Raw genomic sequence first — 55,472 nt, 5'->3', positions numbered from 1 at the left:
TACGGCCCCGGCGGCAGCGGCTCGTGGGTCCGCACGGCGCCGTCCGGGTCGGCCTGCGCGCGCAGCACCTGGGCGCCCGTCATATCGGTGACGGTCAGCACCGCGTGCTGGACCGCCCAGCCGTCGCGGGTGTGGATCCGGGCCCGCAGTCCCGCTCCCCCGCCTGCTCCTGCTCCTGTGGTCGTCATGCCGCGTTTCGCTCCCGCTCGGGTGTCGCCGTGTCGCTCGTCCTGCTCGGCGCGTTGCTCGTGTCGCTCATATCGCCCGGCGCACTGGTCGCGCGCGCCGTGCTGTTGCGCTGTTGCGCTGTTGCGCTGTCGTGCTGGTGGTACTCGTCGTGCTGGTGGTACTCGTCGGGTCTGTGCACCGGATCCGGGCGGCGGCGTCAGGCCGTCCCCTGCCTTCACTACACCGCCGCCGGGATCCGGGTTCCGGGTCCGGCCGAGAAATCCGCCGCCCGGGCCGGGCCCGGGGCGCGTCTCCGCTCTTGCGCGCCCCGGGCCCGGGGTTCCGTCACTCGCCCGGGTGGGCGAGCTCCACATCGTGGCCGTCGACGCCGGGTCCGGAGACCGTCAGCGCCCCCGCGACCGGCGGGTAGCCGCTCGCGATGACCGTGTAGTCGCCCGCGTCCAGGTCGGTGAAGGCGTAGGCGCCGTCCTCACCGGTGGTGGCGGTGGCGACCACGTTCCCGGCCGAGTCCACGAGGGTGACCCGGGCGTCGGGCAGCGGCCGCCGGTCGGCACCGGCCCGGACTATGCCCTGCACCCGGGCGCCGGCCTGGAGCGCTATCTCCACCCGGGTCAGCCCCTGGGCGCCCACCTCGACGGGCAGGGCCGCGGGCCGGTAGCCCGGCGCGTTCACCGCGACCGTGAAGGTTCCGGCGACCAGCTCCTCGAAGCCGAAGTCGCCCTGCTCACCGGTCTTCCCGGTGGCCAGCACCTCACCGCGGACATCGGTGACCACGACCATCGCCGCGTCCACCGGCCGGCCGTCGGCGGCACCGCGCACGGTGCCCACCAGACCGCTGGTGGCCGCCAGGACGATGTCGAAGCCGAGCGGCTCGTCCCCGACCACGACCGTGGACGCCTGCGGCTGGTGGCCGTCGGCCGCCGCGATCAGGACGTACGAGCCGGAGCCCGGCGCGTCCAGGGCGTACGAGCCGTCGGGGTGCGCCACCGAACGGCCCAGCTGCCGCCCGGCGAGCGAGATCAGCGTCACCGCGGCGCGGGCGACCGGGCCGCCCTCCGCGTTCCGCACGAAGCCGTGCACACCCTGCCGGGGATGACGGTCCGCACCGTCGCCCCCGGCGGAGGCGAAGGCCGCAAGGCGCTGCGGAGCGATGGCCGTCTGCGGGGCGGTGGCCGCGAGGGCACCGTCGGCGTCCGGCTCGTGCACCCCGGCGGCCGGGGCGCCCACGAGCGCGGGCTCGAGGTCGGCGACCTGCCCGGTGGCCACCGAGTCGGCCGGGGCCGCGTCGGCGGCCGGGGCGTCCGAGGTGGCCGCGGCGGCCTGCTGGGAGCCGGAGTTGGTCTTCAGGGCGACCTCCTTGATGAACAGGGTCAGCAGGAAGGCGAGGAACGCGGCCGGGGCGGCGAAGAGGAAGACGTCCGCGACACCGTGGCCGTAGGCGCTCTCCATGATCGTGCGCAGCGGCTCGGGCAGCGCCCGCACGTCGGGGATGCCACCGCCGCCGGTGCCGCCGTGGCCCAGCGCGGCGCCCTTGGGGCCGAGGTCGGCCAGGCCGTCCTTGACGTAGTGGGTGACCCGGTTGGCGAGCACCGCGCCGAGCGCCGAGACGCCGACCGCACCGCCCAGGGAGCGGAAGAAGGTGACGACGGAGCTGGCCGCGCCGAGGTCCTGCGGGGCCACCTGGTTCTGGGTGGCCAGCACCAGGTTCTGCATCATCATGCCGATGCCGAGGCCCATGAGCGCCATGTAGATCGCCATGTGCCAGTACGGGGTGTCGTACCGGATGGTGCCCAGCAGACCGAGGCCCGCCGTCACCAGCACACCGCCGCTGACCAGCCATGCCTTCCAGCGACCGGTCTTGGTGATGACCTGACCGGAAACGGTCGAGGAGATAAACAGGCCACCGATCATCGGGATGGTCATGACGCCCGACATGGTGGGCGACTTACCGCGCGCCAGCTGGAAGTACTGGCTGAAGAACACGGTGCCGGAGAACATCGCGATACCGACGAAGAGCGACGCCAGCGACGCGAGGGTGATCGTCTTGTTGCGGAACAGCCGCAGCGGGATGATCGGCTCGCTCGCCTTGGACTCGATCAGCAGGAAGATCAGGCCGAGCGCGATCGAACCGCCGACCATGGCGTAGGTCTGCCACGAGATCCAGTCGTACTTGTCACCCGCGAAGGTGACCCAGATCAGCAGCAGCGAGACCGCGGCGCTGATGAAGAAGGCGCCACCCCAGTCGACCTTGACCTCCCGCTTCACCACGGGCAGCTTCAGGGTCTTCTGAAGGACGATCAGCGCGATGACGGCGAACGGCACGCCGACGTAGAAGCACCAGCGCCAGCCCAGCCACTCGGTGTCGGTGATCACGCCGCCCAGCAGCGGACCGCCGACGGTCGCGACGGCGAAGGTCGCGCCGAGGTAGCCGCTGTACCGGCCGCGCTCACGCGGGGAGATCATCGCGGCCATGACGATCTGGGCGAGGGCGGACAGACCGCCGACGCCGATGCCCTGCACCACACGGCAGGCGATCAGCATGCCGGGGCTCTGCGACAGACCGGCCACCACGGAGCCCGCGACATAGATCACCAGGGCTATCTGGACCAGCAGCTTCTTGCTGAAGAGGTCGGCGAGCTTGCCCCACAGCGGCGTGGTGGCCGTCATGGCCAGCAGGGTGGCGGTGACGACCCAGGTGTAGGAGGACTGGCTGCCGTTGAGATCAGCGATGATCTTGGGCAGTGCGGCCGAGACGATCGTCGACGACAGGATCGCGACGAACATCCCCAGCAGCAGCCCGGAGAGCGCCTCCATGATCTGCCGGTGGGTCATCGGCGCCGAGGAGCCCGCGCCGTGGCCGTGCTGGCCTCTGTGGCCTCCTCCGCCGTGCTTGGCGTGGGCGGGGTGCCCCGCGGGTCCCCGCACACCGCCGTCCGGTGTGGTCGTTGCCATGAAGTTCCTTAACGTTGCGAAGGTGTACGGGTGATGCTGGTCTCCGCCTGGTGCGGCAGGGCCCGGGAACGGGTGTCCCCGAAACTCGACCGCAACCGGGCGAGAAGTTCGTTGAGGCGGTCGACGTCCTCGTCCGACCAGTCGCTCAGACAGCTGGCGAGCGCGTTCGTGTAGCGCTCGGAGACCTGACCGAGCAGTGCTCGACCGCTGGGGTTGATGCTCAGCAGCCGCGACCGCCGGTCGAGCGGGTCGGGCTTGCGGTCCACCCAGCCGCGGTTCGCGACATGTGCCACATGCCGGCTGGTCACCGACATGTCGATGTCGAGCAGCTCGGCGAGCCTGCCCATGCGCATCTCGCCGTAGCGGTCGAGGAGCATCAGGACGACGGCGGAGCCCGACGGGCAGTCGGCCGGCAGAGCGCGCCCGAGCCCGCGCTTGACGGTGCCGATGGCGCTGAGCTGACGGGCCAGCTCCTCATAGTGGCGCTGCGTGGCCACGGCACCCCCAGTGGGATTGGTCAGAAGGGTCAGTTGCTTAAGGCAACCATAGAAGAAGTTAGTTGCTACAGGCAAATGAAAGGGCGGTCTGGGCGGTAAATTGCCGTTAAAGAGTCGTCCTGGAGTCGGTCAAGCGGGGCGGCTGAGGTGCGAGGGGCTGCTGAGACCCGGGGGTGTCCCGGAATCCGCTCGTTCGCTAGGGTCGGGGCTCATGGCGAACAACCCCCAGAGCCCCAACGGGAACCAGGACCCGGCCGGCTCCACCCAGATGTTCCGCGCCTTCGTCGACGAGGGCACTCGGCAGCCTCAGACGTCCACCGCATCGGGCGGCGGTTCGCGCGTCGGCCTGATCGTCGGTGTGGTCGCGGCGGTCGTGATCGTCGCGGCGGTGGCCTGGCTGGCGCTGGGCTGAGCCGGAGCCCCGACGCTCCCAGTGGGGCCTGGGCTCCCGTGGGGCCATGGGCCCCTGCGGGGAGCTGAGTTCCCGCGGGGAGTTTCCGCGCTCCTTACGGCTGCCGGATCGGCCTTACGGCTTCCAGCTGACCGAGACGTCCTGTGTCTCGATACGCATGCCCAGCGGCACCCGCCAGTCGTCCACGCACACCGTCCAGGTCTTCTCCTTCTTCTGGCCCGCGCCGATCGGCGCGGGCAGCTCTTCCTTGGACTCCAGCGTGGCCCAGTCGATGCCGAGCGCGTCGATCACATGCGTTCCGAAGGTGACGGTGCCCGAGGCGATCGGCGCTCCTCCGGTGTTGCGGAACTCGACCTTCACCTTCTCGCACCAGCGCTCATCGGTCGCCGTGCGCTCCGGCTTGCCGACCTCGAGGGCGGCCGGTCCGGTGGGTGTGGGAGTGCCGGAGGGGTCCGAGGAGCCCGAGCCCGGGCCGGAGGGCGAGGGGTCGCCGGGCTCGTCGCCCTGGGACCCGTCATCACCCTTGGGGCCGTCGTCCGTACGTCCCGGGGCCCCGGAGCCGTTCTTCCCGCCGCCTGAGCCGCCTGAGCCGCCTGAGCCGCCTGAGCCGCCTGAGCCGCCTGAGCCGCCCGAGCCGTCCGTACGGCCGGGGGCCTTCGCGGATGCCGAGGGCCCCCGCGAGGCCGGCCCGTCCGCTCCGCCGTCCGTGGTGGCGGTGGGCCCGGCCGCGCCCCGATCGCGCTTCCCGTCCGTGCCGCCCTTACCGTCGCGATCGTCGTCCGTACCGCCCTCGTCCAGGGGCACCAGGTCGACGTCGCCCTTGGGTGGCACGGCGTTCGCGGTCGGCCGGCCGTCGGGTCCGGCCGCCCCGGCGGCCACATAGCCGTCGCCGCCACCGCCGCAGCCGCTGAGGAGTGCCCCCAGGCACAGCGCGGCCGCCGAGGAGGCTATTGCCGTGCCTCGGCGGCCCGTTGTCCGGCTCCATGCGTATCGCATCGGGCCAGTGTGGCTGACGACCCGTCAGGTGTACAGGGATCCGGCAGGGGACCGGCCGGTGGCGGCTCAGTCCGAGATCAGGCCCTCGCGCAGCTGGGCCAGGGTCCGGGTGAGCAGCCGGGAGACATGCATCTGGGAGATCCCGACCTCTTCGCCGATTTGCGACTGCGTCATATTGGCGAAGAAGCGCAGCATGATGATCTGGCGCTCGCGCGGCGGCAGTTTGGCCAGCAGGGGCTTGAGTGACTCGCGGTACTCCACGCCCTCCAGTGCGCTGTCCTCGTACCCCAGCCGGTCGGCGAGCGACCCCTCGCCGCCGTCGTCCTCGGGGGACGGGGAGTCCAGCGAGCTGGCCGTGTAGGCATTGCCCACCGCGAGCCCGTCGACCACGTCCTCCTCGGAGACCCCCAGCGCCGTGGCGAGCTCCGTGACGGTCGGGGAGCGGTCGAGCTTCTGTGACAGCTCGTCACTGGCCTTGGTGAGGGCCAGCCGCAGCTCCTGGAGCCGCCGCGGGACCCGCACCGACCAGCTGGTGTCGCGGAAGAACCGCTTGATCTCGCCCACGACGGTCGGCATGGCGAACGTCGGGAACTCCACGCCGCGTTCGCAGTCGAAGCGGTCGATCGCCTTGATCAGGCCGATGGTGCCGACCTGGACGATGTCCTCCATCGGCTCGTTACGGCTGCGGAACCGGGCCGCCGCGTAGCGGACGAGCGGGAGGTTCAGCTCGATGAGGGTGTCACGGACGTAGCCGGCCTCCGCACTGTCCTTGTCGAGTGTGGCGAGCCGCAGGAAGAGGGAGCGGGAGAGGGTGCGGGTGTCGATGGCGTCGCAGTCGTCAGGCATGAGCGGTGCGTCGTTGTTGAGCACCTTCGAGCTGCCCAGTTCTACGGACATGCCACCCCCTAGAGGTCGCGGACGGATCCCAGCTGCGCGGTTCGCGTCCGACGCAGCCTCCCCCTGAATACCGGAGGTCGGGCCGCGGCAAACGCGGTTCCAGCAGAATGTCACATGTCGGCAACGCGCTGTAGCGCCATGTCGACATTACAGCCTTGAGGTCCTGGGGCGGAGGTCCCTCGCAAGGATCAGGACTCGATCCGGTTTGCGGATCTCAGCCTGGCGAAGCTCCGGGACAGCAGCCGGGACACATGCATCTGCGAGACGCCGAGCTCGGCGCTGATCTGAGATTGCGTCAAGTTGCTGTAGTAACGGAGCAAAAGGATACGCTGCTCGCGCTCGGGCAGTTGTACGAGCAGGTGGCGCACCAGATCGCGGTGCTCGACTCCGGCGAGTGCGGGGTCCTCGTAGCCGAGCCGGTCGACCAGCCCGGGCAGTCCGTCGCCCTCCTGGGCGGCCTCCAGGGAGGTGGCGTGATACGAGCGGCCCGCCTCGATGCAGGCCAGCACCTCCTCCTCGCTGAGCTTGAGCCGTTCGGCGATCTCGGCCGTCGTCGGGGAGCGGCCGTGCAGCACGGTCAGGTCCTCGGTCGCGCCGTTGACCTGCACCCATAGCTCGTGCAACCGGCGCGGGACATGGACGGTGCGGACGTTGTCGCGGAAGTAGCGCTTGATCTCGCCGACGACGGTCGGCATCGCGAAGGTCGGGAACTGCACCCCGCGGTCCGGGTCGAACCGGTCGATCGCGTTGATCAGGCCGATGGTGCCGACCTGGATCACGTCCTCCATGGGCTCGTTGCGGCTGCGGAAGCGGGCCGCCGCGTAGCGGACGAGCGGCAGATTGGCCTCGATCAGCGCGGCGCGCACGCGGGCGTGCTCGGGGGTTCCGGGGGTGAGGCCCGAGAGCTCGGCGAAGAGCACCTGGGTGAGCGCTCTGGCGTCAGCCCCGCGGCTTCTGCCGCTTTCGCTGCCGCCATCGCCCTGGGGCGGGGTTCTGGGCGCGGTACGGGCCGACACGGTCACGCCACCCCTTCACGATGTACTCACCCGGCAAAGCGGTCATAGCATCACAAGACATGTGCACTGTGTGCAAGCACCGCTTTACCACGTGTTGGTGGAGAAAACGCCCGATAAGGCCCGAAGGGAGTGAGGGTTCGAGGGCGGGGGCGGGCGGGGCGCGAGGCTAGTTGGTCAGTTCCGTCATGAACTCGCCGACGCTCTTGGCGGCGTCCGATATGCCCTCGAAACCGACCTGGACGAGGTCGGCTGCCCGGGCCGGCGTCTTGATGATCGTGTACAGCACGAAGACGATCAGCATATAGAGCACGATTTTCTTCGCCTGGGCCATCTGTGCTGCCTCTCCCCGCTGTGCCCTTGTGCAGTTGCGAGAGTCTATCCACACCTCTGGCGCATCAGTCGTATCAGTCGGATGAACAGATCGGTGTTGTGGGGACACCCCTACGCCGCTGTGGGCGCCGCGCTACATATGGGTGGATTCTGGAGAAAGAGGGGGAGCGTAAATGGCGCCGGAAGGAGCGGCGACGGCAGCGGTGAGCGCCGTCGGCGGAGGGAGCGGAGATGCGTGTCGGTGTGCTGACCGGCGGCGGTGACTGCCCCGGGCTCAACGCCGCGATCCGCGGCATCGTCCGGAAGGGCGTGGAGGTCCACGGCTTCGAGTTCGTCGGGGTGCGGGACGGCTGGCGCGGCGCCCTCGAAGGGGCCATCGTGCCGCTGGACGTCCCGGCCGTGCGCGGCATCCTGCCGCGCGGCGGCACCATCCTGGGCTCCTCCCGGACCAACCCCCTGGCCGGCGAGGGCGGGGTCGACCGGGTGCGGGAGACGCTCGCCGAGTACGAGGTGGACGCGCTCATCGCGATCGGCGGCGAGGACACGCTCGGGGTCGCCGCGGCGCTGGCGGGCGAGGGCATCCAGGTGGTCGGGGTGCCCAAGACGATCGACAACGACGTGGCGGGCACCGACTACACCTTCGGCTTCGACACCGCCGTCAATATCGCCACCGAGGCGATCGACCGGCTGCACACCACCGCCGAATCCCACACCCGCACCCTGGTCGTCGAGGTCATGGGGCGGCACTCCGGCTGGATCGCCCTCCACTCCGGCATCGCGGGCGGTGCCAACGTCATCCTGATCCCCGAGCAGCCCTTCGACATCGGCCAGGTCTGCGCCTGGGTGGAGAACCGCTTCACGATCAGATACGCGCCGATCGTGGTGGTGGCGGAGGGGGCCGTGCCGAAGGAGGGCCAGATGGTGGTCAAGGACTCCAGCCTGGACGAGTTCGGCCATGTCCGGCTGTCCGGTATCGGCGAGTGGCTGTCCCATGAGATCGCCGATCACACCGGTAAGGAGGCCCGCACCACGGTCCTGGGCCATATCCAGCGCGGTGGGACGCCCAGCGCCTTCGACCGCTGGCTGGCCACCCGCTTCGGGCTGCGCGCGATCGACGCGGTCAAGGACCGGGACTTCGGCACGATGGTGGCGCTGCGCGGCACGGACATCGTGCGGATACCGCTCGCGGAGGCCACGGTGGGCACCAAGGGCGTCGACCCCGCGCTGTACTCGGAATTCGGGGTGTTCTTCGGCTGAGCGCCTGCGGGATGCGGGATGCGGGGTTGCGGGATGTGGGCTCAGGACGCGGGAGGCGGGCCCAGGGGCCCAGGGGTCCAGGGCCGAGGGCTCAGGCGCGCGGGGGCGGGCTCAGGGTCCGGGGTGCGGTACGACCGCCACCGGGCAGCGGGCGTGATGCAGCACCGCATGGGCCACCGGCCCCAGCCGCAGCTGGGTGGGCCGGGTGGCCGTACGGCGCCCGATCACCAGCAGCCCGGCCCGCTCCGAGGCCCTGACCAGCGCCTCCGCCGGATTGAGCAGAACGACATCCGGCACCACGGCCACCTCGGGGCAGTCCTCCCGCCACGGCCGCAGGGCGTCGGAGACCACCTGGCTCTCCTGGTCCTCCCACATCGCGCGGTCCTCCTCCAGCACCGTGAGCATCCAGGCCGACGGGGAGGCCGGGGGCAGCGCCCAGGCGTGCACCACCCGCAGCGGGACGCCCCGCTCCTGGGCGGCGCGGAACGCGAAGGCGGCCGGTGCCTCCGCCGGGGCATGCGCGTCGAAGCCGAGCTGCACCTCGTCCGCGTCCGTACCGTCCCACCCGGCACCCGTACGGCCCTCATCCGGCACCGTGACGACGGGGCAGTCCGCCATCGCCGCCACCCGCAGCGCCACGGAGCCCACCGCCAGCCCCTCGAAGCCGCCCCAGCCCCGGGCCCCGACCACCAGCAGCCCGGCGCTCGCGGCGGCCGTGAGCAGGGCCTCGGCCGGTTCGGCGGCGGTGTGCTCCCCGTCGATCCCGAGCTCCGGAAGGCGCGCCCGGAAGTCGGCCACCGTCTGCCCGAGCATCTGCTCGCCCACGTTCTGCCAGGCGTCCACCCCGGGCACCGGTGAGACCCTGCGCGGCAGCGGCGGACAGGCGTGCACGAGGCGCAGCGCGACCCCGCGCCGCGCCGCCTCCCGCGCGGCCCACTCGGCCGCCGTAAGGCTGCGCCGGGAGCCGTCGACCCCCGCCACGACAGGGCCGCTCATCCGGTCCTCCTCGGCTGCCGTCCGTCACTGCGGTTCGTCACTGCGGTTCGTCACTGCCGTCCGGAAACTCCGGTCCGTATCTTCCGTCCGTTCTGGTGCCAACTGGAGCACGTCCGATTAGTCTAGATACGCGACGAAGATCCGACATGGTCGGAGGATTCGCCGCGCGTGGACCGCGAGGGGTAGTGACCGCCCCCGGTCCGGGTTTGCACCCCGGACCGGGGGCGGCTCTGCGAGCGGCGACGGGCAAACGCGGCCCAAGTCCCCCAAAGGTGGGGTGAGATGTCAAGGTTTCGGGGGAAGCGGGGGTGTGTGGAGCGAGCGCAGGATGGGGGGCGAGGTAAGGGAAGGAGAGGGAAATGCGCTCGATCTCATGGCACCTCACCTCGCGTCGTTCAGCATTCGTCGTCGGTTTCGTCGTCGTGGTCGCCGTCGTGGTGGTCCTTGGGATGGTCTCCTCCTCCGAAAAGGCATCCGGGGAAGCCTCCAAGGAGGCGCCCGGCGAAGCCCCCGGATATGCCTCGACGGTCGAATACCGGCGGGAACCCGTCGGAAAGACCTCGGTCCCCGCGTTCACCTCCTCCGTGGGCCGGGACCGCAAACACGTGGTCTCGCCCTCCAACGGAGGCCGCGCCTTCCGCGGCAACACCCCCGGTCTCTACGCCGGCGTCCGGAACCGGCAGCCCTGTGACCGGCAAGGACTGCTCCATGACCTCGACGCCGACAAGCAGAGGGGCGCCGCCTGGAGCAAGGTCCAGCACATCTCGCCCGACGGCATCCCCGATTTCGTCAACCGGCTCACGAGCGTCACTCTGCGCTCCGACACCTACGCGAAGACCTATGGCTACCGCGGTGGGGTGAAGCCGGTGTCCGCCGTTCTCCAGGCCGGAACGGCGGTTTTCGTCGATGAGCGCGGTCTGCCCGTCGTGAAGTGCGACTCCGGAAATCCGGTGAGGGTCTCGGCCCCGCCGCGCAACGCCAAGCCGACCTTCACCGGGCCCGAGTGGAACGGTTTCTCGCGTAGCACGGTGACCGTCATCCGGCCGGCCACGAAGAACGCCAAGCACCTCGTCCTGGTGGGGATCGGCAAGGCCGAGCTCCTGAAGCGCCCGCTCGGTGACGGCGACGGTAGCGGCGACCCGCGGGACACGGTGCTGGCCCGCGCCGACTACCCCAAGTTCCTGGCGATGCCGGGCGAGCAGCACGCCCCGCGGCTGCGGGAGGCGCCGAAGGTCACCATGAAGCCGTCGGACCGGTTCACCCCGCTGGAGACCGAGCGCCCGTCCGGGACCCCCTCGCAGCAGTCGCAGCCCTCCGACGAGCCGTCGGACCCGGGCCAGCAGCAGCCGCAGGACCAGCCCCAGGACCAGCCGTCGGACCCCGGCCAGCAGCCGCAGGACCAGCCCCAGGACCAGCCCTCGGACCCGGGCCAGCAGCAGCCGCAGGACCAGCCGTCGGACCCGGGTCAGCAGCAGCCGCAGGACCAGCCGTCGGACCCGGGTCAGCAGCAGCCGCAGGACCAGCCCCAGGACCAGCCCTCCGACCCTGGCCAGCAGCAGCAACCGCAGCCCCCGCCGAACCAGCCGCCGCCCAACCAACCGCCTCCGAACCAGCCCCCGCCGAACCCGCCTCCGCCGCCCCAGCCCCCGCCGAACCAGCCGCCGCCCAACCAACCGCCCCCGAACCAGCCCCCGCCCCAGCAGCCCCAGCCCGACCCCAACCAGCAGCAGCCCCCGCAGCAGCCGCCCCCGTCCGGCCCCTGACCTGACAGGAGCAGCCCCGGAGCAGCCCGGACGACCGGTACGAGAAAATCCGCGCACACAAAGACGCGGGACCCGGCTCGTGCTGAGCCGGGTCCCGCTACCAGTAGGCGCGGTCGTCCCAGGGCTCGAACCCAGGTGCCGCGCTGCCATGCGAGGAGCGCGTCGACGAGGCCGCGGTCCCACGGCTGTCCCTGCCGGGCGTGGCGGGGCCAGACGATGAGGGGCCAGCCGGCGGGGTCGTCGCCGTCGGTGAGCCAGCCCAGATAGACGCCGTCACCTCGCTCCCGTTACTTGCCGGGCTCCGCCGCGCAGGCGAGGTCCCGCGCCGGGCGCTGGCCGGTGGTCAGGAACGTCGTCACCGCGTCATTCGCGCAGGTGTTGGAGCCGAAGGGATAGACACCGTGTCCGCCCTGGTCGGCCGTCACCATCGTGGCCCGCTTCCCGAACGCCCGCCGCAGCTTCTCGGCGCCTGCCAGGGGTGTCCCCGGGTCGCGCTCGTTCTGCACCATGAGCACGTTCGACGGGCCCCGGTCACCGATGCGCACCGGGGGCTCGACCCTCTTGTCCGGCCAGAACGCGCACGGTCCGATGCCGGCCGTGGACGCGCCCAGCATCGGGTACTTCAGCCGGTCGACCGCGACATTCCGCTGATACTCCCGGACGGTCTCGGGCCAGCGGCTATCGCCGCATATCACCGCAAAGCGGGCGGACATGAGGTTCTCCATGTCTTCCGTCAACGGCGGGCTGGGCGGCAGCGGCCGGTCCTTTTCAAGGGCCTGCCAGGACTTGGCCAGCAGGGGCAAGGTCCCGTCGCTGTAGAGGTACTCGAACGTAAGCCCGCGGAACGCCGTCCCGTCGATGCCCTGGACCGGCTTCGCCTCCAACCGCTTCGCGAGCTCGAAGTACTTCGCGGTCACCTGCTCCGGTGTGGTGCCCAGACCGTACTCGGGTTGCGCGGCCGCGAACGCCGCGAAGTCCGGAAACCGGTCCTCCATTCCACGGCCGAACGACCGCATGGCCGTGACGTCGTAACCGCCGGGACCCATATTGCTGTCGAGCACGATCCGGTCGCTGCGCCCCGGGAACAGCGTCGTGTACACCGCACCGAGGTAGGAGCCGTAGGACGCACCGAGATACGAGAGCTTCGGCTCGCCCAGCGCCGTCCGGATCCGGTCCATGTCGCGCGCGGTGTTCGCGGTCGTGGTGTGCGGCAGCATCCACGCCGTCCGCGAGGTGGCGCACTGCTCGGCGATGGTTCGCGCGTTCCCCGCCTCCCGCGCGACATCTGCGGCGGTGTGCGCGTACGGCGGGAAGTTGCCGCGCGCCTGCTGCTCCTTCGTCAGATCGCAGGTCACCGGCGTACTGCGGCCGACGCCACGCGGGTCGAAGCCGATCACGTCGTAGGAGTCCAGCACCTTCTTCGGCAGCCCTGCGCCGGCGAGAATGGCCGGGTAGGTGAGTCCCGTGCCGCCGGGGCCGCCTGGATTGGTCAGGAGCACGCCGCGGCGTTGCGAGGGTTTCTCGCTCGCCAGCCGGGAGATCGCGATCTCGATCTGCCGGCCGTCGGGATCGCGGTAGTCCAGCGGGACCTTGAGTTTCGAGCACTCCAGACGGGGTGTGGCGGCCTTCTGCGTGCAGGGGCCCCACCGCACGGTGTCCGGCGTCGCGGCCGCCTTGTCCGGCGTCGCGGCCGCCTTGTCCAGCGTCGCGGCCGCCTTGTCCGGCGTCGTCACCACCGACACTCCGGCGATCGCGGTCGCCGCCACCGCGGTGGCGGCGAGGGCGAGGGGCAGGGATTTGCGCATCTGATGTCCTCCTGAGGGGAACGTCCGGCCGTGGACGCGGGTCTGTCGTCCGGATGGGCGTCAGGTCGTTCCCTGGTCGCGGATTCCCCTGGGGTCGCCGGCCCGCTGGGTGGCCGGTTCCTTGCGGGTGTGTGCCCAGCCACCGGCCACCATCGCGATGAGCGCGATGAGCCCGAGGAGGATCATCTGGCCGGTGAGGCCGCCGGGGACCCGGTCGAGGATGCCCCACAGCGGCTCGGCGTCCGGGTTGAGCACACCGCGGATCACCGCTTGGGCGGCCAGGGCCGTGATCACCATCCCGACCGCCTCAAGGGCCGCGTAGCCACCCTTGCGCAACGCGCTTCTCCGTCTGGTGTTCGGTTGTCTCGGCACGTGAACGAGTCTGTCCGTGCGGCCCGGCAGCCACATCGGCCCGGCGGCTCGCCTCGCCTGCGACCGAAGGCGGGGTGGTGGTTCGACTCTGGTCGAGGGTGGGTCATCCCGCGGTCCGAATCACCGGCCGTACGGTGTCGCGATACTGACCAGGTGAACATGGACGTCGCGCCACGGCTCGGGTGGTGGCAGCAGACCTGGCGGCTGGGGGCGGCCGCGGCGGTGGGCATACCGCTCTGGCTCTCCACCGGTGTGCTGCTGCGGGGGCAGACGGGCGGGACGAACTCGTGGTTCGTCATCGGTGATCCGCTGGTGGCTCTCGGCTGCCTGACGGCGCTGCTGTGGCGGCGACGGTTCCCGCTCGCCGTCGCCATGACGGTCGTGATCGCCTCGACCGCGTCGGCACTCGCCTCCGGCGCCGCGTTTCTGGCGCTGGTTTCGCTCTCCACCCGCCGTCGTCCGGTGGAGTGCGGGGTCGTCGGGCTGGCCTTCGTGACCGCGTCACAGTTCGCCGGCGGGTTCTACCCGACCCCGTCCGGCCCGTTGTGGCTCACCCTCGCGTTCCCGGCGCTGATCGCGGGCATCGCCGTGGCCGTGGGCATGGCCATCGGGGCGCGGCGCGTCGAGTTGCGGTCCTTGCGGGACCGGGCGGAGAGCGCGGAACGGGAACAGACCGCACGAGCGGCGCAGGCACGGGCCCTGGAACGGAACCGGATCGCCCGCGAGATGCACGACGTGCTCGCGCACCGGATCTCCCTGGTCGCCATGCAGGCCGGGGTGCTGGACCACCGCGGCGACCTCACCGCCGAGGAGAACCGCGTGCTGGTCCGCTCCATCGCCGACGGCTCCCACCAGGCCCTGGAAGAACTACGGGACGTCCTCGGTGTGCTCCGGGCCGACCCGGGCCGTCCGGAACCACCCCAACCCTCCCTCGACCGCGTCCCCGAACTGGTGGCCGACGCCCGCGCGTCCGGACTGGACGTCACGTCCACCACCACCGTGACGGGAACACCCTCCGACGTCGTCGGGCGCACCTGCTACCGGATCGTCCAGGAAGGACTGACCAACGCCGCCAAACACGCCCCGGGCGCACACGTCCACGTCACCATCGAGGGAGCGGTCGGCGACAACCTCGACGTCAGCGTCCGCAACTCCCCGGCCACCACGGCGACCGCACCACCACCGGCATCGGGATTCGGTCTGCTCGGCCTCACCGAACGCATCGCCCTCGCCGGCGGAGAACTCGACCACCGCCCAACGCCCGACAGGGGGTACCTCCTCACCGCGCGGCTACCCTGGCCGAACCCCACCCACGAAAAGAGAGCATGAGTGGATACCGAGCGGGAGCCGGTGCGCGTCGTCATCGTCGACGACGACCAGCTGGTGCGGATGGCGCTGCGCCTGGTCATCGACGGCGAACCGGATCTGACCGTCGTCGCGGAGGCGGCCGACGGGGACGCCGCGATCACCGTGGTGGACGAACAGCGGCCGGACGTCGTCCTGATGGACGTGCGGATGCCCGGCCGCGACGGTCTCAGCGCGACCCGGGAACTCCTCACCCGACCGGCGCCGCCGCGGGTGCTCATGCTGACCACCTTCGACTCCGACGATCTGGTGCTCGGCGCACTGCACGCCGGAGCACTCGGGTTCGTCCTCAAGGACACCCAACCGCCGCGTCTTCTCGACGCGGTGCGCACCGTCGCGGACGGCAACCCCGTGCTGGGTCCGGCCGCCACGGCGCGGGTGATCGCCGCGGCCACCAGCCCGCGGTCCGCCCACGCTCGCGACTCATCCCGCGAAGCCGCACGGAAACAGCTGTCCACGCTGACCGAACGAGAACTCGAGACCGCTCGGGCCATCGCGGACGGACTGGGCAACCCGGAGATCGCCGAGCGGCTGTACATCAGCGTCGCGACCGTCAAGGCGCACGTGGGCAGCCTGTTCGCCAAGCTGGCGGTCGACAACCGGGTGCAGATCGCGCTCCTGGTCCGGGACGCGGAGGAATGAGGTCAGTTGGGGTCATCCGGGCTCGCGTACCTGCACGCGGGCTCACGTACCTGGACGTGGTCATACGCAAAACACCCTCCTGCCCTGCGTTTCCGCAGTTCAGGAGGGTGTGTGAGCGGTAGCGGTGGGATTTGAACCCACGGAGGAGTTGCCCCCTCACGCGCTTTCGAGGCGCGCTCCTTCGGCCGCTCGGACACGCTACCGAGGGAGAGCCTAGCGGACGGGTGGCCGGGAACCGAAATCGGTTCCGGGACCGGCCCGCGCGACGGGGCTCGGGGGCTTGCGGGCGGCGGGGCTCGGGGCTTGCGCGCGACGGGGCTCAGGGGGCGCGAGCGCTGGGGCTCAGGGCTTGCGGAAGAAGGCGGTCAGGGGGGCCGCGCACGCCTCCGCCAGGACGCCCCCGATGACCTCGGGGCGGTGGTTGAGGCGGCGGTCGCGGACGACGTCCCAGAGGGAGCCGACCGCGCCGGCCTTCTCGTCCACGGCCCCGTAGACCAGCCGGTTCAGGCGGGACAGGACGATCGCGCCGGCGCACATCGTGCACGGCTCCAGGGTGACCACCAGGGTGCAGCCGGTCAGCCGCCAGCCGCCGAGGTGGTGGGCGGCGGCTCGGAGGGCGAGGACCTCGGCGTGGGCCGTGGGGTCGCCGTGGGCCTCGCGCTCGTTGCGGCCGCGGCCGAGTACCGAGCCGTCCGGGCCCAGCACGACGGCGCCGACCGGCACATCTCCCGTCTCGGGTGCCCGCACCGCCTCCTCCAGCGCCAGGCGCATCGGTTCGCGCCAGGGGTCGCGCAGGGGGTCGGGTTCGGGGCCGGGCAGGAGGCCGGTCAGCGGATCGGTCATGACATCAGTGTGCGGCGGTCAGCGCACCGCCTCCAGCCCCTCCATGCTGCATCCGAGCATCTCGGCGATCGATTCGAGGGCGTCCCCGTCGAGGGCCTTCAGCTCCTTCTCGTCCATGCCGAGGTCGGCCAGGATGTCGGCGTCGCCGAGCGGGCCGATCGGGACCGGGGCGTCGTCCGCGTCCTCGTCGTCCCGGTCCGGCTCGCCGTCCTCGGTGCCGTCCAGGTCGACCAGGCTGTCCAGATCGTCGTCGGGGTCCCGGCCGAGCAGCTCGTCGGTGAGCATCGAGCCGTACGAGGTGCGGGCGGCGGCTGCCGCGTCCGATACATAGATGTGCGGATCGTCCTCGCCGTCCACGCGGACGACGCCGAACCACGCGTCTTCGTGCTCGATGAAGGCCAGTACCGTGTCGTCGTCCTTGGAGGCCAGACGGGCCAGTTCGATCAAGTCCGTCAGGGTTTCCACGTCATCGAGCTCTGTGTCGCTCGCTTCCCACCCTTCTGCGGTGCGCGCGAGCAATGCGGCGAAGTACACCGTGACTCTCCCACTGGTCATAGGCGTGCCGGGGGCGGGCGGGACAGTGTCCCGCCCCAATCGGAATCGTGGCAGAAACCGTCGCTTCGCGAGAGGTCTTCCACGCTGCGTCGTGCACCAGTCCAAAGAGATGTGGCTCACGCGGACGGAATCGAAACACGCGGAAACCGTCTCCGGCGGTTGGGCGGAAACCCACCGGGGCTCACCAGGAGAACGTCCGCAGGTGTATCGCCCGGCGCATCCGGGCCGCGCGGGCCTGCCGGGGACGCACCTGGTTCCGCACCGCCCGGGCCTCGTTCAGCGCGCGCAGGAAGCGGTCGCGACGGCGGCGGCGGTCCGCGGCGGTTTCCCTCGCGGTCGCGTCGGCCATGGTCACTCACTCCTCGGGGCCGAGGTGTCGCCCGGTGGGAGCCCGGACGCTGTTGCCCACTTTCCCCCGAATCAGCGGTTTGATGCCACTACGGCGGCAGACGGTCGAGCGCGGGGCGGCGCACGGGGGGCGTCACCGGCGGGAGCCGGGCTCCGGGGGCTCGGTTAGTGTCGTTGCCATGCGGATCCACGTCGTCGACCACCCGCTGGTGGCGCACAAACTCACCACGCTGCGCGACAAGCGCACCGACTCCCCCACCTTCCGGCGGCTCGCCGACGAGCTGGTGACCCTGCTCGCGTACGAGGCCACGCGCGATGTGCGCACCGAGCAGGTCGACATCGAGACCCCCGTGACGGCCACGACCGGGGTACGGCTGTCCCATCCGCGCCCCATGGTCGTGCCGATCCTGCGGGCCGGTCTCGGGATGCTCGACGGCATGGTGCGGCTGCTGCCCACCGCCGAGGTCGGCTTCCTGGGCATGATCCGTGACGAGGAGACGCTCCAGGCGTCCACCTATGCCACCCGGATGCCCGAGGACCTCTCCGGCCGTCAGGTCTACGTCCTGGACCCGATGCTCGCCACCGGCGGGACGCTGGTCGCGGCGATCAGGGAGCTGATATCGCGGGGCGCCGACGATGTGACCGCGCTGTGTCTGCTGGCGGCGCCCCAGGGCGTCGAGCTCATGGAGCGCGAGCTCGCCGGGGCGCCGGTGACGGTGGTCACCTCGTCCGTCGACGAGCGGCTCAACAAGCAGGGGTACATCGTGCCGGGGCTCGGCGACGCGGGCGACCGGATGTACGGGACCGCGGGCTGAGTCGCTAGGGGGGCCGACGGTACGGCGTAGGTCTGCGGCGGGCTGATCCCCTCCCCGCCCCTCCCCGCCCCTTCCCGCGACTGTGGCCCCGCCCCAGACCCCGGGGTCCGGGGGCGAAGCCCCTGGAACGCGGCTCCGTCGCGTGGTCCGCCAGACACCCGGCAAGGGCGTGGGTCCGACCCGCCGCTGAGGCACCGGGAGCCGAGCCCGGCCCTCAGCGGCAGGGCGATCCGGAGGGCGCGGGCGAGGGCTTGGCCAGGGCGGCCAGCGCCTTGTTCGCGTCCTTCTGTTCGACCAGGTCCTTGAAACCGTTGCCGATGATCAGGTCGATGTCCTTGCCGTCGCGCGCGTCGTTCTTGGTCTGGGCGCCGGTGAGCTGCGTACCGAGCACATTGAAGGCCCCGTCGCCGGCGCCGGGTGCGCCGAGCAGTATCCCGGTGGCCTTGACCTTCTTGTCGTACTGGGTCGGGGCGTTGCCCACCTTCCCGATCTTGAAGCCGCGCTTCTCCAGCTCCTTGGCGGTGTCCTTGGCGAGGCCGGAGCGCGTGGTCGCGTTGTAGACGTTGACCGTGATCTGGGAGGGCTTCGGCAGCTTGCCGCCCGTACGGCCGCCCTGGCCGCTCTGGCCGCTGTCGGACCGGCCGGACTTGGCGTTCTCGTCGGGGTGCTTGCCGCCGCGCTCGCAGTCCCCGGTGCCGTGCGCCGCGCGGACCTTCTGGCCGCCGCTGTCGCCGGAGAAGACGTCGATGAGCTGAAGTGTTCCCCACCCGACCAGGCCGAGCGCCAGAACCGAGCCGAAGGCGGTGAACATCAGCCGCCGGCGGCTCCGGGGCCGGCTCATCCGCGGGTAGCGATCGCCCGTAATGCGGTACTTTCCGCCCATGCCGGGAGGGGTCAGCATGCTCATGTGCGCAGCGTAGTGCGGCCAGGTGGCGATGCCTACTAAATGATCAATGGTTGGTGCTCAGACCAACCCGAAAGGGCCAACACGGATCGGAAGTCGATCAACGACGATCGGTCACCGGGGGCGGGGGCGCGGTCAGCCCTCGAGCTCCAGAACGCGCGCGTGCAGCACCTGGCGCTGCTGGAGCGCGGCGCGCACCGCCCGGTGCAGCCCGTCCTCCAGATAGAGGTCGCCCTGCCATTTCACGACATGGGCGAAGAGGTCCCCGTAGAACGTGGAGTCCTCGGCGAGCAGCGTCTCCAGGTCGAGCTGCTGCTTCGTCGTGACCAACTGGTCAAGACGTACCGGGCGTGGGGCGACATCCGCCCACTGGCGGGTGGATTCCCGGCCGTGGTCGGGATAGGGCCGACCGTTTCCGATGCGCTTGAAGATCACACGGAAAGCCTACCGGGCAAGCCCCTCCCGGCGCAGCCAAGGCGCTCGAGTGCCGGGCCGGAGCCGGGCCCCGCCGAACTCGGAAAATAGGAAAAAATTCCCGAAAGGGGCTAGGCGCTCATGGGGGCCCGGAGTAACGTAAATAACAGCCTGCGGGGCGAGCGAGGGAGCTCGACCGGAGAGGCGTTCAGAACAGAGGACGTAAGTCCCCCGGAGAGCGTCTTCTAGATGGCCGGGCTGAGAGGCTCGAAGGTCGGGGAGACCTGAGAGCGACCTCCAACACCTGATACGGACAATGCCGCCGAAGGGAGCCCACCTCGCAGGTTTTGTCCTGCGCCCACAGGTTTTGTCCCGCGCGGGAATCCCGCCTCGCGGGTTTCGTACCGTGAATCCCGCCTCGCGGGTTTCGTGCCGCCCGCGCACCATGGCCTCATGGCTGTTCCCCAGCGCCCGCCGGGCCCGCACGGCGCACCGGAGCCGCGCCGCTGCCTGGTGACTGGCGCCACCGGCTATATCGGCGGCAGGCTGGTCCCCGAGCTGCTGGCCGCGGGGCATCAGGTGCGGTGTGTCGCCCGCTCGCCCGAGAAGCTGCGTGACCAGCCCTGGGCGGGGCGGGTGGAGACGGTACGCGGCGATGTGACCGACGAGGAGTCCGTGGGCGCCGCCATGGAGGGCGTGGACGTCGCGTACTACCTGGTCCATGCCCTGGGCACCGGATCCGGCTTCGAGGAGACCGACCGCCGCGCCGCCCGGATCTTCGGCGAGCGGGCCCGGGCCGCCGGGGTGCGCCGGATCGTCTACCTCGGCGGGCTGACCCCCGGGGGCGTCCCCGAACGCGCGCTCTCGCCCCATCTGCGGTCCCGGGCCGAGGTGGGCCGGGTGCTGCTGGACTCCGGGGTGCCGACGGCCGTGCTGCGGGCCGGGGTGATCATCGGCTCGGGCTCGGCCTCGTTCGAGATGCTGCGCTATCTCACCGAGCGGCTGCCGGTGATGGTGACGCCCCGCTGGGTGCGCACCCGCACCCAGCCCATCGCCGTCCGCGATGTGCTGCGGCTGCTGGTGGGCTGCGCCACGCTGCCCGACGAGGTGCACCGGACCTTCGACATCGGCGGCCCCGACGTCCTCACCTACCGCGCCATGATGCGGCGGTACGCGCGGGTGACCGGGCTGCGGCGGCGGCTGATCGTGCCCGTACCGGTGCTCACCCCCCGGCTTTCCAGCCTGTGGGTCGGCCTGGTCACCCCCGTACCCGGCGCCCTCGCCCGCCCGCTGGTGGAGTCGCTGCGCCATGAAGTGGTCTGCGCCGAACGGGACATCACCCGCTATGTGCCGGACCCGCCGGGCGGGCCGCTCGGCGTGGACCGGGCGCTGGAGCTGGCCCTGCGGCGGATCCGCGACGCGGAGGTGGCCACCCGCTGGTCCTCCGCCGCCACCCCCGGCGCGCCCAGCGATCCGCTGCCCACCGACCCCGACTGGTCGGGCGGCAGCCTCTACCAGGACCGTCGCGAGCGCGCGGTGGACGCCTCGCCGGGGGACCTCTGGCGGGTGGTGGAGGGGATCGGCGGTGCGAACGGGTGGTACTCGCTGCCGCTCGCCTGGGCGCTGCGCGGCTGGATCGACACCCTGGTGGGCGGCGTCGGGCTGCGCCGGGGCCGCCGGGACGCGGCGCGGCTCAGAGTGGGGGACAGCCTCGACTTCTGGCGGGTGGAGGAGGTCCTGCCGCCCCGGCTGCTGCGGCTGCGCGCCGAGATGCGGCTGCCGGGCCTGGCCTGGCTGGAGATGGTGGTCGACCGGGACGCGCGGGGCGGGACGGTGTACCGGCAGCGGGCGCTGTTCCATCCGCGCGGCCTCGCCGGGCATCTGTACTGGTGGTCGGTCGCCCCGTGCCACGCGCTCGTCTTCGGCGGTATGGCCCGGAACATCGCCGCCCGGGCCGAGAGGGGCGAGGCCGGGACGGGCAGGGGCGGGAAGGACGCGGCCGGGACGAGAGCGTCCGCGCCGTCCGCGTTCCGCGCCCGGTGAGGCCCGCTGGTCCGCGGCGCCCGGCTCCCGTCGTCACCGGGACCCGTTCGGGGAGCCATTCCGGGATCCGTCGGGGGACCCGTTCGCGGACCGGTCCGCGGACCGGCCCGGCCGCAGCCCCTCGAAGGCGAGCGGCAGATGCCGTGGCCCGCGCAGCACCGCGTTGCGCCGGTAGGTCGGCGGGTCCTCCAGCAGCCGGGGCCCGTCCAGCCGGCGGGCCAGCTCGGTCAGCGCGATCTGCGCCTCCAGCCGGGCCAGCGGGGCGCCGAAGCAGCTGTGGACGCCGCTGCCGAAGCCGAGGTGCTGGTTGTCCCTGCGCTGTGGATCGAACCGGTCGGGGTCGGGGAACCGCTGCGGATCGCGGTTGCCCGACGCCAGCAGCAGCCAGACGGACGCCCCCTGGGGGATGGTCACGCCCGCGATGTCGATCTCCGAGAGCGGGGTGCGCCGGGGGAGCATCTGCACCGGCGGATCGAACCGCAGCAGCTCCTCCACCAGCGGCACGACCAGATGGGGATCCTTGCGCAGCCGGGCGAGCACATCTGGGTTGCGCAGCAGCGTCAGCATCCCGTTGGTGATCAGGTTGACGGTGGTCTCGTGCCCCGCCACCAGCAGCAGCGCCGCGGTGCTCAGCAGCTCCACCCGACTCATCCGCCCCTCCGGACCCGCCCCGCCGACCAGGGCCGAGAGCATGTCGTCGCCGGGCGCGCGACGGCGCTCCTCGATCAGTTCGGACAGATACGTGGCCAGTTCCGTACGGGCCCGCCGGGTGATCCGCCGCCGCTCGGCGGCGTCCGCGTCCGGGCCGGGGTCCGGACCGGCGGCGAGGGTGTCGGCCCAGGCGTGGAAGCGCGGCTCGTCCTCCCGTGGCACCCCGAGCAGCCGGCAGATCACGGTCACCGGGAAGGGGTAGGAGAAGTGGTCCACGAGATCGATCCGGTCCCGCCCCTCGAAGCCGTCGATCAGCTCGCCGACGATACGGGTGAGTTCACCGCGCATCTCGTGGAGCCGGCGCGGGGTGTGCGGCGGGCCGAAGGGCGCCGTCGCGAGCCGGCGCAGCCGGTCGTGCTCGGGCGGGTCCAGCCTCAGGAAGCTGGGCGGCAGCCCCGGGTCGTCGTCCTCCTCGGGCAGCTCCGAGGCGGCCCGGGGGTCCAGGTTGCGCGCGTCGGAGCTGAGCCGGGGGTCGTGCAGCAGACCGTGGATCTCCCAGTAGGTGGAGACGATGTACGGTCCCCCCTCGTCGTGCACCACGGGCGTCTTGCGCAGCTCGGCGTAGATCGGGTACGGGTCGGCTCGATGGGCGTAGTCGGTGATCTGCCGTACGAGCGAGCCTTGCGTCTGCGTCATGGCTGAGTGCGTTCCTTCGTCGGGGTCGGCCCCCTGCTCAGCATCGGTGAGGCGGCCCGGGCCCGCCCGTACAGCCAGGCCAAAGGGGCGAACGCGGAAGCGTGGCCCGCTCGCTACGATGGAGCGCCGCGCGCCGGGCGCGTGCGGTGTGGAAGGAGACGGTGTGATGGACCACGACCGGACCGGCGGGCCCGGCTGGCCCCGCCGCCCCCGTCGGCGTGGCCAGGGCGAACTGGAGGCGCAGGTGCTCGTGGCGCTGAGCCGGGCGCCGGGGCCGGTGACGGCCGCATGGGTGCAGGAGCGGATCGAGGGCGAGCTCGCCTACACCACGGTCATGACCATCCTGTCCCGGCTGCACGCCAAACAGGCCGTGACCCGTGAGCGCGCGGGCCGCTCCTTCGTCTGGCGGGCGGCGTCGGACGAGGCGGGGCTCGCGGCGCTGCGGATGCGCCGGGTGCTGGACGGCCAGGACGACCGCGAGGCGGTCCTGGCCAGCTTTGTGACCGGGCTGACCCAGGACGACGAGCGGCTGCTGCGCGACCTGCTGACCGACGTGGCGGAGGAGCCGGAGGACTGACCGATGGGCGTCTTCGTCTTCCTCCCGCTGGTTCTGCCCCTGACGGCGCTGCCGATCGCCCGGCTCGCCGAGCAACATCTCCATCCGCGCACCGCCACCCGGCTGCTGACGCTCGTCGGTACCGTCCTCGCGGTGTGCTCCACGCTGTGCCTGGGGCTGCTGATGGTCGTCGGCACCGCGCAGCTGCCGGGAAACCCGCTGCCGGACAGCTGGTCCGACCCCGAGGTACGGGCGGCGGTGCCCTTTGACGTGGTGGCCGGGAAGGCGGCGATCGGCGCGCTGGCGGCGGTGGCCGTCTCCTGCACGGCCACCTGTCTGCGCCATGGCCGGGTGCGGCGGGAGGCCCGGCTCGCGCTCGCCGGGCTGCCGGAGTCGCCGGTCGCGGTGTTGCCGGACGACAAGGCGTACGCGTACGCGCTGCCCGGCACCTCCGGGCGAACCGGGAAGCCGGGCCGGATCGTCGTCTCCACCGGGATGCTGGACAGCCTTGAGCCCCGTGAGCGGCGAGCCCTGATCGCACATGAGCGCGCCCATCTGACCGCGCACCACCACCGCCACCTGCTGGCCGCACAGCTCTCGGCGCGGGCCAACCCGCTGCTGCGGCCGCTGCGGGCCGCGGTGGAGTACTGCGCCGAGCGCTGGGCGGACGAGGAGGCGGCCCGGGAGGTCGGCGACCGCAGGGTCACGGCGCGGGCGGTCGGCAAGGCCGCCCTGGTCTCCCGGGGCACGCCGGGCCCGGCGCTCGCCGGGTTCGCCGCGCCGGGGCCGGTGCCGCGCAGGGTCGCGGCGCTGCTGGAGCCGGTGGAACCGTCCCGGCACTGGCCGCCGACGTGGACGGCGGCGGGGCTGGCCCTGTGGATCGCGGCGGTGGGCACCGCCGCGTCCGCGCTGTCCTCGGCGAACGCGGCGGTCGCCCTGGTCCTCGTCCTGCACGCCGCGACCCCGCTGTAGCTCCGGGTCGCGCCCTTACGACTCGCGGGGCGGCCGTACCGGCTTGTGGCGGCCGTCCGGCTCATGGCCTACGTGGCCTACGTGGCCTACGTGGCCTACGGGGTCGCCTTACGGCTCTTACGCCTCGGCTCGTCCTACAGGTCGAACTCGGCCGGCGGGAGCTCCAGCGTGAAGCACGCCTCGCGGACCATGGCCTGCTCGGTCTTGTCGAAGTTGCCGTCCGCGCCACCGATGACGATGCCGATCTGGATCACGGCGCGCGCCTCGGCGGGCTTCTTCTTGGCCTTGGCGACCTCCTGCATCACGCTCACCTTGCCGAAGTCGAAGTCGGTGGTGAGCTTGTTGACGTAGTCGTTGAAGCGGCGCTGGAGATCGTCGGCCGGGAAGTTCTGCAACACCTCGTTGGTGGCGATCAGCTGGGCGACGCGCTGCCGCTCGGACGGGTCGACCGAGCCGTCCGCCGCCGCCACCAGGGCACACATCGCCATGCTCGCGTCGCGGAAGGCGCCGCTCTTCAAGTCGTTCTTCTTCGAGACGAGCTGAGTCTGCATCGTCTGGGCGGACTCCCTGATGCGGTCCCACAGGGCCATGGCCACTCACACTCCATAGGGTCGTTAGGATCTACAGTTGTGTAGAAGCTAGCAGGCGGGGTCGGTCAAGGCCGGGCGGATCGGCCCCTCTTCATCACTGATGTGAACTGACCGGAGAGGTAAAGAAGTTCCCAAGTTGGGGAGGTGACGGATGCGCTGGGCTGGACGTAAACCCTTGTGCGCGAGAGCTGAGCCTTTTGGGGCATGGGCTCGCGAGCGCCACTATGGTGCGTGGAATGTTCCCCTCCGCAACCCTCCGCCGAAATTCAGAAAGAGCCCGGATTTTCCCCGCAGGTTTCCCGGGAGGGCATATGTGATGAACGTCTCGCACTTACTGCCGACACTGCCCGCGCGGCGCGCCCCGGCGTCCCCGCCCGCCAAGGCGGCACCGGCTCCGTCCCCCGCGCCGAAACAACGCGACGCGTTCTTCGACAACGCCAAATACCTGGCGATCGTGCTGGTCGCCATGGGACACGCGTGGGAGCCACTGCGAGGCGGCAGCAGAGCGGCATCCGCGCTCTATATGACCGTCTACACGTTCCATATGCCGGCGTTCATTCTCATCTCCGGGTACTTCTCGCGGAATTTCGATCTGCGGCCGGACCGGCTCAAGCGTCTGATCACGGGTGTCGCCGTTCCGTACGTCCTCTTCGAGGTCGCGTACACCTTCTTCAAACGGTGGGCGGACGACGATCCGTCCTATCCGATCAGTCTGCTCGACCCCTGGTACCTGACCTGGTTTCTGATCGCGCTCTTCGTCTGGCGGCTGACCACGCCGCTGTGGCGGATCGCGCGGTGGCCGGTGGCGCTGGCCCTCACCATCGCCGCGCTCGCCGCCTGCTCACCGAATATCGGTGACGACCTCGATCTCCAGCGGGTGCTTCAGTTCCTGCCCTTCTTCGTGCTGGGGCTGCACCTGCGTCCCGAGCACTTCCGGATGGTGCGGCGGCGCGGGGTCAGACTGCTGTCGGTGCCGGTGGTCGCGGCCACCGTGGTCTTCGCCTACTGGGCCGTGCCGCGGATGAACCCGGCGTGGTTCTACCGCCGGGACAGCGCGCAGGAGCTCGGTGCGCCGTGGTGGGTCGGCACGGTCATGACGTTCGCCCTCTTCGGCTGCTCCATGGTGCTCACCGTGTGCTTCCTCGCCTGGGTGCCCCGGCGCCGGATGTGGTTCACGGCGCTCGGCGCCGGGACGCTGTACGGCTATCTGCTGCACGGCTTCCTCGCCAAGGGCTCCCGCTTCTGGGACTGGTACGACCACCCGTGGCCGCACCGGCCGCTGGGGGAGATCGCGGTGACGGCGGTGGCGGTGGCCGTGGTGACGGCCCTGTGCGCGCCGCCCGTCCAGCGGGCGTTCCGGTTCGCGATGGAGCCGCGGATGGAATGGGCCTTCCGGAGACGCGACGGGTGATCGGCGGGCCGGTCATGGGAGCGCAGTTGTGTGACTAATTGGGCTTTCGGATAGGCCAGTTGTGGGATGGGTAGCCCGTAGCCGACCCCGGCCCGTAGCCGTACGACGGTTACGGGCCACCGTCGCACGGAGAGGTGCCGGCCCAGCAGTGACACAGCCCTTTCGACTCCCCGACTTCTACATGCCGTATCCGGCGCGGCTGAACCCCCATGTCCAGGCGGCACGGGAGCACTCCACCCGATGGGCCCGCGAGATGGGAATGCTCGAGGGCTCGGGGATCTGGGAGCAGGAGGATCTCGACGCCCACGACTACGCCCTGCTGTGCGCGTACACCCACCCCGACTGCTCCGGCGCGGAGCTCTCGCTGGTCACGGACTGGTATGTGTGGGTGTTCTTCTTCGACGACCACTTCCTGGAGACGTTCAAGCGCTCCCAGGACCGTGCGGCCGGCAAGGCGTATCTCGACCGGCTGCCCGCCTTCATGCCGATGGACCCGGCCGCCGGGACCCCGGAGCCCACCAACCCGGTCGAGGCGGGGCTCGCGGATCTGTGGGCGCGGACGGTGCCCTCGATGTCGGCGGACTGGCGGGCGCGGTTCCGGGAGAGCACCGAGAACCTGCTCAACGAATCGCTCTGGGAGCTCTCGAACATCAACATCCACCGGATCCCCAATCCGGTCGAGTACATCGAGATGCGCCGTAAGGTCGGCGGCGCGCCCTGGTCGGCCGGGCTGGTGGAGCACGCGGTGGGGGCCGAGGTGCCGGCGGTGATCGCCGGGTCGCGGCCGATGCGGGTGTTGCGGGACGCCTTCGCGGACGCGGTGCACCTGCGCAACGACCTGTTCTCGTACCAGCGGGAGATCGAGGACGAGGGCGAGCTCAGCAATGGCGTCCTGGTCCTGGAGACGTTCCTGTGCTGCACCACCCAGGAGGCGGCCGACTCCGTCAATGAGCTGCTCACCTCACGGTTGCAGCAGTTCGAGGACACCGCCCTCACCGAGCTCGGGCCGCTCTTCGCCGAGCACGGTCTGGACCCGGCGGCCTGCGCGGGGGTCCTCGCCTACGTCAAGGGGCTCCAGGACTGGCAGTCCGGCGGCCATGAGTGGCATCTGCGCTCCAGCCGGTACATGAACGGCGCGCACGGTGCGGACGGCCCGGAGAGTGCGGACGGCGGCGCGAACGGCCTGGAGGGTGCGAACGGCCTGGAAGGCGCGGACGGCCCGGAGGGTGCGAACGGCCCTGGGGGTGCGAACGGCCCGGACAAGGCCCCGGCGTGGTCGCCCTTCGCGCTCAGCGGGCTCGGCACCTCCGCGGCGAGCCTGCCGCTGACCACGGGCCGGGCGGAGGCGGCCAGGACCCGCAGGTTCAGCCATGTCCCGTTCCGGCGGACCGGGCCCGCCCTGCTGCCGGACTTCTTCATGCCGTTCACCCTCCGGCTCAATCGGCATCTGCCCGCCGCCCGCGACCACCTGGCCGACTGGACACGCCGGATGGGCATCCTCGGACCGCAGCCCGGTGTCCCCGGTTCGCACGTCTGGGACGAGCGGCGGATGCTCGCCGCCGACCTCCCGCTGTGCGCGGCCGGAATCCACCCGGACGGCTCCCCGGACGAGCTCGATCTGGCGTCGGGCTGGCTGGCCTGGGGCACCTACGCGGACGACTACTACCCGGCGGTCTTCGGTCGCACCCACGACCTGGCCGGGGCCCGGGCCTGCAACGCCCGGCTCGGCGCGTTCATGCCGCTCGACGCGGGCCCCACCCCGACCCCGGCGAACGCGCTGGAGCGGTCGCTGGCCGACCTGTGGAGCCGTACGGCGGGCCCGATGGCGGACCAGCCGCGCCGTGAACTCCGTAAGGCCGTCGAGAACATGACCGCCAGCTGGCTGTGGGAGCTGGTCAACCACACCAAGAACCGGATCCCCGACCCGGTCGACTACATCGAGATGCGCCGCCACACCTTCGGCTCCGACCTCACCATGAGCCTGTGCCGACTGGCGCGCGAACGGCGGGTGCCGCCCGAGATCTACGCCAGTGGCCCGGTCCGGTCGCTGGAGAACGCCGCCATGGACTACGCGACGCTGCTGAACGACGTCTTCTCGTACCAGAAGGAGATCGAGTTCGAGGGCGAGGTCCACAACGGCGTCCTCGTCGTCCAGAACTTCTTCGACTGCGACTATCCGACCGGGGTCGCCGTCGTGAACGATCTGATGACGTCCCGGATGCGGCAGTTCCAGCATGTCGCGGCGCATGAGTTCCCGGTGCTGTACGACGACTTCGGCCTGGAGCCGGAGGTCCGGAAGGCGATGGAGGGCTATGTGGGGGAGCTGCGCGACTGGATGTCCGGGATCCTGAACTGGCACCGGGAGGTCGCGCGCTACCGGGAGGACGAGCTGCTCCGCGCCCACCGGCGGCCGGTGGGGACCGGGACCGTGGCGGGCGCCGGGGCCGGTTCGGGGGCGCGGCCGGTGGCCCCGTGGCACGGGCCCACCGGGCTCGGCACCTCGGCCGCGCGGGTTTCAGCGCCCGCCGCCGGACCACGTACGTAGGGACCGTAAGGACCTCCGTAACGACCGTAAGGTCCTCGGGAACGAGACCCCGGGCCGACCGCCCCGCCTTTGTCCGCCGGGACAAGGCGGGGCGGCCGCTTGTTGGCCGTCCGGCACGATGCCCGCCGCGCGGGGTGGCCTGTTGAATGCCGCGCAGTCCCCCGCGCCGGGCGGGGACGGTGCCGGGGACCCGGACGGGATTCTGCTGACGCTCGCCCAGGGCGCTCTGCCGGGCTGGGCCACCGGGCTGGTCGTGGTGGCCGCGGCGGCGTCCGCGATGGTGCCGGCCGGGGCGATGTGCGTCGGCATCTCGACCCTGGTGGCGCGGAATCTGCTGCCCGCCCGCCGGGAGGCGGCCCGGATGGCGGTCAACCACAGTGTGGTCGTCCTGGCCATCGGACTCGCCCTCACCCTCGGCATTCTGCGGCCGGGGCTGCTGGCCGACCTTCAGCTGCTCACGGTGAGCGGCTTCATCCAGATCGTGCCGGGGCTGCTGGCGGCGATCGGCCGCCGACGGCTGCTGACCGCCCCGGGGGCGCTGGCGGGCCTGGTGACCGGTGAGGCGGTGGTGACCTGGCTGACCCTGGCCGAGGTGGAGACCCACCATGTGAACGCGGGTCTGGTCGCGCTGGCGGTCAATGTGCTGGTGGCGGCCGCCGTGACGGCGCTCTTCCGCCGCCCGGTCGCTTCCCCAACCATGGATTCCGCCCTTGGGGCCCATGAGGACCGTAAGGACCGTGAGACCCGTAAGGACCGTGAGACCCGCAAGGACCGTGAAACCAGTAAGGACCGTGGGCCTCATGGGGCCCGCGGTCCGAAGACCCGCGCAGCGATGACCACCGAGGAAGGCGAGCGACCGTGACGACGACGGACGACGATCTCTGCTTCAGGACCGCACTGGACCTCAGCGCGCTGCTGCGCTCCCGCGAGCTGTCCGCGCGCGAGCTGCTGGAGGCCCATCTGGCCCGTATCGAACGGGTCAACCCGGCCGTCAACGCGATCGTCACCCTCGTCGCGGACCGCGCCCGCGAGGCCGCCCGGCAGGCCGATGAGCGGATCGCGGCGGGGGAGGAGCTCGGGCCGCTGCACGGGCTGCCCATCGCCCACAAGGACCTCCACAACACCGCGGGCATCCGCACCAGCCATGGCTCGCCGCTCGCCGACGGCGTGCCCGACCAGGACGATCTGCTGATCGAGCGGATACGGGCCGCCGGGGCGATCACCCTCGGCAAGACCAACGTGCCCGAGTTCGGGGCCGGTTCGCACACCTTCAACCCCATATTCGGCGCCACCCACAACCCGCACGACCTAGGCCGCAGCGCGGGCGGCAGCAGCGGGGGCGCGGCGGCCGCGCTGGCCTCCGGCATGGTCCCGATCGCGGACGGCAGCGACACCGGCGGCTCGCTGCGCAACCCGGCCTCGTTCTGCAACGTCGTCGGTCTGCGCCCATCGCCGGGGCGCGTCCCCAACTGGCCGTCCCTGACCGCCTGGAGCACCCTCAGCGTCAAGGGGCCGATGGCCCGTACCGTCGCCGACACCGCCCTGCTGCTGTCCGCCATCGCCGGGCCCGACGCGCGGTCGCCGATCGCCCTGGAGGAGCCCGGCGCCCGCTTCGCCCGCCCCCTGGACCGCGATCTGACGGGGCTGCGGGTGGCCTGGTCGCCGGATCTCGGAGGGCTGGTGCCGGTCGAGCCCGAGGTGGCCGCCGTGGTCGAGTCGGCGGCGGAGGTCTTCACCGGCCTCGGCTGTGCCGTGGAGCGGGCCTGCCCGGACCTGACCGAGGCCGAGGACGTCTTCCGCACGCTGCGCGCCTCGGCCTTCGAGGTCTCCTTCGGCCCGCTCATGGACCGCCACCCCGACGGGCTGAAGCGGGCGATCCGGGAGAACGCCGAGGAGGGGCGCAAGCTCACCGGGCCGGACATCGGCCGCGCGGAGGTGCTGCACACCCTGCTCTTCCACCGCGTACGGGAGTTCTTCGGCCGCTATGACGTGCTGCTGCTGCCGGTCAGCCAGGTGGTGCCGTTCGACGTCGGCATCGAGTACCCGACCGAGATCGCCGGGGTGGCCATGGACGACTATCTGGACTGGATGCGCTCGGCGTATCTGATCAGCTCGACCGGCAGCCCCGCGCTGTCCGTACCGGCCGGGTTCACGCCCGGCGGGCTCCCCGTCGGGGTGCAGATCGTCGGGCCGCACCGGGCGGACTTCGCGGTCCTCCAGGTCGGCCACGCCTTCGAGCGGGCCACCGGGCACTGGCGGCGGCGCCCGGCGGGGATCGAGTAGCGCGGACCCCTGGATAATCCGTGCCTCCGCGCATCAGAGTGAACGGGTCCGGGTAGTGCCCCGGCGACCACCGGCGCTGATGAGCGGAGGAGCCATGTACGACGACTCCGCGTACGGCGATGCCTCGGACGGTCTGCTTTCGCTGGCCACCAGGGCCGCCGGGCTGGCCGGCGGCCCGGTCACCATCGAGGACGACGCCTCCGAGCTGATCACCTACTCCCCCGGCCAGGAGAACTCGGACGACGCGCGCATCGCCACGATCCTCAGTCGCCGGGTGCCCGACCGGTACCGCGTCCTGCTGCGCACCGAGCATCTGGACGAGCGGCTGGCGGGTTCCTCCGGTCCGTTCTACGCGGATCTGCGCGGGGCCGGGATCCTGCCGCGCGCGGTCATGCCGATCCGGGCAGGTGACACGGCCATCGGCTCCATCTGGGCGATCGTGCAGTCCTCGCCGTCCCCCGAGCAGCGGGCCGCCCTGGAGGAGTCGGCCGCGTTGCTCGCGCCCCTGCTCGCCCGGCAGGCCGAGCGGCGGCTGGCCGCGGACGCGCGGCGGACCGCCGCCGTACGGGCGCTGCTCCGCGGCGGGGACGAGGCCGTCGAGACGGCCCGTGAGCTCCCGCTGGGGCCGGGGCCGCTGGCCGTGGTCGCCGTGCGCCCGCTGCCGTCGGCGCCCGCGCCTGCCTCCGGCGCGTACGGCGGCTTGTGCGACGGCCCGTACGACGGCATGTGCGCGGGCCCGGGCGGTCCGCCCGGCGATCCGCTGCGCCGGGCCCTCGCCGACCTGGACCGCAGGTTCTCCGCGTTCCAGCCCGGTGGGCTCAGCGCGGAGGTCGACGGTGTGGGCTATGCCGTGGTGCCGGTCGGTGACGAACAACGGCTGCTGCGGGCGGTGGGGGAGCTGCCGGGGATGGCGGCCGGGGTCGGCCGCACCGTCCCGGGGCCCGGTCGGCTCGGCCGTTCACGCGCCGACGCCGAGCTGGTGGTCCGGCTGCTCACCCGGCTCGGCGCGACGCGGGAACGCACCGCCCACATCCGCGACGTCCAGCTGGACGCCCTGCTCATGCGGACCGTGGACCTGGCCGTCGAGGCGGGTCACGATCCGCTGGGCGCGCTCGCGGAGCTGGAGGAGTACGACCGCAGGCGCGGCACCGCGCTGCTGGACAGCGTGGACCGCTATCTGGCCGCCGGGGAGGACGCCCGGCTGGCCGCCCGTCAGCTGCATGTCCACCCCAACACTTTGCGCTACCGGCTGCGGCGGGCGCAGGAGATCACCGGGCTCGATCTGAGCGACCCCGCCGCCATGTTCGACATCCGGCTGAGGCTGCGGCTGCGCGCGCTGCGTCTGCCGTAGGCGCGGACCGGCGGAGCTCAGGGAGTGTCCGACGGAGCTTGACGCCTGCGGCGGGCTGTTCCCCTCCCCGCCCCTTCCCACAACTGGGGCTCCGCCCAGACCCCGGGGTCCCGGGGCGAAGCTCCGCCGCGTGGTCCGCTGCGGCGCCGTCGTGGCTGGTCGCGCCCGCGCGGCGGGGCCGCACATTGACACAGCCCCGCGCCCCTTCGGGGCGCTGGGCTCCGTTTGTCCCCGGCGACAAGACCGGCCCGTGCGCTCTCGGCCTCCGGGCCAGTGCGGTGTCAGGCCCCCTCCCCCGATGATGGCGTTTCATCCATGGGAAGGAGCGCATCCGTGCCCACTGCCATCGGTCCGTCCCGCCCACCGCGCAGCGCCGTCGTCATCGGTGCGGGCATGGTCGGCCTCGCCACCGCCTGGTCGCTGCGGAACCACGGCATCGAGGTCACCGTCGTGGAACGGCGCCACCCCGCGGCCGGGGCGTCCTGGGGGAACGCCGGCTGGCTGTCCCCCGCCCTGACGCTGCCGCTGCCCGAACCGGCGGCGCTCCGCTACGGGCTGCGCAGCCTGGTCTCCCCCGGGTCGCCCGTCTACATCCCGCCCCGGCCCGACCCCCGGCTCGCCCGCTTCCTGCTCACCTTCACCCGGAACTGCACCCCGCGCCGCTGGCGGGTCCTGGCCGCCACGTTCGCCACGCTGAACCGCCATGCGCTGGACGCGTACGACGCGCTCGCGGCGGACGGCGTCGCCGAGCCGACCCGGCCCGCCGAGCCCTGTCTGATCGCGTTCCGCACCGCGGCCGAGCGCGCCGCGATGGCCGAGGAGCTGGAGCACGCCCGCGCGGCCGGTTTCCGAATCGCGTACGAGCGGATCGACGGGGACCGGGCCCGGGCGCTGGAGCCCGCGCTGGGCGACGGCGTCGGCGCGGCCGTGGAACTCCACGGCCAGCGCTATCTCAACCCCGGTAACTTCGTCCGCGCCCTCGCCGACGCGGTGCGCAAGCGCGGCGGCGAGATCCTGGAGCGTACGGAGGTGTCCGGTGTCCGGGACCTCGGGCGGGCGGGCGTGGCCGTCACCACCTCCGGGGGCCAACTCCGCGCGGACGTCGCCGTCGTGGCCACCGGTGCCTGGCTGGACCCGCTGGTCCGCCCGTTCGGGGTCCGGGTGCCGGTCCAGGCCGGACGCGGTTACAGCTTCAGCGTCCCGGCCGAGGGCGCCCCCACCCGCCCCACGTATCTGGCCGCCCAGAAGGTCGTCTGCACCCCGCTGGGCGAGGGCCGGGTGCGGGTCGCCGGAATGATGGAGCTGGCCCCCGCGGACCGGCCGGTGGACCCGCGCCGCATACAGGCGATCATCGCGGCGTCCCGGCCGCTGCTGCGGGGCATCGACTGGGAGGCCCGTACGGACACCTGGGTCGGCGCCCGCCCCTGCACCCCGGACGGGCTGCCCCTGATCGGCCCGACCGGCTCGCCGCGCGTCTACGTCAACGGCGGGCACGGCATGTGGGGCGTGGCCCTCGGCCCGCTCAGCGGACGGCTGCTGGCGGACGCCATCGCGACCGGCGCCTCCCCGGCCGAACTGGCCCCGCTGCACCCCCTGCGCTGAGCGGATCCGCTCAGCGCAGCCCGCTCATGTTTCGGCTCGGCGGTCCCGGAAACCCGGCGTGGTGCGCGACGCGACAACGTCGAAAGGAGTCACCGATGAGCACCGTGCGGGAGTCCGTCGAGGTTGGGGTTCCGCTCCACACCGCGTACAACCAGTGGACCCAGTTCACCGAGTTCCCGAGGTTCATGGAAGGCGTGGACCAGGTCACCCAGGTGGACGATCGCCATAACCACTGGGCGACCTCCATTGCCGGTGTGCACCGGGAGTTCGACACCGAGATCGTGGATCAGCTTCCCGACGAGCGCATCGCCTGGCGCACCACCTCCGGTGATGTCCAGCAGCAGGGCCTGGTCACCTTCGAGCCGGTGGACGAGCGCCACACCCGGGTCAATCTGGCCCTGGTCTTCGAGCCGAGCGGAATGGCGGAGAAGGCCGCGGAGATGACCGGGACGCTCGACCGGCGGGTGAAGGGGGACCTGCGGAGGTTCAAGGACTTCATCGAGCGGCGCGGTGAGGCGGAAGGCGCCTGGCGCGGCCGGATCTCCCCCGGCTGACCGCGGCGCACCGACGCGAACCGAACCGAACAGAACCGATCCATAAGCCCGCGAGGGCGCCGACCGCACCGGTCGGCGCCCTCGCGGGCGTCTCCGTGGAGATCGGATCCAGCGAGATCAGATCTTGCTCATCCGGTCATATCAGGGGCAAGCTGGATGTATGGGTGCTCAAACGGCGCCTACGCTGATCTCATCCGTTCAGCGGGCTTTCCGCTTGATGGAGGCAGTGGGCGCGCACGAGGGCGGTGCGCCGGCCAAGCGGCTCGCCCGGGAGACCGGGCTTCCGCTCGCGACCACGTACCACCTGCTGCGGACGATGGCCCATGAGGGCTATGTGTCCCGGCTGGACGACGGCGGCTTCGTGATCGGTGACAAGCTGCGCGCCCTCGAGGCCGGGAGCCGTGAGCAGGCGATGCTCGCCCGGGTCCGGCCCACTCTGGCAGCGCTGCGCGACGAGCTCTCCGCCGCCGCGTATCTCACCTTCTACGACGACGGCGAGATCCGGGTCGCGGACATCGTCGACGGCCCGCAGGCGCCCCGGGTCGATCTGTGGGTGGGGTGCGAGGACGCCGGGCACGCCACCGCGCTGGGCAAATGCGTACTGCGCGAACTGGACGACGACGCCCGCCACGACTACCTCTCCCGCCATCCGCTCGTCGATCTCACCCCGCGCACCGTCACCCGCTCCGACGATCTGCTGCGCCGCCTCGACTCCCCGACCGGAAGTCCCCTGGTCGCGGACCTGGAGGAGTACGCACTGGGCACGGTCTGCTTCGCGGTGCCGATCTACTACGGGGACCGGCTCGGCTCGCTCGGGGTCTCGCTGCGGGCGGACCGGCTGGCCCGGCTGGCGGAGATGGATCCGCACCGGGAGCTGTTCCGGACCCGCCTGGTGCCGACCGCGAGCCGGGTGAGCAGGAACCTCTCGCTCACTATCTGAAAACGCGGGCCTTGCGGAACCTATCGAATCGCTGTTTCTCTGGGTGAAACGGACATCCCCGGTATCACTTGCCCTTGTGGACAGAGAGCAGCGAAGCAGTTTCATGTTCCCGGCCCGACTCCGCCCGTACGACCCGGACCAACCGGACAGCACCGGGCTCATAGCCCCCGCGGTCCCCGTCATCATCATCTGTGGTGTGGCCCTGCTCGCCCTCGTCACCTCGGAGGGGCTGGCCTGGCTGCCACTGCTCGCCGTCGGGCCGGCGCTCGCCGCCGCACACTGTGGACCGCACGGAGTGATCCGGATCGGGGTGCTCGCCGTGGTGGTGGGCGCGCTGCTGGGCGCCCAGGGCGACGAATCGGTGCGCACCCAGGCGATCCTGCTGGCCACGCCCGCCGCCGTGGCCCTGGCGAGCTGTGGGGCCAGCGCCCTGCGTAGACGCCGTGAGAGGGTCCTCGCCGCCGTCCGCTCGGTCGCCGAGGCCGCCCAGAACGCCCTGCTCACACCGGTGCCCGCCCGGGTGGGCCAGTTCCAGGTGGCGGTCCGCTACAGCGCCGCCGCCGCGGAGGCCCGGGTGGGGGGCGATCTCTATGCCCTGCTGCCGACCCCGCACGGGGTCCGGCTGATCGTCGGCGACGTACGCGGCAAGGGGCTGCCCGCGGTGAGCACCGCCGCCCTGGTGCTCGGCGTCTTCCGCGAGGCCGCCTACGACGAGCCGAACCTGCTCGACGTCGTGGCCAGGATCGAGCGCAGCCTGTCCCGCAACCTGGCGCCCGACGACTTCGTCACCGCCGTGGTCGCCGGATACCCCAGCGAGGGCCGTATGGAGATCGTCAACTGCGGACACGCCCCGCCGCTGCTGGTCGGCGAGACCGGCATCATCGCCATCGAGCCCACCCGCCCGGCCCCGCCGCTCGGCCTGGCCTCCCTGGGCGGCGAACTGCCCAGCCTCCAGGTGGTGCCGTTCGCCGAGGGCGACCAGCTGCTGCTCTACACCGATGGTGTCATCGAGGCGCGGGACCGCGGCCGGGAGTACTTCCCGCTGCTGGAACGGGTGCCGCGGCACATCTGCGACGAGCCGTCGCGCACCCTCGCCTCGCTCCACGACGAACTGCTCTCCCATGTGGGCGGTCGGCTCCACGACGACGCGGCGCTGCTGCTGCTCCGCAAGCCGGTGCTGGGCGCGGTGCGCAGGGTGGTGGATGTGCCGTCGGCGTGAGCGGACGCGCCGTCGGCGTGACCCGTGGTCCGCATGACCCGCTCGGCGCCTCCGGCCAGATCGGCTCAGACGACGCCCTGGGCGGCCATCGCCTCCGCCACCCGCACGAATCCGGCGGCGTTCGCGCCCAGCGCGTAGTCGTCGGGGGAGCAGCCGTAGCGGTCGGCGGTGGTCCGGCACAGGGTGTGGACCTCGGTCATGACGGCGGCGAGACGGGCCTCGGTCTGGGCGAAGGTCCAGCGCTCGCGGGAGGCGTTCTGCCGCATCTCCAGCGCGGAGGTGGCCACCCCGCCCGCGTTGGCGGCCTTACCGGGGCCGAAGAGCACATCGGCCTCCCGGAAGATCTCGATCGCCGCCGGGGTACAGGGCATGTTGGCGCCCTCGGCCACGGCCATCACACCGTTCTTGACCAGGGCGATCGCGCTCTGCTCGGTCAGCTCGTTCTGGGTCGCGCAGGGCAGCGCGACCTCGCAGGGCAGCTCGAAGACCGAGCCGCGGCCGGAGAAGACGGCGCCCGGCTTGGCGTCGGCATAGGCGGAGATCCGCTGCCGCCGGACCTCCTTGATCTCCTTGAGCAGCGCGAGGTCGATACCGTCCGGGTCGACCACATGGCCGGAGGAGTCGGAGCAGGCCACCACCCGGCCACCGAGGGCGTGGACCTTCTCGATGGCGTAGAGGGCCACATTGCCGGAGCCGGAGACGACGACCGTAAGGCCGTCGAAATCCCTCTCGCGGGTGAGCAGCATCTCCTGGACGAAGTGGACGGTGCCGTACCCCGTGGCCTCGGTACGCGCGGGTGAACCGCCCCAGGCGACCGGCTTACCGGTCAGCACACCGGCCTCGAAGCGATTGGTCAGCCGCTTGTACTGGCCGAAGAGATAGCCGATCTCGCGGGCGCCCACCCCGATGTCCCCGGCCGGTACGTCGGTGTGCTCGCCCAGGTGGCGGTGGAGTTCGGTCATGAAGGACTGGCAGAACCGCATGACCTCGCCGTCCGAACGCCCCTTGGGGTCGAAGTCCGCACCGCCCTTGCCGCCGCCGATGGCGAGGCCCGTCAGCGCGTTCTTGAAGATCTGCTCGAAGCCGAGGAACTTCACGATGCCCAGATCGACGCTGGGGTGGAAGCGCAAGCCGCCCTTGTAGGGGCCCAGCGCGCTGTTGAACTCCACCCGGAAGCCCCGGTTGACCTGGACCTCGCCGTCGTCGTCCACCCATGGCACCCGGAACACGAGCTGCCGCTCCGGCTCGCACAGCCGCTCCACGATCCGGGCCTCCAGATACTCCGGATGCGCGTCGAGCACGGGGGCGAGGGCCGGCAGCACCTCGCGCGCCGCCTGGTGGAACTCGGACTCCCCGGGGTTGCGGTGCACGATCTGCGCGTAGACGGCCTCGATACGGGCGCTGACGTCCATGGGTGCGTGATGCCTCTCTGTGGGCTTCTGTCTCATATGCCGGTCCTGCGGGGGTCCAGGATCTTGTCCCCGGCGAGGTTCACCATGGCGGCGCGCCCGGGGAGTCGCCCGCGAACCGGGAAGACCGGGCGTTCAGACCGCTGGAGGACCGGGGAAGACCGGGGCTTCAGACCGCTGGAGGACCGGGGAAGACCGGGGCTTCAGACCGCTGGAGGACCGGGGAAGACCTGCGGCGATCGAGAGGTGGTGGAGCCAGCTCCACCCCCGGCCCGGAGTCCCGTACCCCTCCCGGTACGGGACCGCGCTCTCTCCCGCCCGCCCGCGCCCGTTTCTAGCGTTCTTCGTGACCGGCGGACCCGTTTGATCCGCCCGGCGCGACGGAGGGGCGGAGAGATGAACCGGCAGTGGCGCGGCCGTACGACGGCCACCGCGGAGCGGACGGGGACCTGGCACCACGCGCTGGCCCTGGACGGGGTCACCCGGGAGTACCAGCCGGGGACCGTGGCGCTGCACCCCATCCATCTGACGGTGGAGCGCGGACGGTTCCTCGCGGTGATGGGCCCCTCGGGATGCGGGAAGTCGACCTTGCTCCAGTGCGCCGCCGGGCTGGACCGGCCGACGGCGGGCGCGGTGCGCATCGGCGGCACGGAGCTGTCCTCGCTGAACGAGGCGGCGCTGACGCGGCTGCGGCGGGAGCGGATCGGCTTCGTCTTCCAGGCGCACCACCTGGTGCCGTCGCTGAGCGTCGCGGAGAACGTCGCCCTGCCGCTGATGCTCGGCGGCCACAGCGTCGACGGCCGGGATCTGCGGGCCCTCGCGGCGGTCGGGCTGGGGGACCGGGGCGGCACCATGCCGTACGAGCTGTCCGGTGGGCAGAGCCAGCGGGTGGCCATCGCCCGCGCGCTGGTGACCTCGCCCGACATCGTCTTCGCCGACGAGCCGACCGGGGCGCTCGACCCCGCCGCCGCGGAGGAGGTGCTGACGCTGCTGCGGCAGGCCGTCGACCGTGACGGCCATACGGTCGTCATGGTCACCCACGACCCGTTCGCCGCCGCCCGGGCCGACGAGGCGCTGTTCCTGATGCGGGGGAAGCTGGTCTGGCGGCAGGAGCGGCCGGAGGCGGCCGACATCCGCCGCGTCCTCAAGGACCTGGGAGGGCGGACCGCATGAAGGTGGCCGCCCTATTGGCCGCGCGCGCGACCCGTGCCCACCGTAAGGCGTGGACCGCGGTCTTCGCCGCGCTCGCCCTCACCTCCCTGCTGCTCGGCGCCTTCGGGCTGACGCTCGTCTCCGCCTGGAGCGCGCATCCACGGGCGGAGCGGTACGCCGGGGCCGATCTCGTGGTGGCCGGCGACCAGAACACCCGCTTCAGCGCGACGTCCCTGGGCGACCGCGAGACCGCGAGCGCCGGGCTCACCGAGCGGGTCCGGATCCCCCGGACGGCGCTGAGCGTGGTGCGAGGGGTGCCCGGGGTGCGGACGGCCGTCCCCGACACGGAATTCCCGGTGGGCCTCGCGGACCGGCCCGCCACCGGCCGCCCCTGGGAGACCGCCCGTCTGGCGCCCTACGCACTGCGGACGGGCCGCGCCCCGGAGCGGGCGGACGAGGTGGTGGTGGGCGACGGGGCGGGCCGTGGCGGCGCGGGCGGTGTCGAGGCGGGCCGTGGCGGCGCGGACGGTGACGGGGCGGACCGTGTCGGCGTGGGCCGCCTCGGCGAGCGGCTGACGCTGCGCGTGGGCGGCCGGGACGCGGCGTACACCGTCGTGGGCGTCGCCGACGGCCCCCGTACGGCCGTGTGGTTCACCGGCGCCGAGGCCCGGCGCCTGTCCGGCCACCCGGAAACCCTGGACGCCATCGGAGTCGTCGCCGAACCCGGCACGGGCCGGGCGGAGCTGGCCGGACGGGTGCGGAAGGCCCTGGACACGGCCGGTGTCACCGACGTCGGGCACCGCGCGGACGGCGACCCGGCCGCCGTGCGCGTGCTGACCGGAAGCGAACGGGGCGAGGCCGAGTTCCTGGCGGCCCCGCCCGCCCGTGGCGAGCTGCTGGCGGCGCTCGGCTCCGTGGCCGGAGCCGTCGTCCTCGTGGCGCTGCTCGTCGTGTCGTCGACCATCGTCCAGGCGCTGCGTCAACGCTCCCATGAACTCGGTCTGTTGCGCGCGGTCGGCGCCACACCCGGGCAGCTGCGCGGTGCGGTGGGCCGGGAGGTCGGGCGGGTCGCGGCCTGGGCGGCGCTGGTGGGCGCCGCCGGGGCGGCCCCCGCGTACCTGGGGCTGCGCGCGCTGCTGGCAGCGCGGGGCGCGCTGCCCACCGGGCTCGAGCTGACGCTGCCCCCGCTGCTGTGGCCCGCGCCCCTGATCACCGCCGCCGTCACCGTCCTGGTGGCCCGGATCGCGGCGCTCATCGGCTGCTCCAGGACCGCCACGGCGCGTCCGGCGGAGGCGCTGCGCGAGCGGGCACCCGGCAGGGCACGGGGCATCACCGGTCTTGTGCTGCTGGGCGTGGGCGCGAGTTCGGCCGGAACGGCCGCCCTCCAGCAGGGCGCGACCGCGGCGGCCGCGGCCGGTGCGGCGGCGGTGACGATGGTGATCGCCTGCGCGGTGCTCGGGCCGTGGATCGCCGAGGGGGCGATGCGGCTGCTCGGCGCACCGCTGCGGCTGTTCGGGCCCGGCGGCCGCCTCGCCGCCGCCAACTGCGCCGCGTCCGCCCACCGGCTGGGCGCGGCGATCACCCCGATCGTGCTGGTCACCGCGTTCGCCGGGGTTCAGCTCTCCGGCGGCGCGACGATGACCCACGCGGCGGACGCCCAGGCCCGCCAGGTGCTGCGCGCCGACTTGGCGGTGCGCGCGGACGGCGGCCTTACGGCCGGTGCGGTGGAGCGCGTCCGCGAGCTGCCCGGGGTGCGGGCGGCGACGGAGGTCGTCCCCGGCGCGGTGCTGCTGGCGCGCAGCGAGCTCGGCTCGCCGGAACTCGAGCGGCTGCCCGTCTTCGGTGTCACCCCGGAACGGCTGACGCGCACGCTCGACCCGGGCGTCCGGAACGGGGACCTCGCCCGGCTGCGCCCCGGCACGGTCGCCATCGGCGCCGACCGCGCGGACTCCCTCGGCGCCCGGCCCGGCTCCACGGTGACCCTGCGGTTCGGTGACGGCCAGGAGGCGCGGCTGCGGGTCGTGGCGACGTACGAACGCTCCATCGCGCTCGGGGACTTCCTCCTCTCCCGCGATGAGCTGCTGCGCCACACAGCGATGCCCGGCGCGGGCCGGATCCTGGTCTCGGCCGAGCCCGGTGCCGACCGTAAGGCGCTCACGAAGGCCCTGGCGCGGGCGGTTCCCGGGGCCCGGGTGGAGCGGGACCCGGCGCCCGTAAGGGGCGAGGCGACGGGCGAGGCGCTGGCCGAGGTGGTGTCGGTGGCGGTGGTCGCGGCGATCGGGGCCTTCACGGTGATCGCCGTCCTGAGCACCCTCGCCCTCATCGCCACCGGACGCCGCCCCGAACTGCGCCTGCTCCGGCTCGCGGGCGCGGGCCGCCGCCAACTGCGCCGCATGCTACGGCTGGAGGCGGCGGCCACGGTGGTGACCGGCCTGGTGGTGGGCGCGGCCGTGGCGTCCGTACCACTCCTGGCCTTCAGCGCGGCCACGGCGGGCACCCTGCCGTACCTCCCGCCGGTCCAGGCCGCGGCGATCGTCACGGTGGTCGTGGCGACGGCGGCGGGCTCACTCCCACCGGTGTGGGGAACGCTGCGGGGACGCTACGTCCCCAGCCCCTCCGGAGATTGAGGGTTCCTTTCCAGCCCCTCCGGCGATTGAGGAGCGGGGACCGGGGCGGAGCCCCGGCGGGGGGGAGGGGGCGGAGCCCCCTCTTTCGGGAAGGGGCGGGGCGGGGAAAGCCACGGCGCACGCGGCCGCGAACGCCGCCGCGGCCGCGATCCCCGCCGGGGCCGAGACCCACACCGCGCTCGGCCTCACCGCCTCACCGCCTGTCCGCCGACTCCCCCGTGCTCGTCGCGCCCTTGTTGAGATACGCGAGGACCGCCAGCACCCGCCGGTGCCCGCTGTCGCTCGGCGGCAGGCCAAGCTTGGCGAAGACATTGCCGATGTGCTTGCTGACCGCGCGTTCCGAGACCACCAGCGTGCCGGCGATCGTCGCGTTGTCCCGGCCCTCCGCCATCAGGTGCAGCACCTCGCGTTCGCGCGGCGTCAAGGAGTCCACCGGATCGTCCCGGCGCCTGGTCATCAGCTCCTTGACCACCTCCGGGTCCAGCGCCGTACCGCCCGCGACCACCCGTTCCAGCGCGTCCAGGAACTCCTCGACCCGCCCCACCCGGTCCTTCAGCAGATAGCCGAGCCCGCTCGCCCCATCGGCCAGCAGCTCAGCCGCGTAGGTCTCCTCGACGTACTGCGAGAGCACCAGCACCGGCAGACCGGGCATCTCCCGCCGCGCCGCGAGCGCCGCGCGCAGCCCCTCGTCGCGGAAGCCCGGCGGCATCCGGACGTCGAGCACGGCCGCGTCCGGGCGGTGTTCGAGGAGGGCGGGCAGCACCTCGGGGCCGCTGGAGGCGACGGCCACCACCTCGTGCCCGGCGGAGTTCAGCAGCAGGACCATGCCCTCCCTCAGCAGAGCGTTGTCCTCGGCGATCACCACACGCACGGCAGCTCCACTTCGATCAGCGTCGGCCCCCCGACGGGGCTGGTCATCTCCACGGTCCCGTCGAGCGCCGCGACCCGGCGCCGCATGCCGAGCAGCCCGCTGCCGCCCGAGGGATCGGCCCCGCCCCGCCCCTCGTCCCGTACCGCGACCCTCAACCTATCGGGCATCCGGACGAGGCCGACCGACGCCTGCCGCGCCCCGCTGTGCTTGGCCGCGTTGGTCAGCGCCTCCGCGATCACGAAGTACGCGGCCGCCTCGACCGCCGCCGGGGCCCGCGGCCCGTCCTCCACCCCGTCGTCCCGTACGGACACCTCGAGCCCGCTGCCCGCCGCGAGCGCCCGTACGGCGCCGACGAGCCCGCGGTCGGTGAGGATCGGCGGATGGATGCCGCGCACGACATGGCGCAGCTCGGTGAGGGCCTCCTCGGCCTGGTCCTGCGCGTCCGCCAGCAGCTTGTGCGCCGCGTCGGGGTCCTTCTCGTACGCGCGCCGGGCCAGCCCCACCCGCATCGAGAGCGCCACCAGGCGCGCCTGCGCACCGTCGTGCAGATCCCGCTCGATGCGCCGCAGTTCCGCCCCGTGCGCGGCGACGGCGCCCGCCCGGGTCTCGGACAGCTCCGCCACCCGCTCGGCGAGCCGGGCGCTGCGCAGCGCCTCCGGCGACGGCAGCAGCAGCGCCCGCGACCACGCCGCGTCGAGGTCCACCAGCCGCTCGATCAACGGCAGCACCACGGCCCGTCGCTTCAGCAGCCCGCACCACACCCCGTCGACGAGCAGCCCGATCACCCACACCGGCATCGCACAGCAGGCCAGCAGCCAGCCGTAACCCGCGTGGGCCACCAGCCAGCGCAGATCGCGGTACGTGGCCGGATCCCCGACCGCCGCCCGCGCCCGCGCGAACGCCTCCCCGGTCAGCGGCCGGTACGCCTCGGGCACCGGCTCGCCGGTCCAGGCACCCACCAGCCGCCGCTTGTACCCGGCCGTCCTGCGCAGCAACAGCACCGACTCGGGCAGCACCCCGGCCCCCACGACGGTGGCCATGGCCACGGCGGCGAAGATCACCACCCCGATGGACAAGTACGAGGCCAGGGCCAGCCCGGCCGCTCGCAGCAACTCGACCGAGGCCCACCCCGCCCGCCGCACCGTCTCCCGCATGGCCGTCAGGCTAAGCGACCGGCCGGGCCCGCGGGAGCGGAGTGCGCCGGTCGGCAGGCGAATCGGTGGGGTGTAGCCCGCTACACCATGGATCCGGGGGTGTGACCCATCGAGCGGGCGAGGCGAACCCGGAATCGTAGACCTCGGCAAACGAAGCCCCGGCCCGCCGAGGGCCCCTCCGAAGGGAACCCCCTGATGAAGTCCCTGCTCTGGCTGGTCCTGGCCCTCGCCGCCACCGTGAACGTCGCCTCCAGCTTCGCCTTCGGCGGCATCGAGCAGATCCTGGTCAGCAGCGTCACCGGCCTCACCGCCATCGCCGCCGCCACGGCCCTCTACCTGACCCGCGCCCGCCGCACCGCCTGAGCCGGTGCCCCGGCAGCTACCCCACCTCGGACATCCCCCGCCACCACCGACTGTCCGGAGCGTCCACGCGAACGGTCCTGGCCCTCGCCGTGATCTTGGCGTCGAGGGCCAGGACGAGCCCCCGCAGTTCGCGCGCGCTCTTCTTGGGCAGGGCGTGGAGCGCGGTCTCGAGGAAGTCGCGAAAGTGTCCGGGATCGCAGCCACACTCGTACAGCTCGCACCGAGGCCCCAGGAAAGGGTCGGTCAGAGCTCTGAGCGGACCGTGGGCCAGGGCTCTCCAGTGCCAGAAGGCTTCCTCGACGGCCTCGGGCCAGAAGCGGGTGCGCTCGAGCCGACGCAGATCGGCGGCGCAGGACCCCGAGAGACGGTCGATCGGCGGATACCGCCGACGCCTCGGGAGACGGACCGGAATGTCGCCCCGCAGGGCTGATGGGCGCCTACGCGGCATGGCCCTTTCGACAGCTGGTCATGGCGGTCAACGTACCGCCCACGAAGGGCGGTCGGCCAAGCCTTTTCGAAAGCACGCTCCCGGGGGCGTTCAGGCCCCGGCGGGATTGTCGGGTACGAGCACGAAGCTGACGATGTGGCGGGTGCGGCCGTCACCCGGGGCGGTCTGGGTGCGACGGGCCACGACGGCTTCGATCTCTTCGACGAGTTCGGCGAATTCCTCGTCGGTCAGCCATACCGCGCCCTGCCGGTAGACGACACCTTCGCGGGCGGGATCGGCGTCGTCGCGGGAGAGATAGCGGTCGAAGTCGGCCATCAGGGCTCCGGTGAACACGGTGAAGGCCTGCCGGTGATCGTCCTTGGTCATGGCGGTGCGGGCGTCGGTATCCACGACGGCCTTGTCCTGGCGTACCCGGTAGCTGCGTTCGACGGTGCCGCGAACCTGCCTTTCGTGAACCACTTCCAGGATGTCCGCCTGGGTGAGCGTCGCGATGTGCCGGTACATCGTGGCCGCCGGAACGTCGGGTAGCCGCTCGCGCAGCTGCGCGGTGGTCAGCTCGTCGGCGCCGACCAGGGCTTGCAGGATGCGCATCCGGACGGGGTGGAGGAGAAGGTTCGCGGTTGGCATGACTCCAATGCTCTCATATCTGATAACGTTCTCGTAGTTGAGAACAATGAGAGGCGGAGCCTTGCCCGAGATCGACATGACGGTCACCGCGGAGGACGGGACCCCTTTGGCCGGCACCCTGACCCTGCCTGCGGGCCCCGGCCCCCACCCCGCCGTCCTGCTCCTGCACGGCTCCGGCCCCCTGGACCGCGACGGCAACACCCGTAAGGTCCGGGTGAACCTCGGCCGACCGCTGGCCGCCGCCCTCGCGGCGGAGGGCCTCGCCGTACTGCGCTACGACCGGCGTGGCGCCGGTGCCACCCCCGGCGCCTGGCGGGCCTCGGGCTTCACCGACAACCACAAGGACGCGGCCGCCGCCCTGCGCGCCCTGGCCGAGCACCCCGCCGTCCGCCCCGACGCCGTCGGCGTCATCGGCCACAGCGAAGGCGCCCTGCACGCCATGAGCCTCGCCGCGCGTCGTGGCGTGGGGGCGGTGGTGCTGCTGGCCGGCTACGCCCGCCCGGGCGAGGAGGCCCTGCGCTGGCAGGCCCGCTCGATCCTCCGGGGCATGCCCGCCCCCGTCCGCCTCCTGCGCCGCCCCCTGGGGGCCTTGGGCAACCGGGCCCTGGCCCGGATCAAGAGGACCCGCACGGACGTGGCACGCATCGCCGGAATCCCGGTCAACGCCCGCTGGACGCGCGAGAACCTCGCCCATGACACCCGTGACGACCTCATCGCCATCCATGCGCCCGTCCTGGCCGTCACCGGCGACAAGGACCTCCAGGTGGACCCCGCGGACCTGGACGAAATGCGCCGACTGGTGCCGGGCGGGGCCGAGATCCACCGCATCCCCGACCTCACCCACATCCTGCGCCGCGACCCCGGCCACCACACCCTCCGCTCCTACGGCCGCCTCCTGCGCGACCCGGTTGACCCGGACCTCCTGGACCTCATCACTACGTGGCTGGCCCGCCAACTGGACGCGACGTCCGGGCAGACCCGCGCCGAGGAACGAACGCTCCCTTCCTGACCCCGGCGCCCGAGCGCCCGCGCGCACGTAAAGACCCACGGACACCTGACACGGAAAGCCTTGGCATGCCTACTTCAATTCCCCTCGCGTCCCGCGCAACCTCCGCAGCCCCCGCCACCCCCGACCGCCACCGAGGCGACCTGATCCTGTTCATGGCCATCGCCTTCGGCGTGAGCTGGGCGTCCGACGCCTATGCCCAGATGCGCGCGGACCTGCTGGACTGGGCGGACCGGCACGACGTCAAGAGCGGCAACACGGGGTGTTCGTCCGGGCTTCACTGGCTCGACAAGGGCCGCTGTGCCAAGAGGGATTGCCAAGACAGGCCGGGGTTCTACGATCACACGACCACGTGGCTTTCCCGGACCACCGGCAGGCCCGCTCTGGTCTTCAACCAGCCGTACACGCAAGTGGACCCGGCTGAGGTTCGGGAGTCCATCAGCGAGTACCCGAATCTCACGGCCGAGGTTGGGCCGGAGAGTTGGTACGGCGCGGGCACCACCAGTGTCTACATCTGGAATGACGGCAACCGCTCCGAGGCTGTTCGGCCGCCCCGTTAACCGCGCCTCGAAGGGCCCCACCTCGCGGTGGGGCCCTTCGGCATCGTGCCTGGTGAAGGCACTGGCGGAGGATACGAGATTCGAACTCGTGAGGCGTTGCCCTCAGCACGCTTTCCAAATGTTCGCCTGGGGGTCCGGCGGGGGACGTGGGTGTTCTGACCTGCGGCGAAGCCTCAGGTGAGACCGCGCGTGGACGGGGCCGGACCAGGGTGAATGAGACCAGAACCGAGACCAACGAGAGTCGTGTCGAGGAGGTGGCTCAGCCGCACCTCCACCCAGCAGGCCGCCGGCGCGGATCAGGCGTTTTCGCTGGCTCCTGGGTCACTCGTCCCGGAGGCGGATAGCCAGTACTGTCCCGTCGGCTCGGATCGACACCGCGTTCCAGTACTTCGCTGTGCTGCGAGGCGGCCACTGTCCTCGCGAGTCGTGCACCTGGCGACGGTACTCGTTGACGTGTCCGTGGTGGAGATGCGTGTAGAGGCTTCTCTCGAGCCCGGAGAACGCTTCTACTCGGGTGCCGTTGAGGCGGTAGATGTGATCGGTGCCGACGAAGTCGATGTCGTGGATGCGGTGCTCCGCGTCTCGCATCCTGGCCGTGTTGGCGTGGGTGTCGTGCTGGAAGTGTCGTCGCCCTTGTTCTTTGGTCAAGTACTGAGCGGTGGGTTTGCCACCGCCGGTGAAGGCGGTGAGCGCGGCTGCTTCCGTCCGAGCCAGCACGACGCTGAACCAGGCGAAGGAGCCGGGCAGTACCTGGAACCCGGGAATGGTCGTCCTGTCGCCTTCGGCGGGCAGTAGGACCTCAGGCATGAACTCTTCCTGTGTGAGTGCGAGGTCGAGGTCGATTCCCGTTTTCTCGCCGGGCGGGCGGAGCAGAGTCGTGCCTGGAGCTTCCAGAACATGCAGGGCGAGACTCTCCTTGGCTGGGATCTCGGTGCCTATGAGGAGGTAGGGGACGGTGCCGTAGGGGCCGATGTGGACTGACTCCACGTGGGCACTGGCGGTGCTGAGTTGCTTGTACACCTGGTGGACGCTGCTGTGCGTCCCCTTCGAGGACATCAGGAAGATCTTGGACGGCTGTCCAGGTTGCCAGGCTTCGACGAAGAAGTGGGGGCGTCGCTGCAACGGCTCCGGGCGAGGCCCGGTTCCGGAGCTGCGCAGTGTCCACCCAGCTTTCAGGGCGATGTCCGCCGGGATCACGGAAACCGAGTGGTCGGGGTACCGGGACCTGACTATGTGCTCGGCCAGCAGCGAGGCGAAGCCGGTGCCGATCTCTCCGGACTGCGTGGCCTTGTAGAAGCGCAGGAGGTCGCGTCCCTCGGACGACAACTGCAGGAATCGACCCCGGTTCGCTTCCAGCGCCTGGCTGTAGCGCAGGCTGCCCCAGTGCTCGGCGAGTCCTCGGCCGGCTCCCTGACGGGCCGCCGCAGCGCCAAGGCCGATGGCGTGCAGGACTTGCCAAGGGGTGAGTGACAGTGATCGCGGCGCTTTCCGAACGGCTCTGTAGTCGGTGCGCCTGCGCAGCGGGCCCCGCCCGTCGTCTATCCGCTTCTCGTCCTCGTCCTCCGCGGCCTCGGAGACGTGGGCGGCGAGTTCGGTGGACGAGCGGACCTGAACGTGCGAGGCGTTGCTCAGCTCCTCGAGAATCTCGCTGACGGTTTTGGATTCCTCCTTGTTCACTGATTGCCCTTCCGCCGACGTCATGTGGCGTGAGCCGCAGGACGGTAGGACGGGGCAAGGGAGCGCAATCAAGTACGCATGAGGGGCGCAGGCCGGTATTCGGCCAGCTCTCCTCGGTGCCCATACGAGTGGCGCCGGAGGAGTTACCAGGGCCATCGCTGGCAGCCTGGGAGACCTGAGCGGAACACCTTGCGTCGTACTCAACTTCGCAGGAGCCCCATGAGCGAGTCGCGGCGAATCTGTTGTGTGAGCGCGAGCTGCTCCTGCAGCCGTCGCTCATGTTCATCCAGCTGCCTCATCGCGTCGGCGACCGCCTGTTGCACTCCGAGATCTGGCAGTGCAACCGGCAATTCACTCAAAGCATTGAGAGAGATGGTCTTCATGGTCATACTCCCCGTGGAGTGGGCATCGAGCCATTGGCGTGCCTCCGTACTGCGGAGGTAGGCCGCGAAGTAGTCAGCGTTCAGCTCAGCGGGCGGCCGAAGCACGAAGCAGCCGGTTCCACAGAGCCATCCCTGTTGCTCCTCTCGGACGACCGCACATCGCCCCAGCTCTCCGCGACGTGCCAGCACCACGTCGCCGAGGTGGAGGCGAAAACGTTCCAGATCATTGGCTTGACGCTCGGCGACGTACTTGATGCTCGCCGTGTTGATGTCATTGTTGGTGAGGTCTTTGGGCATCACCACGGGGATGCCCACGTCCACGTAGTCCTCGGCACGGATGAGGCTTCCCGAAGGCCCGGCGAAGAGCAGGCCGGGCTCAGATCCCTCGAACAAGTCAGCTCGAGTGCCCTTCACAAGGAGCCCAAGAGACACACGGGGGAGTTCGACCCCGCTGCGAGTCAATCGCTCGCACACGCTGAGACTTCCCTGGACGGCACGGCTCGAACTCGACGTCGCACCGTCATGCCGGTCCAGGGCATCGAGCATGAGATCAAGGTCTGGTGCTGCTGGCTGTTGCTCAGGGTCGAAGTGGACGTACCGGCGCGGATCGAGGCTGCCGTCGTTCTCGTCGATCTCGGCATGTGAAACCGAACGAGAGAATCCTGGTTCATCAGGCGTTGCGGAAGGGGACAGCCGCCACGCGTGAAACCGCGTGCTGATGCGATCAATGTCCTCGGTGGTCAAGGTGCATGGCTGCCGTGGAACCTGCTTACCGAGTCTGCTTGCATCGATGAAGAGGACGGATTCGGTATCGCCTACCGGCAGGTGGCGGGACTTGTCGCGAGCCAACACCCAGATGTGCACGGGGATGGCGGTGTGGGGTGCGAAAAGGTTCGCCGGCAACGCAATGACAGCGAGGAGAGCACCACTGGCGATCATTCTCCTGCGGATCAGCGCCTCACGGCCGCCGGACCAGGCGGCTCCCGGCGGCATGATCATTACCGCGAACCCCTCCTCGCTGAGTCGGCTCCAAGCGAGCTGGAGCCAGGCGAAGTTCGCGCTGGACTCGGGCGGTTGCCCGAAGGGCCAGTCGACTGTGTGGTGAGCCGTGATGCGCTGGTTGAACGGCGGGTTGCTCAGCACCAGGTCGACAAGGCCCGTACCCCGGTGCTGAAAGAGCGACACCGGATCGGAGGCACTTACGACGGGCTGATCCACTCCGTGGATGGCCAGGTTCATCATCGCTAGCCGTGGATTGCTGCGATCTGTGGCATGAGCCTCGAAGGAAGCGCCGTCCAGCCGACCGTGTTCCGCGATGCGCTCCGCTGCGACTGCAAGAAGGCCACCGGTCCCGCAAGCTGGATCAAGGATTCGATCCCCCGGCCGCGGGGCTGCGGTCTCCACAAGCAGGCGCACGACGTCGCGCGGTGTGTAGAACTCTCCTGCCAGAAAAGCACCTTCCTGAACGTGGCGTTCGAGGAGCAACTCGTAGACTTCCGCCAGGCTTGCTTTGGCCAGCGCCGGACCCTGCGTTAGGGCAGCAAGGAACGCGGCTGCCCAGGGAACGTCATCTGCTCCTTCACTCCCGTCGAGGAACTCGACGTCAAGCCTGTCGATGTCAGGCACAGGAAAGAGCTGATGCCTACTCGCACTTCTCAAGGCGGCGCGCAGGTCCACCAGCGGCGAGATGCCGATCTGGGCCTCCGCGGTTGCTCGAGCCCACCGTTTGACGAACTCATCCTCCGGTTCACCGACCGACTCAACAAACCCTGCAAGAAGCAGGATCGTGGTCATAGAGGTGAGGTCGCCGAACGTTTTCCGGCCCCGTTGGAAGGGGGCGTATGCCCGCCAGAGCCGGTCCACAACGTCAGCAGATGCGCTCTTCGTTTCCGTGCTTCCCACTTGCAGGTCTCCTCGCTCCACATCGACTTACTGCAGTTGGCTGATGGTGTATGCCGCTGCTGAGGCGACAACCATCAGCAGGCATAGACGCAGCGTCATGCCCGTGCTCTGCATCGCCTTACCCAGCAGCTCGAAGAACGACTTCACTCTGTGGTGCCCCCTACCACTCTCGATTGGGTATGTGCGCAGCAGTGCTGCGCACCCTCTTCGCTCGGGGCCCTGTACGAGATGGCCGTGCTTGACCCTGAAGTTGAGGCGGATTGGTAGGAATCTAGCAGTGGGTAAAGGCAGGCGCGTGTCTGTTACTTCCCCACTCCCGCTCACGTCGCTGCGTGCGCAGCAGCGCTGCGCAAGCGCTTGAGGTGAAGTTGCTGATGGCGGAGGTGCCGAGACCGCGGCGGAGGGAAGGCGTCGCCTGGGGTGGCACTTCGAGTGTGAGGCAGGTCACTTGGGTTGTCAGGCGTGCTCAACTCACCCTCTACGCGGCTACCGAATCGCGCGAGCATCTGCAGCCGCGCGGCTCCAGCCTGACACTGCGATCGGTCTTCTGCGGGGTCAGTATGAGCGGCCGAGACGACTCCCCGGCACGCGCAGCCCGTCGGGCAGTTCTCGACGGGCTACGCGCACGTGCTCATCGTGAACCGAGGTGGGGACGACCGGGCATACCCGTGAAAGTTTGAAGCGTCGCTATCGCGCTTCATCCAGGTCGAGCGTCTCCTCCTCGACTGCGAGGTAGGTGTCGGCAGTCGCCGCCTCCAGAAAGCCTTCTTCCCTGGGAAGTGCAAGCCGAGGAACCGAGCCGAGGAGATGAAGCCAGGAGGCCCTGCCGCCTGTTGTGAAGCCTGACCGTACAGCGCGGAGCTGCTCTTCCCGCCGTTCCTCCCGGACTTCCCGCATGTATCTCTCGGCCTCGAAGATCCTGTCCTTGTACGCCCGGTCGCTCACTGGCCGTTCGGACAGCGGCATTACCGCCGCGCGTGGTAGTTCGGCAAGATAAGCAGGCCGCTCATCTCGGGCCTGAGCGACGATACGACGCTCCGCGTTGGCGAGCTCCCGGCACGAGCCGTAGAGGCGCCGAGACATGCCAAGCATGAGGTCCGTCCCCGGCAGCCTTCCTGCCAGCATGTCCAGACCTTCCCGTCGCCTGATGCCCTCATCGCCGAGCTCCGGTACGACGCGGCGGCGCAGCTCGGCCGTTGTGTAGTCGTCCTCCAGCAAGCGGAGCTCGCCGCTTCGCCGTGCTGGCGATCGTCCTTCGGGCCTACCAACGGGCGTGACGCGCAACCTGCCCGGGGGAAGCGACGCCAACGCGAGGTAGGTCAGCATGCGCGACCGGGCGAGCTCCAACAGCGCCTCGTCATCCCGTTCCAACGCCTCTTCGCTGTTGCCTTGCGTGGAGGCGTCACCAGGTTTGTTGGCCATCGAGGCGCCCTCGACATCGATCATCATGAACAAGCGCCGCTCCAGACTGGTGCCGCACAGCACTTTCTGGTGTGGGACTGGCACAAGGCCGCTGACATCCAACTGCTCCGCACCTTTGATCCGCGGGCGTTTGCCGAGCCGTCGGCTTCCTTTCGCCTCCACCAGCCAAAGTTGGGAAGTGGCGGGGTGCGTGCCAAACAGGTCTGGCAAGTTGCGCGTCTTGGCCCAGCCGGGCGTTGCGCCCTGCGGTAACGCGCTCTCGGCGTGGGTAGTGGGGCCGAGCCCCATCATGCAGCAGGCCCATTCGGCCATCGTCATACCCACGTGATAGCCGAAGGCGGAACGGGTCGAACTCTCTGTCCCATGGGCGTAGACAACGCTGGGAACGACCTCGCTGCCAGCACGGACGAGATAGGCCGAGAGGGGGCAGCGACGCGCCATGATCTCGTGGCGTGCAAGGCGAGGCGTCGCCACAATCCAGGAAGCAATATCCCGCCCGACGGTGATCGTGGCGTCTAGAAGTGCACGCCACGTCGTCCCAACCAGGTATGCACCGTCCGCGGGAATGCCGACGCCTCCGGGCCAGGGCTTGTGGACCGACGCCACTTCCACGGGGGAAGGCCGCGGAGCGGGAGTCAGCGGAGAGCTGTGACGGAGAAACACAGGGATGTCGAAGGCGTCAGGCGCTGACATCGGGGCATCAGCGGCCCCAGCCCCGGCAGGTGGCTGCATGTACTCACTGTGCCACTTCGAGAGCAGTAGGTCCGATGAGTCCAACGGATTGCAGTCAACGCGGCGGTCGTGAGGGAGGATGTGAACGTGGTCAGCCCTTGGAGCAAAGACATGAGGTTTCGGCTCTTCGAGGATGAAGAGGCGGATGCAGGCCGGACACCTGGGCCGTCGCTATCCGCGGGACCGTCACTGTCACCAGATGCTGAAGCCCCCTTACCCGGGCGAGTCAACTGTCGGAACTGCAGTGCCTCGTACGAGTCGGGCAACCCGGTCGAGGCGAAGTCGCACACCGAGCCCGTGAACTGTGGACGGTCGTGCCGGTGCGTCGGGCCACCTCACATGGACGGGCTCATACCCCTCACCGCTCGACCGCTTGTCGTCTCCGACATCCGAGCCTGTTGGCAAGCTCTCAGTCGTCCTCGCCGAACCCGAAGCGGACATTCTCATGCCCGCACGACGGGCACTTAATGTATCCATGCGAGTTGCTTCCGGCCTCATACGGCAGGTAGCTCACGCCACCGGACAAGGAGGCCTGACACCCTTCGCAGGTGCCGCCTCCACGGCTCTTGCCCAGGTGCATGGAGTCGACGAGTTGGCCGTCTTCCATGAAGAACACGCCGCCCTCACAGTCGGGGCACTCGAAGCGTCCCTCACCCCATCCGCCTTTATCCGCGCCGATAAGCGATGCGCTGCACCACGGGCAGGTCTCAGTGGACCCGCCACCTTTACCGCTCAACAACTTGTCGAAGATCCCCATCGTCGCACCTTCCCCCTCCTACAGACTGCGTGTCACGCGAGTCTGCTGCGAACAAGTTCCTTGGGTCCGGGAACCCCAGAGGCGCCGCCTTTGTTTCTTGCACGAAGGCCAATGGGCTGCCTCTCGCGCCGATCTGGGGTCGTTGGACCGAGCGTAAGCAAGGTCAGTGACAGCAGGCGGGCGTTCGGCAATGTTCGGATACGTTGCTGGTCCTCAGCGGGTGGCCGCGAGGCGGCCCGGACGGCAAGGGATCGTTGTGTTCGCGCTCGTCCAGCCAGCCAGCCAGCCAGCCAGCCAGCCCGAGCCGATTCCGTGGAGCAGGGCAGGGCGCCGCTATCGGGGGTGCCATCGTCGAAGCCACCATTCCTGATGCGGTCGTCGAGATACGCGGCCCCAGATACGCCTGCGATCCTCCGCCCAGCGCGAGCGCGAGCGCGAGCACCGCAGCCTGCTTGGCCATCTGCTGCTTCCACGGCGTCGGGCTTTCCTCGGCGATCTCCCGCCACAGCGCCGCAACTGCGGCACCGAACGTCGCCAGTGCCTCCGGATCGGCGTTCTGCCACGACGGGAAGCGGCCTGCGAAGACGACCGCGTCCTCCGCTGAGTGGCCGGCGTCCATCAGCCTGAGCGCCAAGGCGCCCGGGTCGATCCACGCCGCACCGCGCGTTGGCCACGCCCAGTCGATGAGGCGGGCACGTCCGTCGGCAATCAGGCCTTACGGCCCGGAATCGGTGGTGAAACCGTCGGTTCCGGGCCGTCTTCACGGAAGCTCAGGCCGCAGTGGCCGGGGCGGCTTCCGTCGTCCGTGCGGTGCGGACCTGGTGGAGCAGATGTAGCACTTCGTCGTAGACGCCGTCCGGATCGTCCGTCTCCAGCACCAGTACGGCGACCACGTCGAGGGCGTGGTCGATCTTTCCGCCGGAGTCCTTCTTCGCCTGCTCGATCCGCTTCAGGTTTCGGGCCACCTCCGGCCGGGCGTCGGCGAACGCCGCGGGCAGCCTGTCGAGGGCTTCGGACAGGTCCCAGTCCTCGGGGATGAAGTACGTCGCCTGCGTTGGGTCCTGGCTGCGCACCTTCACCGTGGGTTCCGTGGTCCTCGGTCCGCTGGTGATCTCTACGTCCAGGAGCAGCTTCGAGGCAGCGCCGTACAAGGCCGTCAGGTCCGGGTCGTGGCCTTCGAGGATTACCTCGGAGATGGTGATGCGCTCGGAGGAGAGGAGAGCACGGGTGAGCACGGCTGCCGTGTCGAGAGAGGCCCGCTCGGGGTCGTAGACGGCGATGAAGCGGTCCCCGTCACGGCGCAGCATGACGGCCTTCGCCTGCTGGGCATCTCCCTGGCGCAAGTGGAGCGACGCGGCGAAGAGCCGCTCACGGTTGAGGATCGTCATGTCGAAATCTCCGCTCGTTGCCAGTTCCGCCCAAGGGAGTCACAGTGGTTGCCGCCGTGGCCATGCTGCTGGGTGCACGGCGGGTGGTCGGACCAGGTGTCGTCGATGTCCGGCTGGCCATCCAACCGATCCCCGGTCAGTGGGTCGCGGCCGGGGCGTCGCTCCAGACACTCGGACCCGACAAGGCCGGTGAGGGCGGTGCGCAGCGGGCTG

At 71.1% G+C, this 55,472-nt stretch carries 53 protein-coding genes and 1 tRNA gene (2 of these 54 cut by a window edge); 23 read left to right on the top strand and 31 right to left on the bottom strand.

Annotated features, from left to right (window positions below; translation table 11 throughout):
* The 4 genes from ABD329_RS05375 to ABD329_RS05360 all read right to left on the bottom strand — a co-directional run.
* A protein-coding gene (locus ABD329_RS05375; RefSeq protein WP_198278515.1) for a YceI family protein crosses the window boundary here: on the bottom strand, nucleotides 1-188 show its start. The gene continues 664 nt to the left of window position 1, outside the view; 188 of the gene's 852 nt are visible here — the first part of the coding sequence; its start codon is at nucleotides 186-188; the stop codon falls past the left edge of the window.
* The gene (locus ABD329_RS05370) at nucleotides 185-367 is read right to left on the bottom strand and encodes a hypothetical protein (RefSeq protein ID WP_198278514.1); all 183 of its coding nucleotides are present in this window, start codon (nucleotides 365-367) and stop codon (nucleotides 185-187) included. Before ABD329_RS05370 ends, ABD329_RS05375 begins: the two co-directional genes overlap by 4 nt.
* A 146-nt stretch (nucleotides 368-513) precedes the next feature.
* Nucleotides 514-3,021 (bottom strand): MFS transporter, encoded by a 2,508-nt coding sequence (locus tag ABD329_RS05365; protein WP_486388696.1) that lies wholly within the window; start codon nucleotides 3,019-3,021, stop codon nucleotides 514-516.
* A 128-nt stretch (nucleotides 3,022-3,149) separates the two neighbouring features.
* Nucleotides 3,150-3,638, bottom strand: a complete 489-nt coding sequence (locus tag ABD329_RS05360) for a MarR family winged helix-turn-helix transcriptional regulator (protein WP_037956757.1) — start codon at nucleotides 3,636-3,638, stop codon at nucleotides 3,150-3,152.
* Between the two features lie 211 nt (nucleotides 3,639-3,849).
* On the opposite strand from ABD329_RS05360, the gene ABD329_RS05355 reads away from it, so the two are divergent.
* Complete coding sequence (locus ABD329_RS05355; protein ID WP_037956761.1) at nucleotides 3,850-4,050, top strand: hypothetical protein; 201 nt, start codon at nucleotides 3,850-3,852, stop codon at nucleotides 4,048-4,050.
* A 114-nt stretch (nucleotides 4,051-4,164) separates the two neighbouring features.
* On the opposite strand, the gene ABD329_RS05350 is transcribed toward ABD329_RS05355, so the two are convergent.
* The 4 genes from ABD329_RS05350 to ABD329_RS05335 all read right to left on the bottom strand — a co-directional run bounded on the left by ABD329_RS05350 (nucleotide 4,165) and on the right by ABD329_RS05335 (nucleotide 7,290).
* The gene (locus ABD329_RS05350) at nucleotides 4,165-5,046 is read right to left on the bottom strand and encodes a hypothetical protein (protein ID WP_198278512.1); all 882 of its coding nucleotides are present in this window, start codon (nucleotides 5,044-5,046) and stop codon (nucleotides 4,165-4,167) included.
* Nucleotides 5,047-5,112: 66 nt separating this feature from the next.
* A complete protein-coding gene (locus ABD329_RS05345) occupies nucleotides 5,113-5,943 on the bottom strand; it encodes an RNA polymerase sigma factor SigF (RefSeq protein WP_020870119.1) in 831 nt (276 codons plus the stop codon).
* Between the two features lie 188 nt (nucleotides 5,944-6,131).
* Nucleotides 6,132-6,965 (bottom strand): RNA polymerase sigma factor SigF, encoded by an 834-nt coding sequence (locus ABD329_RS05340; RefSeq protein WP_037956765.1) that lies wholly within the window; start codon nucleotides 6,963-6,965, stop codon nucleotides 6,132-6,134.
* 160 nt (nucleotides 6,966-7,125) lie between these two features.
* Nucleotides 7,126-7,290 (bottom strand): hypothetical protein, encoded by a 165-nt coding sequence (locus tag ABD329_RS05335; protein WP_020870122.1) that lies wholly within the window; start codon nucleotides 7,288-7,290, stop codon nucleotides 7,126-7,128.
* A gap of 230 nt (nucleotides 7,291-7,520) precedes the next feature.
* On the opposite strand from ABD329_RS05335, the gene ABD329_RS05330 reads away from it, so the two are divergent.
* Entirely contained in the window at nucleotides 7,521-8,546 is a 1,026-nt protein-coding gene (locus ABD329_RS05330) for a 6-phosphofructokinase (protein WP_198282364.1), read from the top strand.
* A 111-nt stretch (nucleotides 8,547-8,657) separates the two neighbouring features.
* On the opposite strand, the gene ABD329_RS05325 is transcribed toward ABD329_RS05330, so the two are convergent.
* Nucleotides 8,658-9,542, bottom strand: coding sequence for a universal stress protein (locus ABD329_RS05325; RefSeq protein WP_344316021.1), 885 nt, complete (start codon nucleotides 9,540-9,542; stop codon nucleotides 8,658-8,660).
* A gap of 359 nt (nucleotides 9,543-9,901) precedes the next feature.
* Between ABD329_RS05325 and ABD329_RS05320 the strand changes: the two genes are divergently transcribed.
* On the top strand, nucleotides 9,902-11,305 hold the full coding sequence (locus tag ABD329_RS05320; RefSeq protein WP_344316020.1) for a DUF6777 domain-containing protein: 1,404 nt from the start codon (nucleotides 9,902-9,904) through the stop codon (nucleotides 11,303-11,305).
* 287 nt (nucleotides 11,306-11,592) lie between these two features.
* Here ABD329_RS05320 and ABD329_RS05315 read toward each other — a convergent pair whose 3' ends face one another.
* Nucleotides 11,593-13,110, bottom strand: a complete 1,518-nt coding sequence (locus tag ABD329_RS05315) for an alpha/beta hydrolase (protein WP_198281535.1) — start codon at nucleotides 13,108-13,110, stop codon at nucleotides 11,593-11,595.
* A gap of 60 nt (nucleotides 13,111-13,170) precedes the next feature.
* Nucleotides 13,171-13,482, bottom strand: a complete 312-nt coding sequence (locus tag ABD329_RS05310; RefSeq protein ID WP_344316018.1) for a hypothetical protein — start codon at nucleotides 13,480-13,482, stop codon at nucleotides 13,171-13,173.
* 153 nt (nucleotides 13,483-13,635) lie between these two features.
* Here ABD329_RS05310 and ABD329_RS05305 point away from each other — a divergent pair, with 153 nt between their 5' ends.
* The gene (locus tag ABD329_RS05305) at nucleotides 13,636-14,811 is read left to right on the top strand and encodes a sensor histidine kinase (RefSeq protein WP_309142943.1); all 1,176 of its coding nucleotides are present in this window, start codon (nucleotides 13,636-13,638) and stop codon (nucleotides 14,809-14,811) included.
* Nucleotides 14,812-15,489, top strand: coding sequence for a response regulator transcription factor (locus ABD329_RS05300; protein ID WP_198281537.1), 678 nt, complete (start codon nucleotides 14,812-14,814; stop codon nucleotides 15,487-15,489). It begins immediately after the preceding gene.
* Nucleotides 15,490-15,605: 116 nt separating this feature from the next.
* On the opposite strand, the gene ABD329_RS05295 is transcribed toward ABD329_RS05300, so the two are convergent.
* The 4 genes from ABD329_RS05295 to ABD329_RS05280 form a co-directional block, all read right to left on the bottom strand.
* Nucleotides 15,606-15,692 (bottom strand) — tRNA-Ser (locus ABD329_RS05295).
* A gap of 139 nt (nucleotides 15,693-15,831) precedes the next feature.
* Nucleotides 15,832-16,332 carry a tRNA adenosine(34) deaminase TadA gene (tadA, locus tag ABD329_RS05290; RefSeq protein WP_198282190.1) on the bottom strand — a complete coding sequence of 167 codons (501 nt, stop codon included), beginning with the start codon at nucleotides 16,330-16,332 and terminating at the stop codon, nucleotides 15,832-15,834.
* A gap of 18 nt (nucleotides 16,333-16,350) precedes the next feature.
* Nucleotides 16,351-16,887 (bottom strand): tRNA adenosine deaminase-associated protein, encoded by a 537-nt coding sequence (locus ABD329_RS05285; protein ID WP_165556255.1) that lies wholly within the window; start codon nucleotides 16,885-16,887, stop codon nucleotides 16,351-16,353.
* A gap of 181 nt (nucleotides 16,888-17,068) precedes the next feature.
* Nucleotides 17,069-17,236, bottom strand: a complete 168-nt coding sequence (locus tag ABD329_RS05280) for a hypothetical protein (protein ID WP_198282191.1) — start codon at nucleotides 17,234-17,236, stop codon at nucleotides 17,069-17,071.
* A gap of 178 nt (nucleotides 17,237-17,414) precedes the next feature.
* Here ABD329_RS05280 and upp point away from each other — a divergent pair, with 178 nt between their 5' ends.
* Nucleotides 17,415-18,050, top strand: a complete 636-nt coding sequence (gene upp, locus ABD329_RS05275; RefSeq protein WP_198282192.1) for a uracil phosphoribosyltransferase — start codon at nucleotides 17,415-17,417, stop codon at nucleotides 18,048-18,050.
* A gap of 214 nt (nucleotides 18,051-18,264) precedes the next feature.
* Here upp and ABD329_RS05270 read toward each other — a convergent pair whose 3' ends face one another.
* Both ABD329_RS05270 and ABD329_RS05265 read right to left on the bottom strand, forming a co-directional pair.
* Nucleotides 18,265-18,957 carry a LytR C-terminal domain-containing protein gene (locus ABD329_RS05270; RefSeq protein ID WP_246618630.1) on the bottom strand — a complete coding sequence of 231 codons (693 nt, stop codon included), beginning with the start codon at nucleotides 18,955-18,957 and terminating at the stop codon, nucleotides 18,265-18,267.
* Nucleotides 18,958-19,089: 132 nt separating this feature from the next.
* On the bottom strand, nucleotides 19,090-19,389 hold the full coding sequence (locus ABD329_RS05265) for a type II toxin-antitoxin system VapB family antitoxin (RefSeq protein ID WP_014061825.1): 300 nt from the start codon (nucleotides 19,387-19,389) through the stop codon (nucleotides 19,090-19,092).
* Between the two features lie 432 nt (nucleotides 19,390-19,821).
* Here ABD329_RS05265 and ABD329_RS05260 point away from each other — a divergent pair, with 432 nt between their 5' ends.
* Nucleotides 19,822-21,411 (top strand): SDR family oxidoreductase, encoded by a 1,590-nt coding sequence (locus tag ABD329_RS05260; RefSeq protein WP_198278436.1) that lies wholly within the window; start codon nucleotides 19,822-19,824, stop codon nucleotides 21,409-21,411.
* A gap of 33 nt (nucleotides 21,412-21,444) precedes the next feature.
* Here ABD329_RS05260 and ABD329_RS05255 read toward each other — a convergent pair whose 3' ends face one another.
* Nucleotides 21,445-22,758, bottom strand: a complete 1,314-nt coding sequence (locus ABD329_RS05255; protein WP_198278437.1) for a cytochrome P450 — start codon at nucleotides 22,756-22,758, stop codon at nucleotides 21,445-21,447.
* 166 nt (nucleotides 22,759-22,924) lie between these two features.
* On the opposite strand from ABD329_RS05255, the gene ABD329_RS05250 reads away from it, so the two are divergent.
* Nucleotides 22,925-23,335, top strand: a complete 411-nt coding sequence (locus ABD329_RS05250; protein WP_198278438.1) for a BlaI/MecI/CopY family transcriptional regulator — start codon at nucleotides 22,925-22,927, stop codon at nucleotides 23,333-23,335.
* A 3-nt stretch (nucleotides 23,336-23,338) separates the two neighbouring features.
* Nucleotides 23,339-24,286: a M56 family metallopeptidase gene (locus ABD329_RS05245; RefSeq protein WP_198278439.1), complete on the top strand. Its 948-nt coding sequence runs from the start codon at nucleotides 23,339-23,341 to the stop codon at nucleotides 24,284-24,286.
* A gap of 134 nt (nucleotides 24,287-24,420) precedes the next feature.
* Here the strand turns inward: ABD329_RS05245 and ABD329_RS05240 are convergent, their stop codons facing one another.
* On the bottom strand, nucleotides 24,421-24,876 hold the full coding sequence (locus ABD329_RS05240) for a tellurite resistance TerB family protein (protein ID WP_037956900.1): 456 nt from the start codon (nucleotides 24,874-24,876) through the stop codon (nucleotides 24,421-24,423).
* Nucleotides 24,877-25,192: 316 nt separating this feature from the next.
* On the opposite strand from ABD329_RS05240, the gene ABD329_RS05235 reads away from it, so the two are divergent.
* From ABD329_RS05235 to ABD329_RS05195, 9 genes are all read left to right on the top strand, one after another.
* A complete protein-coding gene (locus tag ABD329_RS05235) occupies nucleotides 25,193-26,287 on the top strand; it encodes an acyltransferase family protein (RefSeq protein ID WP_198278440.1) in 1,095 nt (364 codons plus the stop codon).
* A gap of 148 nt (nucleotides 26,288-26,435) precedes the next feature.
* Entirely contained in the window at nucleotides 26,436-28,832 is a 2,397-nt protein-coding gene (locus tag ABD329_RS05230; RefSeq protein ID WP_344316015.1) for a terpene synthase family protein, read from the top strand.
* Between the two features lie 142 nt (nucleotides 28,833-28,974).
* Complete coding sequence (locus tag ABD329_RS05225) at nucleotides 28,975-29,694, top strand: SLC5/6 family protein (RefSeq protein ID WP_198278441.1); 720 nt, start codon at nucleotides 28,975-28,977, stop codon at nucleotides 29,692-29,694.
* Nucleotides 29,691-31,115 (top strand): amidase, encoded by a 1,425-nt coding sequence (locus ABD329_RS05220; RefSeq protein ID WP_198278442.1) that lies wholly within the window; start codon nucleotides 29,691-29,693, stop codon nucleotides 31,113-31,115. Before ABD329_RS05225 ends, ABD329_RS05220 begins: the two co-directional genes overlap by 4 nt.
* Before the next feature lie 94 nt (nucleotides 31,116-31,209).
* Entirely contained in the window at nucleotides 31,210-32,466 is a 1,257-nt protein-coding gene (locus ABD329_RS05215; RefSeq protein WP_198278443.1) for a PucR family transcriptional regulator, read from the top strand.
* 333 nt (nucleotides 32,467-32,799) lie between these two features.
* Nucleotides 32,800-34,068 carry an NAD(P)/FAD-dependent oxidoreductase gene (locus ABD329_RS05210; RefSeq protein ID WP_344316013.1) on the top strand — a complete coding sequence of 423 codons (1,269 nt, stop codon included), beginning with the start codon at nucleotides 32,800-32,802 and terminating at the stop codon, nucleotides 34,066-34,068.
* 95 nt (nucleotides 34,069-34,163) lie between these two features.
* A complete protein-coding gene (locus tag ABD329_RS05205) occupies nucleotides 34,164-34,622 on the top strand; it encodes an SRPBCC family protein (RefSeq protein WP_198282028.1) in 459 nt (152 codons plus the stop codon).
* A 160-nt stretch (nucleotides 34,623-34,782) separates the two neighbouring features.
* A complete protein-coding gene (locus ABD329_RS05200; protein ID WP_198282029.1) occupies nucleotides 34,783-35,562 on the top strand; it encodes an IclR family transcriptional regulator in 780 nt (259 codons plus the stop codon).
* A gap of 103 nt (nucleotides 35,563-35,665) precedes the next feature.
* Entirely contained in the window at nucleotides 35,666-36,781 is a 1,116-nt protein-coding gene (locus tag ABD329_RS05195) for a PP2C family protein-serine/threonine phosphatase (RefSeq protein ID WP_344316012.1), read from the top strand.
* 65 nt (nucleotides 36,782-36,846) lie between these two features.
* On the opposite strand, the gene gdhA is transcribed toward ABD329_RS05195, so the two are convergent.
* Nucleotides 36,847-38,193, bottom strand: a complete 1,347-nt coding sequence (gene gdhA / locus ABD329_RS05190; protein ID WP_198282258.1) for an NADP-specific glutamate dehydrogenase — start codon at nucleotides 38,191-38,193, stop codon at nucleotides 36,847-36,849.
* A 393-nt stretch (nucleotides 38,194-38,586) separates the two neighbouring features.
* On the opposite strand from gdhA, the gene ABD329_RS05185 reads away from it, so the two are divergent.
* Entirely contained in the window at nucleotides 38,587-39,363 is a 777-nt protein-coding gene (locus ABD329_RS05185; RefSeq protein WP_198281855.1) for an ABC transporter ATP-binding protein, read from the top strand.
* Entirely contained in the window at nucleotides 39,360-41,969 is a 2,610-nt protein-coding gene (locus ABD329_RS05180) for an FtsX-like permease family protein (protein WP_198281854.1), read from the top strand. The genes ABD329_RS05185 and ABD329_RS05180 overlap by 4 nt, the downstream gene beginning before the upstream one ends.
* A 193-nt stretch (nucleotides 41,970-42,162) precedes the next feature.
* Here ABD329_RS05180 and ABD329_RS05175 read toward each other — a convergent pair whose 3' ends face one another.
* Nucleotides 42,163-42,840 carry a response regulator transcription factor gene (locus ABD329_RS05175; RefSeq protein WP_198281862.1) on the bottom strand — a complete coding sequence of 226 codons (678 nt, stop codon included), beginning with the start codon at nucleotides 42,838-42,840 and terminating at the stop codon, nucleotides 42,163-42,165.
* Nucleotides 42,828-43,994, bottom strand: coding sequence for a sensor histidine kinase (locus ABD329_RS05170; protein WP_198281861.1), 1,167 nt, complete (start codon nucleotides 43,992-43,994; stop codon nucleotides 42,828-42,830). The genes ABD329_RS05175 and ABD329_RS05170 overlap by 13 nt, the downstream gene beginning before the upstream one ends.
* A 195-nt stretch (nucleotides 43,995-44,189) precedes the next feature.
* On the opposite strand from ABD329_RS05170, the gene ABD329_RS05165 reads away from it, so the two are divergent.
* The gene (locus ABD329_RS05165; RefSeq protein WP_198281860.1) at nucleotides 44,190-44,357 is read left to right on the top strand and encodes a hypothetical protein; all 168 of its coding nucleotides are present in this window, start codon (nucleotides 44,190-44,192) and stop codon (nucleotides 44,355-44,357) included.
* Between the two features lie 16 nt (nucleotides 44,358-44,373).
* Here ABD329_RS05165 and ABD329_RS05160 read toward each other — a convergent pair whose 3' ends face one another.
* Nucleotides 44,374-44,805, bottom strand: coding sequence for a hypothetical protein (locus tag ABD329_RS05160; RefSeq protein ID WP_198281859.1), 432 nt, complete (start codon nucleotides 44,803-44,805; stop codon nucleotides 44,374-44,376).
* A gap of 90 nt (nucleotides 44,806-44,895) precedes the next feature.
* Nucleotides 44,896-45,432 (bottom strand): helix-turn-helix domain-containing protein, encoded by a 537-nt coding sequence (locus ABD329_RS05155; protein WP_198281863.1) that lies wholly within the window; start codon nucleotides 45,430-45,432, stop codon nucleotides 44,896-44,898.
* Between the two features lie 61 nt (nucleotides 45,433-45,493).
* On the opposite strand from ABD329_RS05155, the gene ABD329_RS05150 reads away from it, so the two are divergent.
* Both ABD329_RS05150 and ABD329_RS05145 read left to right on the top strand, forming a co-directional pair.
* Nucleotides 45,494-46,441, top strand: coding sequence for an alpha/beta hydrolase family protein (locus ABD329_RS05150; RefSeq protein WP_344316011.1), 948 nt, complete (start codon nucleotides 45,494-45,496; stop codon nucleotides 46,439-46,441).
* A 152-nt stretch (nucleotides 46,442-46,593) separates the two neighbouring features.
* On the top strand, nucleotides 46,594-46,998 hold the full coding sequence (locus ABD329_RS05145) for a hypothetical protein (RefSeq protein WP_198279527.1): 405 nt from the start codon (nucleotides 46,594-46,596) through the stop codon (nucleotides 46,996-46,998).
* A 321-nt stretch (nucleotides 46,999-47,319) separates the two neighbouring features.
* Here the strand turns inward: ABD329_RS05145 and ABD329_RS05140 are convergent, their stop codons facing one another.
* The 7 genes from ABD329_RS05140 to ABD329_RS05110 all read right to left on the bottom strand — a co-directional run.
* Complete coding sequence (locus ABD329_RS05140) at nucleotides 47,320-48,675, bottom strand: hypothetical protein (RefSeq protein WP_198279528.1); 1,356 nt, start codon at nucleotides 48,673-48,675, stop codon at nucleotides 47,320-47,322.
* 200 nt (nucleotides 48,676-48,875) lie between these two features.
* A complete protein-coding gene (locus tag ABD329_RS05135) occupies nucleotides 48,876-50,852 on the bottom strand; it encodes a type I restriction-modification system subunit M/S (protein WP_246618788.1) in 1,977 nt (658 codons plus the stop codon).
* 795 nt (nucleotides 50,853-51,647) lie between these two features.
* A complete protein-coding gene (locus ABD329_RS05130) occupies nucleotides 51,648-52,700 on the bottom strand; it encodes a hypothetical protein (protein ID WP_198279530.1) in 1,053 nt (350 codons plus the stop codon).
* 823 nt (nucleotides 52,701-53,523) lie between these two features.
* Entirely contained in the window at nucleotides 53,524-53,871 is a 348-nt protein-coding gene (locus tag ABD329_RS05125; RefSeq protein WP_198279531.1) for a hypothetical protein, read from the bottom strand.
* A 163-nt stretch (nucleotides 53,872-54,034) separates the two neighbouring features.
* A complete protein-coding gene (locus ABD329_RS05120; protein WP_246618789.1) occupies nucleotides 54,035-54,490 on the bottom strand; it encodes a hypothetical protein in 456 nt (151 codons plus the stop codon).
* A 151-nt stretch (nucleotides 54,491-54,641) separates the two neighbouring features.
* Entirely contained in the window at nucleotides 54,642-55,259 is a 618-nt protein-coding gene (locus tag ABD329_RS05115; protein ID WP_198279532.1) for a hypothetical protein, read from the bottom strand.
* Nucleotides 55,256-55,472, bottom strand: the final stretch of a protein-coding gene (locus ABD329_RS05110) for a hypothetical protein (RefSeq protein ID WP_198279533.1). The gene runs 224 nt beyond the window's last position; only the last 217 of its 441 coding nucleotides appear in the window; its start codon lies beyond the right edge, outside the window; the stop codon is at nucleotides 55,256-55,258. The genes ABD329_RS05115 and ABD329_RS05110 overlap by 4 nt, the downstream gene beginning before the upstream one ends.

Source organism: Streptomyces javensis, assembly GCF_039525925.1.
GTDB lineage: Bacteria > Actinomycetota > Actinomycetes > Streptomycetales > Streptomycetaceae > Streptomyces > Streptomyces asiaticus.
This window is presented reverse-complemented; position numbering and strand designations above follow the sequence as displayed.

Excerpts from the sequence above, each read along its gene's own strand:
- ABD329_RS05365 (WP_486388696.1), bottom strand. The coding sequence starts at position 3,021 with ATGACCCACCGGCAGATCATGGAGGCGCTCTCCGGGCTGCTGCTGGGG.
- ABD329_RS05355 (WP_037956761.1), top strand. The coding sequence starts at position 3,850 with ATGGCGAACAACCCCCAGAGCCCCAACGGGAACCAGGACCCGGCCGGC.
- ABD329_RS05350 (WP_198278512.1), bottom strand. The coding sequence starts at position 5,046 with ATGCGATACGCATGGAGCCGGACAACGGGCCGCCGAGGCACGGCAATA.
- ABD329_RS05345 (WP_020870119.1), bottom strand. The coding sequence starts at position 5,943 with ATGTCCGTAGAACTGGGCAGCTCGAAGGTGCTCAACAACGACGCACCG.
- ABD329_RS05335 (WP_020870122.1), bottom strand. The coding sequence starts at position 7,290 with ATGGCCCAGGCGAAGAAAATCGTGCTCTATATGCTGATCGTCTTCGTG.
- ABD329_RS05330 (WP_198282364.1), top strand. The coding sequence starts at position 7,521 with ATGCGTGTCGGTGTGCTGACCGGCGGCGGTGACTGCCCCGGGCTCAAC.
- ABD329_RS05325 (WP_344316021.1), bottom strand. The coding sequence starts at position 9,542 with ATGAGCGGCCCTGTCGTGGCGGGGGTCGACGGCTCCCGGCGCAGCCTT.
- ABD329_RS05320 (WP_344316020.1), top strand. The coding sequence starts at position 9,902 with ATGCGCTCGATCTCATGGCACCTCACCTCGCGTCGTTCAGCATTCGTC.
- ABD329_RS05315 (WP_198281535.1), bottom strand. The coding sequence starts at position 13,110 with ATGCGCAAATCCCTGCCCCTCGCCCTCGCCGCCACCGCGGTGGCGGCG.
- tadA (WP_198282190.1), bottom strand. The coding sequence starts at position 16,332 with ATGACCGATCCGCTGACCGGCCTCCTGCCCGGCCCCGAACCCGACCCC.
- ABD329_RS05285 (WP_165556255.1), bottom strand. The coding sequence starts at position 16,887 with ATGACCAGTGGGAGAGTCACGGTGTACTTCGCCGCATTGCTCGCGCGC.
- ABD329_RS05280 (WP_198282191.1), bottom strand. The coding sequence starts at position 17,236 with ATGGCCGACGCGACCGCGAGGGAAACCGCCGCGGACCGCCGCCGCCGT.
- upp (WP_198282192.1), top strand. The coding sequence starts at position 17,415 with ATGCGGATCCACGTCGTCGACCACCCGCTGGTGGCGCACAAACTCACC.
- ABD329_RS05270 (WP_246618630.1), bottom strand. The coding sequence starts at position 18,957 with ATGAGCATGCTGACCCCTCCCGGCATGGGCGGAAAGTACCGCATTACG.
- ABD329_RS05260 (WP_198278436.1), top strand. The coding sequence starts at position 19,822 with ATGGCTGTTCCCCAGCGCCCGCCGGGCCCGCACGGCGCACCGGAGCCG.
- ABD329_RS05255 (WP_198278437.1), bottom strand. The coding sequence starts at position 22,758 with ATGACGCAGACGCAAGGCTCGCTCGTACGGCAGATCACCGACTACGCC.
- ABD329_RS05250 (WP_198278438.1), top strand. The coding sequence starts at position 22,925 with ATGGACCACGACCGGACCGGCGGGCCCGGCTGGCCCCGCCGCCCCCGT.
- ABD329_RS05245 (WP_198278439.1), top strand. The coding sequence starts at position 23,339 with ATGGGCGTCTTCGTCTTCCTCCCGCTGGTTCTGCCCCTGACGGCGCTG.
- ABD329_RS05240 (WP_037956900.1), bottom strand. The coding sequence starts at position 24,876 with ATGGCCCTGTGGGACCGCATCAGGGAGTCCGCCCAGACGATGCAGACT.
- ABD329_RS05235 (WP_198278440.1), top strand. The coding sequence starts at position 25,193 with ATGAACGTCTCGCACTTACTGCCGACACTGCCCGCGCGGCGCGCCCCG.
- ABD329_RS05215 (WP_198278443.1), top strand. The coding sequence starts at position 31,210 with ATGTACGACGACTCCGCGTACGGCGATGCCTCGGACGGTCTGCTTTCG.
- ABD329_RS05205 (WP_198282028.1), top strand. The coding sequence starts at position 34,164 with ATGAGCACCGTGCGGGAGTCCGTCGAGGTTGGGGTTCCGCTCCACACC.
- ABD329_RS05200 (WP_198282029.1), top strand. The coding sequence starts at position 34,783 with ATGGGTGCTCAAACGGCGCCTACGCTGATCTCATCCGTTCAGCGGGCT.
- ABD329_RS05195 (WP_344316012.1), top strand. The coding sequence starts at position 35,666 with ATGTTCCCGGCCCGACTCCGCCCGTACGACCCGGACCAACCGGACAGC.
- gdhA (WP_198282258.1), bottom strand. The coding sequence starts at position 38,193 with ATGGACGTCAGCGCCCGTATCGAGGCCGTCTACGCGCAGATCGTGCAC.
- ABD329_RS05185 (WP_198281855.1), top strand. The coding sequence starts at position 38,587 with ATGAACCGGCAGTGGCGCGGCCGTACGACGGCCACCGCGGAGCGGACG.
- ABD329_RS05180 (WP_198281854.1), top strand. The coding sequence starts at position 39,360 with ATGAAGGTGGCCGCCCTATTGGCCGCGCGCGCGACCCGTGCCCACCGT.
- ABD329_RS05170 (WP_198281861.1), bottom strand. The coding sequence starts at position 43,994 with ATGCGGGAGACGGTGCGGCGGGCGGGGTGGGCCTCGGTCGAGTTGCTG.
- ABD329_RS05165 (WP_198281860.1), top strand. The coding sequence starts at position 44,190 with ATGAAGTCCCTGCTCTGGCTGGTCCTGGCCCTCGCCGCCACCGTGAAC.
- ABD329_RS05160 (WP_198281859.1), bottom strand. The coding sequence starts at position 44,805 with ATGCCGCGTAGGCGCCCATCAGCCCTGCGGGGCGACATTCCGGTCCGT.
- ABD329_RS05155 (WP_198281863.1), bottom strand. The coding sequence starts at position 45,432 with ATGCCAACCGCGAACCTTCTCCTCCACCCCGTCCGGATGCGCATCCTG.
- ABD329_RS05145 (WP_198279527.1), top strand. The coding sequence starts at position 46,594 with ATGGCCATCGCCTTCGGCGTGAGCTGGGCGTCCGACGCCTATGCCCAG.
- ABD329_RS05135 (WP_246618788.1), bottom strand. The coding sequence starts at position 50,852 with ATGACCACGATCCTGCTTCTTGCAGGGTTTGTTGAGTCGGTCGGTGAA.
- ABD329_RS05130 (WP_198279530.1), bottom strand. The coding sequence starts at position 52,700 with ATGACGATGGCCGAATGGGCCTGCTGCATGATGGGGCTCGGCCCCACT.
- ABD329_RS05125 (WP_198279531.1), bottom strand. The coding sequence starts at position 53,871 with ATGGGGATCTTCGACAAGTTGTTGAGCGGTAAAGGTGGCGGGTCCACT.
- ABD329_RS05120 (WP_246618789.1), bottom strand. The coding sequence starts at position 54,490 with ATGGACGCCGGCCACTCAGCGGAGGACGCGGTCGTCTTCGCAGGCCGC.
- ABD329_RS05115 (WP_198279532.1), bottom strand. The coding sequence starts at position 55,259 with ATGACGATCCTCAACCGTGAGCGGCTCTTCGCCGCGTCGCTCCACTTG.